Source organism: Lysinibacillus sp. CTST325, from assembly GCF_054665055.1.
In genome coordinates this window covers 115,343-173,013 of the sequence record NZ_BAAFHO010000010.1, presented here as the reverse complement: position 1 = coordinate 173,013, position 57,671 = coordinate 115,343, and the positions used below count along the sequence as shown (strand labels likewise).

Genomic DNA, 57,671 nt, shown 5'->3' with positions numbered 1-57,671 from the left:
CAAATTCTCAGAGAAAATGTGGATAGCCTGCATCTCTGCCTTTTCAGTAAGTTCATTTCGTAACTCTCGTTCTATAGAAGGCTGAATTAAACGCTTGTACGAATCCTCTATCGCTAGCTTCACCTCGGCAATTGCTGGTGAAGAACCTGTAGCAGGAATCCATTCCTTCCACATAATCATCAATACTCGATCTATTGGTACATGAATTGCTACTTTTAAGATTTCTTCTTTCTCACCACGATTTACAGCTAAAATACGGTGTGGAACAATACGATTTACAGGCTCTTCATATTCGTAATACATTTCGAAAACGTTTTTGTCGTCTGCCTCTGCATTCTTGACACTTGTTACGAGTACTCCATCTCTCCAGGAATACGTACGAATTTTTTCACGGATTGCCGCTTCATCAGCAAAGCGCTCTGCTAAAATATCTCGAGCCCCAGCTAACGCATCCTCTACATTAGTAACTTTCTCCTCATCTACGAAAGCCCTTGCTAATTGTTCTAAAGCATCACTACGATACTCTAATAGAAGATCTGCAAGAGGTTCTAGCCCTTTTTCTTTCGCTATAGTTGCCTTTGTTCGGCGTTTTTGTTTATAAGGTCGATATAAATCCTCTACACGCTGTAAAACAGTTGCTGCTTGAATAGCTTGTTCTAATTCAGGTGTTAGTTTATCTTGCTCCTGAATTAATCGTATAACCTCTTCTTTGCGTTGTTCAAGCTGCTGTATGTAGTGATAACGATCCTCTACAGCTTTAATCTGTACCTCATCAAGGGACCCGGTAGCTTCTTTTCGATAACGTGCAATGAATGGCACGGTGTTTCCTTCTTCTAATAATTTAATAACAGCATCAGCTTGACCTGGCTTAATAGATACATCCTTTGCAATAAGCTGTAACATTTGCTTTTGTTCCACATCATCACTACCTTTTTTCTTTTCATTTTACCATTACACTTTACTAAAATTGCAAAAAAATAGTCTACTCTAAAAGAAGAGTAAACTATTCATCAATTTTACCTTGGCATAATTGCGTCTGGGACTGTCCCCTCGCTCCAAAAATTTCAGAGCGAAACACCATCACTTACTAAGATAGATTCCTGTAACTTTTTTATTGCCTTCCTTTGTATTCTTGATACATGCATTTGAGAAATCCCTAATCGTTCCCCAACTTCATTTTGAGTAAGTTGTTCTAAATATGTAAGCTGAATTATTTCTCTTTCTCTCTCATCTAAAATACTCATAGCGTCAGAAACAATCATTCTTTTATTAGTCATTTCAAAGCCGTCATCTTCTTTACCCATAATATCAAACAGCGTTACTGTGCTGCCGTCAGAATCTGACTCTACTGAATGATCCATAGAAAGAGCATGATAACTACGGCTCATCTCCATAGCCTCTAAAACCTCTTCTTCTTCCACTTCTAGTTGATCCGCGATTTCCTTAATAGATGGAGAACGCTGCAACTCAATCGTCAACGCTTCCACTGTTGTTTTAATGCGCGGTCCTAATTCTTTTATTCGCCTTGGTACATGAACATCCCAAGTTTTATCGCGTAAAAAGCGCTTAATTTCCCCAACAATCGTTGGTACAGCAAATGCTTCAAAGCTCCGACCAACATTAGGATTAAAACGTCTAATTGCACCTAGCAACCCTAGCATACCTACTTGAGCGATATCATCATAATGGGATTTACCATTCGAATATTTGCGTGCAATGGACTCTACTAAATATCGATAATGCATCACTAAATTTGTTTGTGCTTCATCATCCTCTGTTGATTGGTACAACGCAATCCACCTTAATATATCTTCCTTGGACGAAGTTTTATGTGGTGATTCTTTCGACATTTTTTTCCACCTGCTCTCTAGCAACATGCTTTGTCATGAAAACAGTTACGCCACCATCGTTATTTATCATCACCTCATCCATCAAAGTTTCCATTAAATAAAGCCCTAAACCACCTTCTCGTAGACCCGCAATACCCTCTTCAGGATGATACGGACCAACCTTCGACTTTATTTCCTCAAAATTGAAACTATTGCCGTAATCTGCAATCATCATTTCTATTTTATTTTCATATAAAGCGCAACCTATGACGATTTCTCCTTCTTCTTCGTCCTTATATGCATGATGTACAACATTCGTTACCGCTTCACTTACTGCAATTTTTAAATCCTCAATATCATCATAATTAAATCCAACCCGACTAGCTAAGCCAGAAACCGTCAATCGAATCACACTGACAAATTGCGGTTTTGCAGGAACCCTTATCTCAATATAATCAAATTCCTTCATTTTCGTAATTCCACCTTTTTATCAGTTTCAATATCCATTAAATCGCTTAAACCAGTAATTTCAAACAACCTTTGTAATCTATTCGACAAACCTACAAGTTTAACTTTACCATTTTCACGTAACGTTCTTTTATAAAAGGCTACAAAAATACCTAACCCTGTACTATCCATGTAATTAACTTTGGATAAATTAAGCACTATTTCTAATCCTTCAGTAATTTTCACTGCCTCTAATTCCTCCCTAAGTCGTGAAGCAGTATAAGTATCTATTTCGCCCTCAATAAATCCGTATAATTTATTATCTAGTTCTTTAAAGTGTATCGCCATATCCATACAGCACACCTCCACCATATTTGTTTGACTGCTTTTCTATTCCCATAATTACAAAGGTTGAAACCCTATTTTTTTATAATCGCAACTGTAAAATCATCTGATAGTTTAAAACCCTGTATTTCTTCAATTTGCTTAAAAAGGAGATTACATAATTGTTGAGCTGATAAGTATTTATTTTTCAATATCAGTGATGTAATGACCTCTCGTGAATTCATTTCATCAAGCGTTCTGAATTCTGTAACACCATCCGTCATCATTATGACGATATCATTTTCTTCCAAAACAATTTCATTGTACGAATATTTCGTTTCTGGCAACACCCCAAGTAATAATCCCGTCGATTCCAAAGGAAAAAATTTATTATGTTTAGCGCAATAATGGAGGGCCGGCTCGTGACCTGCAGAAGCATAAGAAAAAATATTCTTTTGCATATCCAAACAACCGTAAAACATAGAAACGAACATACTGTCGTCTACACTCTTTTCAATTACTCGATTGATGACCTCTAATACATATGAAGGATCTTTATATGCATATTCTAACGTTTCAAGACTGTATTTCACCATAGACATACATAAAGCAGCGGGAACACCTTTTCCTACCACATCTGTCACAGCTACACTCAAATAATCCTCTCGATTATATGAAAAATGTACATAATCTCCATTCATCTTCCGGTTTGGAATAGATATCATTCCTATATCAATACTTGAAAGTTGTGGTACTTCTGTTTTAAGTAATGTTTTCTGAATGTTTGTTGCGATTTTCATTTCCATTTCATACTCTGCTTGTTTTTGTAATAAACTTTGGTGCTCCCTATGAGCCATTCCATAATGCACCATAACTTCGATAAGAAAATCATATGTGAGCTGTTCTTCACTCATTCTACGTGGAAATAGTTTCTCAACTGCGTTTTTATGAACACTTACAACATCCTCTGGAGATATATTCTTTTGGATTAACTGGCGAGTGAAATTTTGAGCAATATACAAATTCTTTTCAGTTTGATCGGTCATATAATCTGACAAAATCTTTTTATATTGAAATTCTAATTGTTCCAAAAATTCCACATCCTAACGCAGCCATTTTTCAGCTCTTATCGTTGTTCCTTCTCCCATAACCGATTGAATAACCATATTGTCCATCAATCGATTAACGCCTGGTAAACCTGCACCGAGCCCTCCCGAAGTGGAGTAGCCATCTTCCATCACTTTGCGAACATCTTCTATTCCTGGGCCCTGATCAGTTGCAATAACAATTATTTTCTTCTCAGTGTCTGTCTCAACTTTGTCAATTTCAATGACACCTATCCTTGCATATAAATATATATTTCGGGCTAGTTCACTTATAGCTGTGGTGATTCGTGCCTGATCAACAGTGTCAAATCCAAGCGCCTTCGCTTCGTCACGCCCCAGTTGTCTTGCTGCTACTATATCCCACTCAGTAATAATTTCAACCGAAGACTTAATTGTCACTGTTGCCCCCCCAATTCCTTTCGGAGTTATACTCTTACACTTTTTTCGACCTACTTTAATGAAATGCTTTAAATAATTCAGATCATCTTATCAATTTTCACCTTGACGTAATTGCATTTTCGCTACGTTAACTTTACGCTTTCGCACAGACAAACCCTTGTTGCTGTCGCTTCGCTTTCGCACAGACAAACCCTTGTTGCTGAACGAAGATAAAATTCTATTTATATTTTCTTAAACCACTCGATATTTTTTCAAAAATCTATTCAAAATATAGATCTTGAGTATATCTTAAATCTATTAATACCATTTTTGAATACCGATTTCAATTTATGGTAATAAAGATATTCGAGAGTACAATATCAATTTCGCCTTGGCGTAATTGTGGCTGCCGCTTCGCTTTCGCACAGAAAAGATTTGTTGCTGTCGCTTCGCTTTCGCACAGAAAAGATTTGCTGAATAAAGATAAAAAAGCATCGAGATGTAAATTCATCTCGATGCCACTATACACATATGTATATCAAAATTTAACAAGCCCTAAACTAATCATCAATGCACCATCAACTTTCTCCATCAACGCATGGTCAAGTTGCGTAATACGATCTGTCAATCTTGACTTATCAATCGTCCGCACCTGCTCGAGCAGAATAACCGAATCACGTTCAAAACCATACTTTTCAGCATTAATTTCAACGTGTGTCGGTAATTTTGCTTTTTGAATCTGTGCAGTGATAGCTGCGATGATGACAGTCGGACTAAATCGATTGCCAATATCATTTTGAATAATCAACACCGGCCTAGTGCCTCCTTGCTCGGACCCAACTACCGGCGATAAATCTGCAAAAAAAACGTCACCACGTTTTACATTCAAAGTGTCATCCCCCGCTAACGAGACGCTCCACCGTATGTTGTGCTTCATATTCTGCGTGCAAGCATTCACTTGCAATACTCAGATTTATATGAGACATTTCAACATATCCTTTCATCATAGCTTCCCGTATTTGATTTGGTTGCTCCTGCATTAAAACTTTGCGCGACAAAATACGCGCAAAAGATTCACTCTCAATTACTTCCTTTGTTTGTAGAAACAGTCTATCCTGAACAGCAATTGTAGCTTCTCTTAACTTTTTCTCGTACACAGCAAGCACCTCCAACGGAACCATCCACTTTTCATTACTACCCATTCTACCATTGAAAGATATCGTTGAAAAGACACGAAATGACACAATATCTGACAATTTAAAGTCCAAGTTGTAAAAATATGTAGGTTGTCGAAGGTATATGCCGATTAATTCATCTTGCAATTCATTACAAAATATGAATGACTCAGCTTCTTAGTAAATCTTCTATAGTTGTTATTTACCAAGTTGTTTAGTGTTTAGATATAGTATTCATTTATCCAAATTTAAATGTCAAAACTATTTAAGGCCGCCTATAACAAAATCCTTAAGTAACTTTTTTTAGGCTGAGTCTATAGATTAAATGTATACTCTAGGAACTCTCGCTGTAATAATACATGGTACTTCATAATTTATGGTTTCAAGCTTTGCTGCCCATTCATTCATTGAAATAGCATCATGTCCTTGACGACCAATGAGTGTTACTTTCTCACCTATAGCATATGCTTTAGGCAAGGCAACCATACATTGGTCCATACAAATTCGTCCAATAATCGGCATTCTTTGTCCATCAATCAGTACTTCTTGTCCACCTAATTTACGAATTACTCCATCTGCATAGCCTACTGGTATTGTTCCTATCCACATATCTGAAGGAGCCTCAAAAGTAGCTCCATAGCCTACTGAATCACCTGCTTGTAACTGCTTCACATGAACGAGCTCACTCTCAAGCGAAAACGCTGGCTGTAATGGAAATGGTAAAATCCCCTCTACATAAGAAGATGGTGATAATCCATACATCGATATACCATATCTAACAGCATCAAATTGTAAATGCGCATCTTTTACTAAAGATGTAGCCGTGTTTGATGCATGAACAAGTCTAGGCTTTTCAGGTAATGCAGTTACACATTGCTCAAAAAATTGTACTTGTCTATCGAAGTATGAAGTATCCTCTTCATCCGCAGTCGCAAAATGTGTAAAAATCCCATCTAGCTCTACATTCACTGTATTCTGTATTGTTTGATATAGAGCCAATAATTCTTGCTCTGAACGAACGCCAATTCTGCCCATTCCGCTATCTACTTTAATATGTAGTCGTAAAGGATTTGCTTCATTAGCTATGAACGGAGCCGCTTGCTGTACCCATTCACTTGCAAATGCCGTAAGAATAATGCGCTGCTGGGCAGCATATAGTGCAAATGAAACTGGAGAGGCACCCAATATTAGTATGTCTGGTTCTGCAAAATGCGCTCGAATATGTAATGCTTCATCGGGAGTTGCCACTGCAAGCATTGTTGCACCTGCCTCAAGTGCTGCTTCCGCAACGGCTACATCTCCATGACCGTAAGCATTTGCCTTTACGACAGCTATAATTTGAACATTAGGTCGAAGTAGCTCTTTTAAATTTTTTACGTTTTGTTGAATAGCTTGTAAGTCTACTACTGCTTTAGTTGGTCTAAAATATTGCTGTGTTTTCATTAGAATACCCTCTTTATTTTTTATTAAAACATTATGTATTGAATAATTTGCCTTTTTTATACCATTTTTACATAAGTTGTTCTATTTTAGACTAATTTTCTACATAACTTTTATCATATATGACTTAACAACTTCTAAACAGTGTTAATTTCCTTCAAAACTGTACGATTTTACTTAACAAGCTACAGCTTTCCATATAGAAAGCTGTAGCTAGAAAAATTATTTCATACTACCTATCGTCATAGAAGTGGCTACTTGCACCATTTCTTCACGAGTCAATTTACTAGATGCTACAAAGAATTCAACGCCATCCTTTTCCCAGCTAATAGAGGTATCGGTAATAGCACCAATCGTAAAGCCTAAATCTACTGGATCACCAGGAGACGATACTGGTAACATAGCAGCCTCTTTCGTAACTGGCTGTTGCATAACCGTAAATGGTTTATCACCGTCGAATGTTAAGATGACACGATCCATTCCACCCTCTTGCATAACTTTCTCTTCCACCATCTTCGTATTTTCTAAATTTACAACAGGGTAGTGTGTTTGGAACTCTTTATTTTCGGCTTCTGCACTTACTGCCTTTTTCTCTTCATTTCCATTCGGGTTATTGTTGCTCTCCTTACTGTCTTTATTATCTTTTTTATCTTTTTCTGGTGGTGTAGCTTGTTCACCTTTTGTTTCATCCGATTCTGTAAATTGCTCAACTGCATACTCTTTAGCCGCGTGTTGAACACCTAATTTTATATTTTTAAATGTGATACGAATTTGTTCTTCTTTTACATCATTCATAATTACTACGGAAGTTGGAAGCATTGTTTTCTTATCAACTGTTATAACTTGATGAGGCATACTATTTTTATAGCTATTTCTAGTAGCCGCTTCAAATATATATGCTTTGTCCTCTTCTTTCATGACTAAATTTTTATCTTGAGCTAAATCTTCTGCTAGTGCACCTATTAAATAAGCTTGACTATTTTTCTTTGGCCAATCACTTTGGAACTTATACATTTTGTTTAATGTAGGTGTAACAACAAAAACTCCATCTGCATTGCGCACTATCATTTGTGAAACATCTTTCCCACTTTCTACTACTTCTACTCGATAAAAATCAGGTTTCGTATGCCAAACTGTTACATCATATTTTTTCGGATCTCCACCAGATTTAATCTCCATCGTAGCATTTAGCTCATAACCATTTGCTTCTGCCCATTTCCCATTAACTTTTTTCAACACTTTTTCCTGTGAGTCTGTACCACATGCCGATAAAAGTAATATCGTACAAAATAAGACGAGCCATTTAACTATTCGGTTGCCCACGCTTTCACCCTTTCCTTCTTTCAAATCCACTACGACAATATATGAACCGTATTTGTCAGTTATGTCATTTGAACAAGGGCAATATATTTATCTTCACTCAGAAATTTATTTACTTTTAACTTATTTCTGCGTGTGTTTGGACAACCGCTGAAAAAAAGGAACTCAGTCTAAGAACGCCACGTCCTGTGGCATTACCGAAATGACCGACATCGTGTCGGCCCTCGTGCAGAGCTAAGCACAAAGCCGATTCCAGACCCAATTATGCCGAGGCATAATTGATTAGTTCATCGCCATAAACGTAGGGTTGATTTCCGCTCCGACTGGGGGCGTTCAGTCTTCGCTCCAATTAACTTATCTAAATGGCATACGTTCTAAAAATGTCATCCACAACTTTTGGTGATGAGCCTTTTTAATGTTTTATATGGCGCAAGCTTTGTTTATCATTATTTATTGTAATAATATTACTTGTGCCGCGGCGTATTCCTTAGAATGTGTGATACTTACAAATCCATTCGCAAGCTGTCCTTTGAAATATAAAACCGGATTTCCAGCTTCCCCTCTTAAAACTTCAATATCATGAAGCTTACATTCTTCACCAATACCAGTTCCTAATGCCTTTGAAAATGCTTCTTTTGCAGCGAATCGCCCAGCTAAAAATTCTATTTTACGAGTTTCTGAATGTGCGTCAAACAAAACTCTTTCCTTTTCAGTTAAAATGCGATCTTTAAATTTACTTGTTCTTCTTATCGCTTTAGCAATACGGTCAATTTCTACAATGTCGAGACCAATTCCTTTAATCATTTGAACTTCTCCTTTTCCTATTTCTAAAAAGCCATGTATAATAATTGTAAATTGAGGTGGAGTTATGTTTAGTAGAACAGAAAATTTTAAGCAATATACAAAGTATTATCCGATTGTTTCAACATTAATAGCGGTTAATTTAATTGTTTATGTACTAACTATTTTACCTGGTGTAGGAGAAAATGTATTGAATTACGGATTTCAATCGAAATTCCTTATACGATCTGGTGAATGGTGGCGTGTTTTTACTGCCATGTTTTTACATGCTGGCTTTTTGCACGTTTTCTTTAATATGTTTTCACTGTATTTATTCGGACCAGAGCTTGAAAGAATTGCTGGCAAGGTACGTTTTACTACAATTTATTTAATGTCTGGTATTGTAGGCAACGTGGCAACCTACTTACTTAATGATAGTAGCTACGGAAGTCTTGGTGCAAGTGGAGCTGTTTTCGGAATATTCGGTGCTTTTGGAGCACTTGTCTACTATACACGTCGTACAATGCCGATGCTTCGTAAACTTATTTTGCCCATCATTGTGATCAGTGTTATTATGACTTTCCTACAGCCAAATGTGAATGTCTATGCTCACTTAGGCGGCTTAGTAGCAGGATTCCTTCTTGGACTCGTTTACTTACATCCAAAAAGAATTTTAAGCTGGCGTAAACAAAAGATGGCAGGTAAGTAATAAGTACAAGAGGAGCACTCCTCCGTGATAAGCTATCATCACGGATTGCTCCTCTTATTTTTTTACTAGAGTGATAGGCAATTCGTCAATTTTATTTCAAAGTGCGACCGTATCTTCTCTCGCTGCCTTTATTTTTTTCCATTCAACTGCTGTTAAGCCATAGACAACTTGGTCTACATGATGATCATAAAGCCACTCAGCATCTCTTAAACGCCCCTCTTCATGAAAACCTAACACTTTTGGAATTGTACGACTTCGAATATTCCCTACTGCTACTCGCACTTCAATGCGATTTAATTTTAAATAGCTAAAGGCATAATCAATAAATGCTTTCATAGAATTTGTGACTAAGCCTTTACCAACAAATTCGTTCCCTAACCAATATCCAATACTTGTCCATTTATGCTGCCAATTCACTTGATGATAGCCAATCACTCCTGCAAGTTGCCCCTCATAATAGATCCCCGCTTGTAAGCCATTATTATCTGCGTATTGTTGCATCGCACCTCTTACAAATCGCTCTGTATCTTCTACTGTTTTCACATCATCTACAAAAGGTAACCATTCACGCAACGTATCTCTCGAACGATCCGTCAACGCGAATAATTCATTTACGTCACTTAAATCCAACAATTTTAGATACGTGTTCTTATTAATATCATACTTAAACAAAATTACCACCCCTTTTGTTTGATTTATTCTATTATAAACAGTATATTTGCATATTTACAGATAAAAAAGGCTAATCCTACCATAAAATGTAAGGATTAGCCAACTCTTGTATTCAATGTTCATACCAAGATAATATTGTTTCAGCATCTTGCTGCTCTAAGCTTCGTACATTCCCAGCCATACCGGCCATGCCTGACATGACCGTTGCTTTTACAGACATAACATTTTTTCTTTTTTGGAAATAGGTTTGAGTAGTCCCAATAGATTGTATGCGTTTTTTCTCCATAAAGAATGTAGTACGACTGAACACACGATATTGCATAGTTAGTTGCTTTCCATCGATCATATAACCAGCTGATTTATGTTGCCAAGCACCAATTACTATCGTTAATGGAATTAATAATAATGAAAGCAACCCATACGGATAAAAGAAATAACTACATGCACCAATTATGGGTATGAGCCAAACAAAATCAATTCGGTAAAAAGATGGACGAGCTCGTTTTGGTGAATAAATAAATTCTGGTCGCCAATTCATATCTGGAAAAAGTTGCTCTAACGTTCCCAAACAATCTTGCTTCTGAATAAGTGGGAACAGTGTAATTTTTTTATCATTTCCCTCTCCACCATTTCCTCCAGCACTCTCAACAACAACTGTTGCAAAGCCAAATAATTGGCGCACTGGATTCTCTACAATACGAATCGCCTGAATTCTATTTAACGGTAAAGTAATTCGTTTTTTCTCAATTAGCCCTTTTGTAATAATAAGCTTTTCATCTTCAATTCGGACTGTATATTCGTAATAATTGATCAGTGTAATAACAAATGACACAAACCATGCCAGAATTAGGCTAAATATCACTGCTAATGCGACTAAAAATGCACCAATTCTCGCAAAATCAGCTAGCTCATTAAAGATTTCCTCATATGGGATTATATCCGAAAGCTGAGAAATGATTGCTGCTATCCCGGACAGAACGACCCCAATTCCACCTGAAGTTATGGCCAATACAAATAAATCACGTATCGACATATGATAAATAGTTGGAACTGATGTTTCCTCTATTAGCGACTGTTCATCATTCATCTGTTCATTTACTTGGTTCTTTGCACGGCGCATTTCTAGCTCTATTACATCTGCCGCTGCCTTACGTATAGCCGTTAGCTCTACCTCAGGCTTTCTATCCTTACTACCCGCTGTTTCAACCTGAACTTTTACTAAGCCAAATAGTCGATGAAAAATATCCTCATTGTAATTTAAGCTCTGAATACGGTCAAATGGGATATAACGTTTCTTTTTAACAAACAAACCGTACTTTACACGCAATTCTCCATCTTCAAACCAATATACGAAGGTACGCCATTTAACAATGCCACTAACAAGCGCAAGTAAAGCTCCTACTCCCCATATACCAAACAAGACAATCGTCCGCCAAAAATTATCACTATGGAAATTAAAGGAGAAGTGAAATCCATTAGTTGCAATAATAATAATTAACGGGAAAATCATACTCTTTAATGCTTTTGTACTTGTAATAATAGCCGATATCGGGTGTAAACGATTAATTTCATTAGACATCATCTTCCGCCACCCTTGCTAATTCCGAAATACGCGCTCGAAGTCCATCAGCCTCTTCCATCACAAGTGCAGGAATTGTATGTACAGTTGCCGCAGTAGATATTGAAATATTACCTAAACCATATTTTTTTAATAGCGGTCCTTGTGTCGTATCAACATGCTGTACACGCACCATTGGAATGAGTGTACGTTTAACAACAAATAAACCATGCTGCACCTCAATCTCATTGTCACGCACCTCATAGCGCCAGCGTTCCCATCTTATCTTTGGAAATAAATAAGTGGATAGGGTAGCACTAAGTATGACTACAGCACCTGCAATGAAATAAATATATGATGGCCATTCATAATAATAAGTGCCGTAGCATGCAAATGCCGCTACAATCAAAAGTAATAACGTTTGCAATACACCATATAAACGCCACACTGTTAACCCTTTCTTAGAAATCATATGCATTGGTTCTGTTCTCAAAGTCGTTCCCTCTCTTTCATTAACTACGTATACGTAATCAGTAATCATTTTGTTTCAAAATTATATCAATTATCGCCTTGGCGTAATTACCGCTGTCGCGCAGGAAACATTTGTAGCTGTCGCTTCGCCTTCACGCAGAAAATACTTGCCACTGTAGTCTTTGCTTTCACAGAGATAAATTGCCACGGGACATGGCGTTCTTAGACTGAGTTCCTCTATTTCAGTAGATGTTTGGACACCCGCAGAAAGAAGTAAAAAAAACCTTACAGCCATTTTGACTGTAAGGTTTAATCATTTTAATGAAGATAAAGATTAGTCTTCGTGACGACGTGGTGCGCGTGAACGACCTTGTCCACCTTCACGACGACCTCCATCACGGCGTCCGCCTTCTCGACGATTTCCACCGCTTCCTCCACGACGATCTCCGCCACGTCCGCCTTCTCGACGTCCGTTAAAGCTACGGTTACCGCCACGTCCACGATCTCCACCGCCACGGTTGTTAGAACGCTCACGACGCATTGGTAATGGTCGTTCTTCAGTAATTGTTACTGGCGTGTCATCTGGCTCTTTTGTTAATGAACGAATTGCTGCAGCTACAACATCGATTGCATCATGGTTTTCAAGTAATTCAGTCGCAAGTGTACGATAATCACCTAAGTCATTGTTCGCAATAAGACCTTCTAGTGTATCCATAGCTAGGCGTTGTTGACCCACTAAAGCTTCGTCAGTTGTTGGTGGACGAAGTGGTGTCATACGTTTTTTCGTTGTTTCTTCTACAATACGTAAGTAACCCATTTCGCGTGGTGTTACAAATGTTACTGCAAGACCTGATTTACCTGCACGACCTGTACGACCAATACGGTGAACATAAGACTCAGGATCTTGAGGAATATCGAAGTTATAAACATGTGTTACACCAGAAATATCAAGCCCACGAGCAGCTACATCTGTTGCCACAAGAATATCAATTTTATTTTCTTTAAATTGACGTAACACAGAAATACGTTTCGCTTGGCTTAAGTCACCATGGATTCCTTCAGCAAGATAACCACGAATTGATAATGCTTGTGCAAGCTCATCCACGCGACGTTTTGTACGTCCAAAGATGATCGCAAGTTCTGGTTGGTGAACGTTTAATAAACGAGATAAAATGTCGAATTTTTCACGTTCAGCAGACTTCACAAAATATTGATCGATGTTATCAACTGTTAGTTCTTTCGCTTTAATTTTTACGATTTCTGGATCACGCATAAATGTCTCAGCAATTTTACGGATTGCTGGTGGCATTGTTGCTGAGAACAATAATGTTTGACGTTCAGAAGGTACATTTTCTAAGATTGAATTAATATCATCGATAAAGCCCATGTTTAACATTTCATCAGCTTCATCAAGTACCAATGTTTGAACATCTTCTAATTTTAAAGTACGGCGATTAATATGGTCAATTATACGCCCAGGTGTACCTACGATAATTTGAGGTTTATTTTTCAGTGCACGGATTTGACGGCCGATCTCTTGACCACCGTAAACTGATAATAATTTTACACGTTTATCATAACCAATTTTATATAGCTCTTCTGAAACTTGGATCGCTAATTCACGAGTTGGAGCAATTACTAATGCTTGGATATTAGGGTTTTTTGGGTCAATTTTTTCGATAAGTGGAATCCCGAAAGCGGCAGTTTTACCTGTACCTGTTTGCGCTTGACCTAATACATCACGGCCTTCAATTGCAAAACGAATAGTACCTTCTTGGATTGGTGTTGCTTCTTCAAATCCCATACGCTTTACTGAGCGTAATGTAGATTCGCTAATATTTAATTCTGAAAAATTTGTCAAACTTCTCAATCTCCTTTTTCTGCTTATAAGTTGACAAATGGTTACATTTTCAGATGAAGTTGTCGGCAAATTCGAGCCTGTGTTTTGGAACGTTTCCGTTACTTAAAATTTTTCTCTATATGATGGTCATATAGAGCTCTCTTATATGAAAAGGAAAGCCCGGTCTTTACCGAGCGGTTTGATTCTGTCGTAATTATTCACTTTAGAATAAAACCGTTGTGTTCAAAAAAAAGTACTCTTCAATCAAATATGAAGAGTCTTCGCACAAAATGTATCCATTGCTTACACTAGTCTAACATGGGATTAAAACGTATGCAACGATAACGCATGAGTCGTAATAATCTGACTACTTTACGCACTCATTAAAAACGACAAAACGTAAGAAAACCATTCAGAACAATCTTCATCATAACATATATGATGCTTCCCTTTATCAGAAAAATACAAAGTTTTATCGTTTGAGGTTATTTGATCATATAAAAATTGAGCCGTGTGATATGGTACTATTCCGTCTAATTTCCCTTGTACAATATACACCGGAATTTTAATATCTTTATAATACGGCTCCACCATTCGAACAAGCTTCATGAATTCTATCGTTGACGATAGTGGCACATGATTAAACTTATGCCGGTATCGTAAATACAATTCATTACTAGACAGATTACGATGATACGCCTCAGTGGCAAGCATTTTAAAATCTTTGACTAGTTGCTTCGGACTCACATACTTGGCAGCTGCACTTAGTAATACAAGCTTTTTCACTTTATAACGTTTAGCTAAATAGAGCGCTATAATGCCACCCATTGAAAACCCAACTACTATTACTTCATCTACTTTTTTAGCAAGAGCACGAAATGCGAGCTCGGCATCCATTAGCCAATGCTTGGCGGTGAAACCACGCATTTGCAATTCCTCCCCATGTCCTGACAAAGTAGGTTCTTCAATCAGCCAATTTGTATGCGTACGTAAATAGGTAGTAAAAGGTTCTACTTCATAAGGTCCGCCTGAAAATCCATGTATACATAACACACCTACTGACATTATTTTCACCTCTAAATGTGTAACTCATTTAAATCAAGAATTTAAAGAATCGGTGAGAGAGTATCCCACCGATTACTTATTTCATTTTATGACGTGAATGCACGTAAGATTGTTTCTAATTTCATACCACGAGAGCCTTTTAGTAAAACGATAGACTCCTCGTTAGCTTGCTGTAGTTTTTCGATAATTGGCGAATAATCATCCTCAACATATAGCAAATGTTCTTCATCAAAACGCTCTTTTAAAACTTCATTTAAATAAGCCATTCTTGGGCCAAATAAACATACATAAGCGATTTCTTCTGCATGAATATCCTTCGATAGATCTTCATGGAAATGCTTTTCATTTGGTCCAAGTTCAAGCATATCACCTAACACAAGCCATTTTTCTGGGCGAATCGTTGTCGATGCTACAAATTGAATAGCCGCCTTCATAGAGGTTGGCGCAGCATTGTATGCATCATTAATAAATAATGCCCCATTTGATCCATTCACTTGTTGCATGCGCATATCCGTTAGAGCTACTTGTTTTAAGGATGTACGAATTTGGTCATCGTTTAAACCTAATTTTTGAGAAATTAACATAGCGACTAATGTATTTTTCACCTGGTGCTTCCCGAGAACGGAAATAAAGAAATCTCCTTCAATCACACCATGTGTAGAGAAACCACTACCATCAGACGTTGCTTCAATACTGTCTGCATACAATAGATTGCCATGCTCTAAGCCAAATGCCACTGCATTTAACTGTTGCTCTTTCGCAACTAGTTCTTGAAGCAGCGGTTCATCTCCATCATAAAATAGCACTCCATCCGGTTGCATTCCTTGAATTATTTCAAACTTGGCTTTAGCGATTCCGGCACGTGAGCCTAAATCTTGCATATGTGCCTCGCCAATGTTTGTAATCACCGTCATATGCGGACGAGCAAGTTTCGTTAAAAATTCTATTTCTCCAAAACCACTCATGCCCATTTCCAGTACAGCAACATCAGTATCTTCATCCAGTTGTAAAACCGTAATAGGTAATCCTAGTTCATTATTAAAATTCCCAATGGTCTTTTGTACTTTAAAAAATGGTGTTAGCGTGCCTGCTAAAATATCTTTCGTCGATGTTTTACCATTTGAACCAGTAATGCCAATAAATTTTGCTTTATGCTCACTGCGATACGCACGAGCCATTTGCTGAAGCGCTAATTCTGGATCATCTACAAAGAGTAATGGTACACCTTGTGGTGGATTTGGTTCATCCTTCTGCCAAAGAGAAGCACCTGCTCCTTTTTCAAAGGCTTGCAAAACAAATTTATGTCCATTGGCCGTCTCACCACGAAATGGTACAAACAGGTCCCCTTGTTGAATTGTACGTGTATCAATGGAAATCCCTGATACTACCGTATCACCAAAAGCTGGCACATCTTCATTTAACCATGTAGCTAACTGCTTTAATGTTTTTTTCACAATAATCCCACTCAGTCTTTTTTATAGTGAAGCTGTTGTTTTTCTTCAAAACGCTCAATTGCTAGTGTAATCAGACGATTAATCAGCTCTGGGTAGCTTACATTTGTATGCTGCCATAGAAGAGGATACATGCTAACAGGTGTAAAACCTGGCATTGTATTCACTTCGTTAATATAAATGCTGTTATCGTCCGTCACAAAAAAGTCCGCACGAACTAAACCGCTTCCATCAATAGCTTTGAACGCACGCTTTGCTAGCTCCTGTAAGCTTGATACAGTATCTTTAGGAACCTCCGCTGGAATAATAAGGGCTGTTGACCCATCTTTATATTTAGAGTCATAATCATAAAATTCAGTTACTGGTTTAATTTCACCAGGTACAGAAACTTCCGGGAAGTCATTTCCTAGCACAGCTAGTTCAATTTCACGAGCGACAATACCTTGCTCAATTACAATTTTACGATCATACTGTAAGGCTATTTCGATAGCCTTCACTAATTCATCGCGGTTTGTTGCCTTGTTAATTCCGACACTTGATCCCAAGTTTGCAGGTTTCACAAACATCGGCCAAGCCAATTTTTCTTCACAACGAGCAAGGATAGCCTCCTTTTCATTAGCCCATTCGCTACGAATGAAGTACGTATACGGCACTTGTGGTAAGCCGGCAATTTCAAATAATTGCTTCATGATTACTTTATCCATGCCAGTTGCTGATGCTAACACACCATTTCCTACATACGGCAAATTTAGAACCTCAAGTAAACCTTGAACAGTTCCATCTTCACCATTAGTACCATGAAGCAATGGGAAAATTACATCGAATTGTACAGATTTACCATCTTTATCCATCAAAAAATTTGTAATATTATTTTCTAAAATAGTGGCATCATCACCAAATTGTAACTCTTCAATTGTACTTGCAGGTTTATTCAGACGCTCACCGCGGCGCCATTCCCCTTCAAGTGTAATGAAAATCGGATATACTTCATACTCCTCGAAATTCAAAGCTCCAGTGACTGCACGTGCTGTCGACAATGACACCTCATGCTCCGCTGACTTTCCACCGTATAATAAACCGATTCTTTTTTTCATTTTTGTGCCCTCCGCATACTTCTTGAGTACTATTAGTTTATCATGAAACGTCTCGACAAATGACATCAATTTCGCTTTGGCGTAATTACGTCCAGATTTTGTGAGGATGTGAAGTTTTTAGCCTGCGACCCTCTATTTCAATAGGTGTTTGGATACCCTCTGAAAAGGTACCACATCCGCATTCAACTCACCACCTTTAAAGGTGAGTGACTTTTGTAGCTGACGCATAAAACGATTACTGAATGAAGATAAAAATCTCACCGTAATTTTGACGGTGAGATTTAGTGTACATTCATTCTACGTACAAATGAACGGATCAATTATGCCTCGGCATAATTGCGTTCGGAGGCTTTAGACCAACAAATGTTTTGTGCGCGAAAGCGTAGTGAAACGTAGCGACAGCAACGTGTTTTTGTCTGTGCGAAAGCGAAGCGACAGCAACACAGCATGATGTTGATCACTCAGTCGTTGCCACAGGATATGGCGTTTTTAGACTGAGTTCCTCTATTTCAGCGGGTATTTGGTCACCCGCTGAAAGATGTTAAATAATATAAATCAATTCATCGTGTTCATTTTTCAAAATTGTATTTAAATCATCCCATACCTCATCAGGAAAGGAGTATTCTGACAGATTGCGAATTTCGATACCGTAAGCTACTTTAGGCTTTTCAATTCGATACAATGATAACAAGGCTCCGTCTTTAGTAAAAGAACGATAGGCACGCAAAAATTCAGGTGAAATAGAAGGAATACTCGATTTCACTTTCCGTCGCCAAAAACCAGTGCTACGTTCCTTTTCACGAATCAAACTGTTCAAAACATTCGCAATGAGTAAATCAGAATCACTTAAATGGCGAAAATAAATTTTAGTCATTTTCTCTAAGTCTGAAGAATAGTAGACAAATCGATTTTGCAATTTATTAAAAAATGGTGAAGTAATCGGTTCCTTTTTATGACTTATGTAAAGCAATTCTCCTTGTTCCATCGGTGTTAGTTGGTCTAGCCTCTTCTCATCCATAAAGTCTATCCAACACAATTCTTTGGATTCAGTAGCCTTCTTTACAAACCGAGGTACTTCCTCTTCTGATATATAATCAAACTGTGTATGCATATTAAAGGAACCATCTTCATAGGAATGTTTCAATAACAGTAAGTGATGCAGTGGTTCAAGTGCAGCCACAAATTGCGAGAATTTAAGCCCACTAAAAATAACAAATTTATCGACATCATTCATATGAACATAAATATGATACATAAAATCTTCTGCTGACTTCAATTTTTTAGCCACAACCATCACCCCATTCTTCACTACATTATAAAACTAAACATGAATTTTTTGAAACATTTTATGCTAATAATCGTCATAACAATATTCACAGGCGTAAAAATGATTTTTACGGTATAATATGAATGTTAAAGATGCTATTGTTTTTCTGTTTTTAACTACTCTGAATGAACAATTTTTAAAAATATAATTCTATTCATTTTTTACAAATATCTCGAGGATTCTAAGTCAAAAGCAAGCATCGAACCTCATCGTTAACACACTTACTTCGGCATCAATATTTACCTCTTGACCTAAGGTGAATACTCCTTATCAATTATGCCTTGCCATAATTGATAAGGAGGCTTTAACTTCTTTCGCGGGTGTTTTGAAAGTAGCTTAAATCCGCATTCATCTTACCACCGAAAGAAGTGGGAGACTTTTGTTGAAAGAAGTTAAATATATTTGGTAGCATATTGAATTGGAATTAATTTGAATCAAATTTGCTCATGAAGAGATACTATATTATTAATTTAGGTGGCTTGTATGGAAAATAAACGAAATTTCGCGAATCGTTTTGACTGGACGCTCGCTTTTATACTTTTAACCTTCCTAGTCATAAGTTTGCTAGCCATTGCGTCGGCGCAAACATCAGGTCAGTATGGCATTAACTATGTTCCTTTACAATTGCGATGGTACATCATTTGCTCAGTAATTATTGGAGTAGTTATGTTTTTTGAACCTGATCAATATAAAAAAATGTCTTGGTATATGTACGGTGCAGGCATCGCCTTATTAGTACTACTTATCTTCATGCCAGAAGGAACAGGACAAATCGGTGAACGTATTAATGGTGCAAAAAGCTGGTTTAAGACACCTCTAGGGAATATTCAACCCTCTGAGTTTATGAAAACCTTTTACATTCTAGCACTTGCTCGACTTATTAGTAAGCACAACGAGGTTTATTCTTTTAGATCAGTAAAAACAGACTTCATATTGCTAGGTAAAATCGCTGCTACACTGTTACTACCTTTAGCTCTTGTAATGAAGCAGCCTGATCTTGGTTCAGCATTAGTATTCTTTGCCATTACAGCTGCTGTTGTTATCGTAGCTGGTATATCATGGAAAATTATTTTACCGACTTTTATAGGTGGCGCTTTAGTAGGTGGTTCTCTTTTATGGATGGCGCTCTATATGCAGAGTTTCTTAGAGAAAACATTCGGCTTTAAACCATATCAGTTTGCTCGAATCTATTCTTGGCTAGATCCATATTCATATTCTTCTAGTGATGGATACCATTTAATTACTTCCTTAAACGCTATTGGTTCAGGTGAAATTTTCGGAAAAGGTTTCCGCGGTCGTGAGGTTTACGTTGCCGAAAATCATACCGATTTTATTTTTACGGTTATCGGAGAAGAATGGGGTTTTATTGGTGCTAGTATTGTTATTTGTATGTTCTTTTTATTAATCTATCATTTAACAAAAACTACACTATTATTGAAAGATCCATTCTCAACATATGTATGTGCCGGTATTATTGCAATGATTACATTCCACGTACTTGAAAATATCGGTATGACTATTCAGCTATTACCTATTACAGGTATTCCCCTACCGTTTATCAGTTATGGGGGAAGTTCATTGATGGGGAACTCGCTAGCCATCGGTCTTGTTTTCAGTATGCGTTTCCACTATCGTACTTACATGTTTACTACTCACGATGATGATGATTAATGATGGATATAAAAAATGGGTAGTCTCAATTACGAGACTACCCATTTTTATTTGTAAAACGAGTTAAGCTTGAACTTGCGGAGTTTGCGTTGGTGGTGTGAGCACTTTTAAAAGTTCAAGTCGAGACTTTGTTACAGTGGCTGTTACACCCAACTTAGATAAATTCGAAACAATCTTTTTCAAATCTACTTCTTTTTTCATACATTCCACCTCAATCTTTCCTCGAATTTATATAACGTTTTATTTCCAAAAAAGTTTCATTTATGCAAGTGTATGATGTCTGACGAGTTAATCTCTTTCTATCATACCATTTAACTCTGCTTTAAAATTTTTCATTTTTGTTACAATGTAAATTTTTCCTTCGCTTTACTTTTTAATGGCTTTTCATCAAAACGTAGGATGATTTTTATTAAAACATATCCCATATATATAAGTTGATTGGAGTGGAGACTGGGCGACTCCTTGGGGATCAGCGATAGAGGAACGAAGGCTAAAACCATCACGTCCTGCGATAACGCCTTCGTGACCAACATCCTGTTTCCCCAAGCGGCTTATCGGACGCCCCCAGGAAAGCGCCCAGTCGGAACGGAAATCAACCACATGTTATGGTGACGAACCATTTTTTCTTAATTTACCACTAAATAGCAAAAAATAAACACAAAAAATTAAAATACCGATATACCCTCTAGTAGTATACCTCAGAGATAATTTAGTACACTATGCGACAATCGATACAAAAAATTAAAAATGGAATGAGTCCATGTAGTTACTTTAAAAACTGTCATTAATTTTAAGTATCAATATAAATCCATTGTTAACAGTCTGCAGTTTTTTATACATTGCTTTTGCCTCTTTTCTCTATTGCACTGTCTCCAATCATTAACTCTAATCACTTATATACATGGCATGCGTTTTAGCAAATGGCATCCCCTACTTTTAGTAATGAGCCATTAAGCACTTAAATTGTTTTGTCTTCCGTTTTCTTGTAATAACAATAACAAGAGAGGTAGAATATACATACTAATATATCGTATGAAAGCAGGTTACTGTATGAAAAAGGCAATTTTATTATTAATGTCTGTTCAATTCCTCGTCTACCTAGGATTCGGGATTATTATACCGGTCTTACCCGAGGTTGTTGTTCAGCAAAATTGGGATAATCTACACGTAGGTGGTCTACTTACCGTGTACTCGCTTGCAAGTTTTTTCACTGCACCACTTTGGGGTATGCTGTCCGATAAGATAGGTCGTAAGCAACTTATATTAATAGGCCTTGTTGGTTTTAGCTTAAGCTTTGTTATTTTCTCTTTATTTATCGATAATTTAGCAATGTTGTACTTCTCACGTGTTGTGGGTGGTTTATTCTCAGGCGCACTTTACACATCTGTGACAGGCTTTGTAGGAGATATGTCGAGTGAGGAGGACCGCAATAAATATATGGGTTTCATGGGCATGTCCATAGGGCTCGGTTTTATTTTTGGTCCTGCAATTGGCGGTATGCTCGGACACTATAGCCTGCAACTACCATTTGTCGCTTCTGCAACACTAATTGCACTATTATTTATTTATGCAAGTTTCGTTTTAAAAGAACCTACAAAACGAAAAGATACAAATAAACGTGCCATTATGCCAAAGGGTGCGACCAAAATGCTGCAGTACCGTGTGCGATATTTATTTATGTTCTCATTTTCAGTGACTTTTATGCTGGCCGGAGTAGAAGCAACGTTCCAGTTATTCCAAATTGATCGAATTCAAATTACACCGTTACAAATTGGTTATTTGTTTATGTTTAGTGGCTTTGTAGATGCAGCTATTCAAGGTGGTGTTGTTAGACGTATTAAAAATGGCAGCGAGACAACTTGGTTAATAGGTGCACAAATTGTCACAGCTATGGGTATGCTTTTATTTACTTTAACAGCTAACTTATTCATGGCAGGTTTTGCCCTTTGTGTTTTCACAGCAGGAAATGCGCTCGCAAGAACATGCGTCGTATCTCTTTCAACTAAAGAATCTGGTGGTCAATACGGGACTGCTGCAGGTCTTTCCTATTCAATGGATAACCTAGGACGCATTCTAGGTCCACTATTCTTCACTTGGCTATTTACAATGCAATCTAGTTTAGGCTATTATACTGCAGCAGCAATAGCCTTCGTTTCAATAACTTTAATATTTATTTTTAAAGCATCAAATAAATCTTTACGACTTGAATAATTTGTTGATAAAAAGCCGTAACTTAATAGTAATTCGAAGTTTATAGAACACAGCAAGGGATATTGGACTCCTTAGGGCAGAATATCGGAGGGCTCTGCATGAACAAAACAACAAATCTTTTTCTTCCAAAAGAGCTAGAATCGTTTCGTTTTGAAATTGAAGATACACTACTTTCAGCAATGATTATCACACCATATAAACGTTCAACTACGTTTATGGAAAGTAAATTTGCTGGGGAACCTTACTTACCCCATTACCAAACATATCCGAAAGATATTACAGGTGAGCCTATGCGGCTATTAGCTCAAATTAACTTTGCAGAAATGCCACCACTAAAGGATTTCCCATCTCAGGGTATTTTGCAATTTTTTATTTCATCTAATATTTTCGTGAATGCTGATCATTATCACGAGGATATTTTCCAGCAATTTTATAAAATACGTTTTTATCCTACTGTAAATTTTGAAGCGACGGTTCCTAAACAGGCGTTTTTAGCACAAACAGTAGATGACAGGTTCCCTATTCACCAGGAGTTAGCATTACAATTTCAACCGATCCAAGAACCTGTATCTGCTTTAGATTATCGCGCGATAAATTGTTTACCAAACTTGATTCCTTCATCACAAGATGTCGATTTACGAGAGATTTATCTACAACACTTCTTAGGGGCTGGAGCTAAAATCGGTGGTTATGCCTATTTTTTAGAGGAGGATATCCGTCACGAATCGCAGCTCCTTAAACGATACGATGTATTGCTACTCCAAATTGACTCTAATGATGAAATCGGTATTATGTGGGCAGATAGTGGCGTTGGTAAGTTTTTCATTAACAGAGAAAAGCTTCTTCAAAGGGATTTTTCAGATATTTTATTTCAATGGGAGCATTATTGATCCTCATTCGACAAATGCAGCGGCAGCTTACAACGATTACAGAAAGGCGAAATTGATTTTGGATTACCTCGTTAGTTTCGGAGGTAATCCTTTTCCATGCTTACTAACAAATTTCGTATCTTCTTTCCACATATAAAGTAGGCTATACTAGATATATTGTGAAAATATAGTAAAGGCAGGTGTAGGAATGAGTATTTTTGCAGACTTTGGATTTCTAGTATCTTTGATTATGTTTATCAATATTTTAGCAGCAATGGTCATAATTTTTTTAGAGCGTAAAGATGCCACTTCTACATGGGCATGGATTCTCGTACTATTTTTCATTCCATTAGGTGGGTTTATTTTATACTTGCTATTCGGACGACAATTACGAAAAAAGCATTTATTCCGTTGGGAAGGACGCAAGGATATTGGTATCGATAACCTCATTAGCTATCAGACAGAAGCGATCCGAAATGATACGTTCGAGTTTCGTATAGAAAATGCGGAAAATTATAAAGAAATGATTTATATGCATCTTAAAACAAATAATGCAGTATTAACACAGGACAACCACATTGATATTTTTGATGATGGTGCAAATAAATTTGAGCAACTTTTGAAAGATATTGAAGTAGCAAAAGATCATATTCACATTCAATATTATATTTTCCGTCTAGATGACTTAGGTACACGCATTATTGATAAACTTATAAAGAAAGCAAAGCAAGGGGTTAAGGTAAGAATCTTATATGATGAAATGGGCTCACGCAACGTTAAAAAGCGCCATTTCAAGGAATTGCTTAATGCAGGCGGTGAAATTGAAGTATTTTTCCCATCTATTTTTCCCCTTATCAACCCTCGTTTAAATTTTAGAAATCACCGGAAAATTGTTGTGATTGATGGCCGTATTGGTTACATCGGGGGCTTCAATGTCGGAGATGAGTACCTTGGTCTACAAAAGAAATTTGGCTATTGGCGAGATACACATTTACGTATTGAGGGTAGTGCCGTACATCCATTACAAACACGCTTTTTACTTGACTGGAATCAAGCTTGTGCACAACAGAAAATGGGTTATTCGGACCGTTACTTCCCCGCTATTCCGAAAAAAGGTGATGTGGGCTTACAAATCGTGTCTAGCGGCCCTGACTCTGAATGGGAACAAATTAAAATCGGCTATTTAAAGCTTATTAATATGGCAAAAAAATATATATATATCCAAACGCCATATTTCATACCTGATGTTAGTTTTTTAGAAGCTATTAAAATTGCGACGCTTTCAGGTATAGATGTAAGGATCATGATTCCGAATAAGCCTGATCATATGTTTGTTTATTGGGCTACATACTCATACGTAGGACAATTATTGCGTGCAGGAGCAAAAGTTTATATTTATGAGAAGGGCTTTATTCATGCTAAAGCAATTATTATTGACGATGAAGCATCTACAGTCGGAACTGCAAACCTTGACGTACGAAGTTTCAGTTTGAATTTTGAAGTCAATGCATTCATCTATGATTCAACGATTTCACATCAGCTTGCTGAGCTGTTTGAAAAGGATATTTTTGATTGTACTGAATTAACTTGGGAAATGTACAAAAATCGTTCTACACTGATTAAATTTAAAGAATCAGTTTCACGTTTATTAACACCTATCTTGTAGAATGTAGAAAAGGAAGAGAGCTAGTTCATTAATGATGAACAACTCTCTTCCCTTTTCTTATTTCACACCTAAATATTCTTCTAGCGTAATATTTTGTTTTTTAATATCTTTTGCTATGTCTACACCAACATAACGGTAATGCCATGACTCATACATATAACCTGTGATGTCTTCTTTATTTTTGGGGAATCGTAAAATAAAGCCATAGTCTTGAGCATGCGTAAATAACCATTGCCCTGCTGGTGTTTCACCGAATTCTTCAGTTAGCCATAAACTATCTTTGCCGCTTTCCCCTATATCAAAGGCCAAACCTGTTTGATGCTCTGAATAACCCGGTCGAGCACTATAGCGATCAGCAGCAGCTTGCCCATCACGTTTAGCATAGTTATTATATAATGTTGTTTGATAGTCAAAAGATCGATAGCCGCTAAATGCAACTAAATCAAAACCTTGTTGTTTTGCTGCAGCAAACATTTTGTTTAAAGCTTGACGTGCCTCAGGATTTTCTCCAGGCGCAAAGGTAGATGGTAGCGGATATATTTTATTCGCTAATAAAATACCCTTAATATATGTCGGCTCAGTTGGTAATGTTTGATTTGGTACATAGCCATTTTCATCTGTCTTCTGCTCTGGCTTCACAGGATTATCAGCTGTTTTTTTCGGCTCTTCTTTTGCAGGTGAATCTTTTTTAGTTGGTTCTGCTACCTGTTGTTCATGTTCATCCGATGCATTACTTACCTGTTTATTTTTATAGTTATAAACTACGAAAATAGAGACAATAAGCGCCACTGAAATTACAGCACCAAGAATGAGTGGAAAACGTTTCTTTTTCACTATTTTTTACCCCTTTTAAAGTTATCCAGTACTACATCGTAAGGATCCTCTTTTAAAGAATTTAGAAAGAACAGTCCTAGTAAGTACCGATACTATTTTGTACTATATTAGTTCATCACCCAAAGTTATGGATACGTTTGTTAAAACGTCTACTATGTGAATAAGTTGATTGAAGTGGAGACTGGCGACTCCTTGGCTTGAGGATCAGCGATAGAGGAACGAAGGCTAAAATCATCACATCCTGTGATAACGCCTTCGTGACCAACATCGTGTTGGCCCGAGACCTTGGAGCGAGCATCGCGAGTGAAGCGGCTCATTGGACGCCCCCAGGAAGCTCTGCTCTGCGCGAAAGCGAAGCGTCAGCGGCAAATGTTTTGTCTGTGCGAAAGCGAAGCGACAGCAACAAAGCGCCCAGTCGGAACGGAAATCAACCATACGTTTTGGTGATGATCCACTATATTGGTATAGTCTCATTTTAGCACTGTTCACAATTTAGGGTGTAGATTTTCACCAACGATTTTTAAAATTAGTCTGTTAGTCCGTGAGAATAATACTAAACACTACTATAGAAGCAATTGAGAAAAAGATGGCCATGTACTTCATCCACTTTGCCTCTTTCACATAACCTTGCTCTTTAAAACTTTTTGCCCTAAAACCATTCGATACGGCAAACATAATAGTCATTGCCAATACTGCAAAATTAAAATTACCCATGATAATAAATACGATAGCCGCAATACTAAAAATCGCGACTAGAATAGATGATAGCAACTTTATGTTCATCTTGCTGTCCTCCTAAAAAAATCGAGGCTACATAGGCGCCTCGATAAAAATTATTTTATTAATTTACTTTTTCCGGATGCTCCGAATAAAATTTTCGACCGATATATGTTTGAATAATCAACAACGCACCGCTGACTGACCAGTAAAGTGGTAGGGCTGCCATAGATGACATCGAGATAAAGACAATCATAATTGGTGAAATATAAATAAACATTTTCATTTGTGCTTTTTGTTGCTCTGGTACTGTCCATAATGATACACGTGCTTGAACTAAATACACAAGACCCGCGACAATTGTCATAGCGATATCAGGTGAACCTAAGCTAAACCATAAAAACTCGTGTGCTTTCACGTCTGTAGAATATAAAATAGAGAAATAAAGACCCATGATAATTGGCATTTGAATTAACATTGGTAAACAGCCCATGTTGAGTGGATTGATGCCATGTTTTTGATATAATGCCATCATTTCTTGTTGATACTGCGTTTGCTCTTCTTTTGTCTTTGCTTCCTTCATCTTTTTCTGAACAGCTTCCATTTCAGGCTTAAACGCATCCATTTTCAATTTCATCTTTTGCTGCGAACGATAATTTTTTAACATAATCGGCATTAAGATTAAACGAATAAGAACCGTAATAGCAATGATTGCTAAACCATAGCTACCTGAAAACGTGTTACCGAAAAATTCTAATAAAAATTCCATTGGTTTTACAAAGATACTATAGAAAAAACCTTCTTTGTTTTGCACAGCTTGACAGCCACTAAGAACAAAAACGGCGAGGCCAAGCATTGAAAATAGCTTCAAATTTTTCATTTTTCCACCTACTATTATTTATCAACTAAAATGAAGTATACATTATCGGGCCTATCTTTATCAAATAGCAAGTGCTACTAATTCCATTATAAAAAAGATGCGAGCTTTAGCATCGCTAATGCGTCCGCATCTTTTTATTAATCTATATCATAACCCATTGTGAACGATACTAAAAATTCTTCTGGCTTTAGACGTTTTGAAGCTCTGATTCCGCCATCTCAAAACGATAAAACTCGTGATGTAGTTCATCTCGGAAGTGTTTAGGCGTTACCCCAGTATATTTTTTAAAGATGCGGGTAAAATAACTTTGGTTACAGAAATGGAATTGATCTGAAATAGAAGTAATACTTTTATTAGTGTGTCTAAGATAGTACTGTGACTCTTCTACTCGACGAACATTTAGATATTCAACTAGTGTAATACCAACATGTTCTCTAAAAATACGCGATAAGTGACTAGTACTAATATGGAAGTTATTTGCGATGCTTTCCACTGTTAAGTCATTTTCCAATTCATCATTTATATACATAATTACTTTATTAACTGTCTGATGACGGAAAGTCGGTTGCTTACGATCTGCAATAAAATAGACGAAGAAATCAATTAAATCATCAGCAAATTGTAAAAATTCTGCGTCTTTCATTTGATTTTCGATCATATCATTACAAGCAATGTTAAAAGCAAATGCTTTCTTCGAAGGAACTTGATTGTCTAGCAATTTACGAGCAACAATTGACGACAAAACAGAAAAATAACTTCGAACTATTTTAATGACTTGTTTGCCAAAACGTATTGAAAGAATATCAATTAATTCATGCAAAGATTTCTTAGCCTTTGCTGATTCTAAATGGTAAATTTCAAATATTAATTTCGACTCAATATTAAAAAATTCTTCTATACCGATGTATTGGCTAATACTATCGATTTCTTGAAAGTATCTTTTGGATATCGTTTCTGATATAGAATGTTGATGTAGTTGCATAATCTTCCCCATCTTTCTTCAGATTGCACGAATTACTTTTACAATTTTTTACATCTATCTATTTCATATAAGAAAATAGTATTTCCTTAATAATTGTATGAATTGAGTCATATTTCACAATTATATAATTGAATATAACTTAAAAATAACCCAACTAAACCACTAGTTACAAAAAAAAATAGACTATACAGTGAATTTTACCATATTCTGCGATTTCCTTTCAACCACATTTTGTCTCTCGCTCTAGTTCTAATTTATCATATATACATAGTAGAAACCTCGTAAACTTATTTACCTACATTTAGATTTTACCATATACATACCAAAATAAATTAGTAATTATTTAAAATTTGTTACAAATTATGTAATGCGTTTTACGGCATTATATTTCATCAATCGACATTTCTCTTTTTTATTCCGAAATCTTCTCTATATAATTTATACGAATATGTAGTAAAATAGATGATAATACTATTTTTAAAAGTTTAGACGAGGTGTTAATATTGGAACCAAAACAAATAGAAGAAATTATGGAGATTATTAAGGAATTCTTCCCTGAGAATACTTCCATAGCAATTTCCGATACAAACGAATACTTGTACTACCAACCGAGCAAAAAAGTTGATTTGAAAATCAAACCTGGCGACCCAATTAAAGAAGGTTCTGCAGCTCATAAAGCGTTAAACTACGGACAAAAGATTAGCTCTTACATTGAGCCTGATGTATTTGGAGTGGCCTATTACGGCATGAGTATTCCTTTAATGGAGGAAGGTGAAACTAAGGGTGCTATCACTGCGATCTTCCCACAAAAGCCGTCAGCATTTTTAACGAATTACATTACAATCAAAATTGACGATTGTTGGTACCCAATCAAGCATGATCAGGTCATTTATCTTGAAACACAGCTCCGAAAAACATTTGTGAAAACAATGAGTCGTGAAGGATATCACCGTTTAAACCTAAGTGATCTTGAGCTATTTTTAGCCCCTGACTCATTTATACGTTGTCACCGATCTTATATCGTTAACATTGACTACATTGATGAAATTCAACCAGATTCACATTCAACGTTTTTATTAATCATGAAAGACGGTACCCGTATTCCTGTCAGCCAACGCTATGCAAGTTACTTCCGTCGTTCTTTAGGTTTCTAATTTCGATAAGTACAGCGAGCATTTTTAATTGTTCGCTGTACTTTTTTACTTACTGCTCCTCACCGACAGCTTGGGATGACATTGGTTAAAGCTCATCGATCGCCCCCAGGAAGCTTTGCTCTGCGCGCAAGCGTAGCGACAGCAACAACTGTTTTATCTGTGCGAAAGCGAAGCGTCAGCAACAACTGTTTTATCTGTGCGAAAGCGAAGCGTCAGCAACAACAAAGCGCCCAGCCGGAACGGAAATCAACCCCACATTATATTACTGAATATTCAAAAGGAAAATTCTCTAAAAATAACACACCTCTACTTTAAAACGTTTTCTCTGTCGAAAATTCATTTTTATGCTCATTTTTCCTCTTTTTACTCAATTTAATGCTATTTCTAAAGTTTTTGTGACAATTTGGTGATAGTATTATTCAAATGGTTGGAGTCATACTACAACTGAATAAACAGAAAATTCTTACGCGTTTTTTCTAGTTTTGTAATCGGTTTCCATCAAACTTTTTAGGGGAGGATTTTTTTATGGATACAAATGTTCAAAAACGCCTAGGCTTAAAAGAACTTGAAAGTAAAATTGTTACTGCTGAAGAAGCTGCAGCACTGATTTCTGATGGTGATGTAGTTGGTATGAGTGGATTCACTCGTGCGGGGGACGCAAAAGTTGTTCCTATGGCTTTAGTAGAGCGCGCTAAAAACGAAAAATTCAAAATTGATGTATATACAGGAGCTTCTTTAGGACCTGAAGTTGATAAATACTTAGCTGATGCTGGTGTTATCCGCAAACGTGGACCATTCCAAGGAGATGCAACAATCCGTAATTTAATTAACACTGGTGATGTCCTATATGTAGACGCTCATCTTTCACATAACGCTGAATTAGTTCGTCAAGGAATTATCGGACCAATTAAATATTTAATCCTTGAAGCTGTTGCTATTACAGAAGATGGACTTATTATCCCAACAAACTCTGTAGGTAACTCACCAATCTTCGCTGATTACGCTGAAAATATTATTGTCGAATTAAATATCTCTCATCCAGAAGCTTTAATAGGTATCCACGATATCTATGTACCAGGTGAGCAAGGGCAACGTGAAGCAATCCCAATGACTGATGCTATGCAACGCATTGGTGACATCGGTATTAAAGTAGATCCAGCTAAAATTAAAGCGATTGTTATTTCTGAAGAGCCAGATGCTCCTTCATTAATCGTTCCGCCAGATGAAGAAACACAAACAATGGCGAACATTTTATTAGACTTCTTCCGAGATGAAATTAAAGCTGGTCGCTTAACAAAACAATTAATGCCATTACAATCTGGTGTAGGTTCTGTTGCAAACGCTGTACTTGACGGCTTCGCAAATTCAGAATTTGAAGATTTAGTTGTTGCTTCTGAAGTACTTCAAGATGCTGTATTCAACTTAATTGATGCTGGTAAAGTTAAATTTGCAGCAGCTACTTCAATTACACTGACTGAAGAATTACAGAAAAAAGTATATGGCAACCTAGAGAAATACGCTGATAAAATTTGCTTACGTCCACAAGAAATTTCTAACCACCCAGAGCTTATCCGTCGTTTGGGTCTAATCTCAATCAACACTGCTCTTGAATTAGATATCTATGGCAACGTAAACTCAACACACGTATCTGGTACTCGTATGATGAACGGTATCGGTGGTTCAGGTGACTTTGCACGTAACGCACGTCTAGGTATTTTCGTTACTAAATCATACGCAAAAGGCGGCGCTATCTCTTCAATCGTGCCAATGGTTTCTCACGTAGACCACACTGAACATGATGTTGATGTAATCGTAACTGAGCAAGGTATTGCTGACTTACGTGGTCTTGCACCACAAGAGCGTGTACCTTTAATTATCGAAAACTGTGCACACCCAGATTACAAAGAACAACTTTGGGATTACTATAACCGTGCTCTAGAAGCAACTGGCGGCCATCAAACACCTCATATTTTAGAGGAAGCACTTTCTTGGCACGTAAATCTTGCTAAAAACAAAACAATGAAAAAAGAAGTTGCTAAAGCTTAATTTTCATATTTTAGGAACGCCTCATAGGTTAAAACCTTATGAGGCGTTCTTTTTTTATTGAAAATGGTATAATAAGAGTGATATTCATTCTCACTGACAATTTTCCATCGGAGGAACTATGAAGAAACTTATTTATTTGATTATATTCTTTTCATTTTTCGACTTATTTACCCAGCTTCCTATCATGAGTACATATGCTGAATCCTTAGGGGCATCAGCCTTCATTACCGGCCTAGCAGTAGGTATGTATTCCCTTTCCAATACATTTGGTAATATTATCTCTGGTTTTTTAACAGATCGTAAGGGACCATTCGTTATCTTAATCCTAGGTCTTCTAACAACAGGTCTTTCACTTACACTTTATAATTTAGTAGAAGATCCTATTGTTCTATTAGTAGTCCGCTTTGTACATGGATTAGTTGCGGGCTTAATTGTTCCTGCTGCATTCACATTTTTAGCAAATGCAACTGAACAAGAAAAAAGAGGTAAGGGCAGTGCTATTTCTGGAGCATTCGTTGGCATCGCCGCCATAATCGGCCCTGCCTTTAGTGGAATTTTAGCGAGTCGTACTAGCGTACCATTCGTTTTTAATATAACAGCAAGCTTTATGCTCTTGTTGAGTGTACTTGCCTTCTTTTTGCTAAAATCAAATCAAGTAAAAAAAGAAAAATCTGCACCAACTACAAACATCCCTATTCATGTACTTTTTACTAATACAGGTACATTAAAAGCCTTTTCTAGCGCATTCTTTTTAATGTTTTCTCAAGGAGTTATTGCCTATCTCCTTCCTTTAAAAGTACAGTCTTTAGGCTTTGATTCACGTTTAAGCGGGACTTTGATGAGTACATTCGGAATTATTGCTGTACTCGTATTTATTTTGCCGACTAACCGTATTTTCGATAGGGTGGCACCCATTAAAACATTATCACTTGGTATAAGTTTAATGGGGATTAGTCAATTATTAATTAGTCAGGCGGATTCAAGTACGTTACTTTATATTGCAATGGCCTGCTATGGTATCGGATTTGGCTTCCTATTCCCATCAGTAAATTCACTTTTAATCGACTCGACGACAGCTGAAATCCGTGGAAAAGCCTATGGTTATTTTTATGCCTTCTTCTCACTAGGAGTTGTCCTAGGTTCCTCATTACTCGGATGGCTCTCACTAGGTATTGTCAGCGGCTTTATATTTACTGGAATTGTATTATTAGTATTTGCATCGATCATAATATGTACACAAAAAAGACCTTCTCACGTTGAATGAGAAGGTTTTGTTATTATTTATCTTGTTCCTGAATTGCTCCATTGTAGTAATGGATACCTGTATGTCCCCCACCTTCAGCAACCATTTCGTTTGAAGCTATTTTTGTTGGAGACGTCCCAGCTTCTGTCGCTACTTCAGTCGATATACGCTCTGATATGTCTTTGTGCATCTCCATATTCGTTGTGTTCAAATAAGATGCTAATTTAGATTTTGTACTATTGAGCATACTTAATGCTTTATCACGATTTTCTTTTTTACTTAAATAAGATGCTGCCAAAGCTAACCCTGCAATTACAACACCTGTTCTTTTTCCTTTTGCCATTATAAATCCCTCCCAAAAATATAGAAACTGGCTCTATATTATATCTTTTCCTTATTATTTGAGGACTAAACATAATTTTTATATGCGTTACAGCATATAAATAAAGAGAGAATGTATCTATAATCATTTACCTACATCATATAAACAAAAATCATAGTAAGTCTGGATTTTCCCAGACATAGTTAATCATCCTCCTACTAAATTTTATTGCAGGTATCTATTTCTTGCTTATCACCAAAAATAAGGAATGACATTTAAAGTGCCCAATTGTAACTAAAATAACCCCCACATTACGGTAAATATTTATGATTACAAAGGGCAATTAAAGGGAATTAATGTATTAATACTAATAATTGGAGAGTGATTATCATGAAAGATTTGGACTCAGTATATGATTGGGTAGACATGGCTTCATTAGTAGGTGGAGCAGGCCTCTTAACAGCACTAATTTATAGTATTTTACTGTAAGAAGTAGCATGGATAATTTCCAAAAATAAAATATGACTCGGCATAATTGTTGCTGTCGCTTCGCTTTCGCACAGATAAACATGTGTTGCTGTCGCTACAGATAAACATTGCGTCCGGAATCGGCGAGGAGTCCTTGACATCCGCTGGAAGCTTTAACTTCTTTCAGCGAATGTTTTACAAAAACATTTACTGAAAGAGGTTAAAAGGCAATCCGCTTTATTTAATAAGCAGATTGCCTTATTTTTTATCCCGCATTAACGGGCAGTAAATTTCACCATAAAATTTTGCAAAATTAAAGACATGAAATAAGATGAGATTAAAACTGCCCGTAAATGAACGATTGGTGAAGACTAATAATCAGTGGGGATGAAAAAAATCCCCACTGACTAAAGTTTCATTTTATTGTTTTACATCATTATAATCATTAGATTTTTCAAATGCTGCAACTACATACGAGCAAACAGCTTGCATTTTATAACCTTTCTCACGTGCATAAGCCGCAGCATGATCCAACAATTTTTTTGCCACACCTTGGCCACGGAGTTTATCTGATACATATGTGTGATCCATTACCATTACTTGACCCTTTTGTTGCCATGTAATTTCCGCTAATCTTTCCCCTTCTTGCTCATAGACAAAAGCAAGCTTATTTTCTGCTAGCTGTTGTAATTGAAATTCCATTTCTCACCACTCCTTTTTATCATAGTAACATAGCTCTTTACATGTAACACTAAAAAAGCCCCCTATGAAAACAAAAGAATCTGCTACATTTCTCTAGTAATCAAGAGAAAGTGTTACAGATTCTTTTCTGAATTAATTAAACCAGGACGCAATTGTATCCTTTAAATTAGCAAAGAAATTTTTCACACTTTCCCAGAATCCTTTGTCTTCCATTAGTGATCCGAATTTATCTTTAATCGTACTGCTAATATCATCTAATTGTTTAGACCATTTACCAAAATCAATGTCTAGTTTACTAATTTTATTCATCAAATCAACTAGTAATTGACGGTCCTTGTCACTTAAATTAATTTCAAGCTTGTTTAATTGCTCTTGCACAATCTTTTCAACTTCTTCTTTAGTTGCTGGCTTCGATTCTGCAATTTCTTTTTTGATTTCTGTTAGTAATTCCGCAACCTTAGCATCGTCCACGCCTGCTGATTGCGTAAGAGTAGTTGCTACTGATAGTTCATCATTTGCAACATCTGTACGATCAGTATCTAGCTTTTCACCTGTTGTTACTTCGTAAGCTTTATATATCCCCACAAGCGCTGAATGGCCTGTTACTGCCTTAGGTGCAGCCACCTGTACTGTTGCATCTTCAATACCTGCAGTTAGCATGGCATTTGCATACATTTCAGAAGTAACCTGTGTAATATTTGACGGTGTAACAATTTCAATAACTAAGCCTTCTCCTGCATTCTTGCGCGTAATCTTGGCAGAAGAATACATACGAGAGCTTGAATTACTATCTTTAATATATTTAGCTAAGTCTTGACCTGAAACTGTAATTTCTTCAACTTCAGGCTCTTCGCTCACTTTTAATGTCTTTTTAACAGACTCTTTTTCAGTCTCAGATAAGTTTGCACCGTATACGACGATTGGTGCTCCTAGTTTTTCATCAATTGCTTTAGGTGGCGTATTATCAGCTGCAAAACTTGTTGCTGGTGCCATCACGCCAAATACTAACATAGTCGCTGTTAGTATTTTTATCCACGTTTTTTTCAAATTGTGTGACCCCTTTCGTTAGAAAACTCATTTGGCCTGTATACTATTTGCCAATCAATTATGCCTCGGCATAATTGCAGCTGCCGCTTCGCTTTCGCGCAGAAAACATTCGCCGCTGTCGCTACAGATAAACAATGCGTCCGGATTCGGCTTTGTGCTTAGGCCTGCACGAGGGCCGACACGATGTCGGTCATCTCGGTAATGCCACAGGCCGTGGCGTTTTTACCGATGCAGGTCAGTTAGCCGTTATCGCATGGGTGCGGTGATTTTAGGCTAACATCCTTTATTGAGCTCCATTCCGAATCCGTTACATCCGCCAGAGGCTTTACCTTCTTTCAGCAAATATCTTTTGTACCAAAAGCGTAGCGACAGGTACAGATGTTTGGCCTCACGTTGAAAGAAGGTAAGCAATAATTAGTACGAAAAAAAGACGAGAAGGTTTCAAAGTAACTCTCGTCATTTTCTTTAAATTCATTTAGTTACATAAAACACTTGTAGCTGTCGCTTCGCTTTCGCTACAGAAAATAATTGTAACTGCCGTTTCACTTACGTTACATAAAACACTCGCTGAAAGAAGTTAGATTTCCTCTGTCCAACCGTCCTGCTGTTTCACCTTACCGGCTTTCATAAGCGTACCTAACGCTCGTTTAAATGCACCTTTACTCATTTTAAACATTTCTTGAACTTCATCAGGTGAGGATTTATCGCCAAATGGCATTTTGCCCCCTACCTCTTGTAGATAATTTAAAATTCTTTGTGCATCATTTGAAAGACGCTCATGTTTACGTGGTAAAAGTGAACCATTCATTGAACCATCATCTTTTACATCAATAATACGAACATCTACATCTTGTCCAAGACGAGGTTCTGTATTACGCTCTGACTCATGAACAAAAATACGGTACGGAATCTCCACACCTAATAAAAATGAGCCAACTGGTAATAAACGATATGGACGCGCCTTAATGTTTTTATTGTGCATTTCTTCAAATGCACCTTCATACAATTCCGAAATTTTTTCTTCAGTTGCTAAACGTCCAAATAAATCACCATTGCGATCTGTGCGTAATGTCATAAATAAATGGTCGCCTGGTGCAGGCCAAAGTTCTTTTATTGCAGGTAAATCTTCAGCTTTTACTAGCACCTCACGTGAAGTACCGATATCTACAAAAGCCCCTTCACGCTCGACTACTTTTAGAACACGAGCCCAGCCATATTCGCCTTGTACGAAAGCTGGAATAGCTGTTGTAGCCGCTAAATCGCCACGACGATCCGCAAATAAAAATACTTCAAGGCGGTCACCTATTGCAAGTGGCTCTGTTACCTCTGAAGCATTTAAGGGCAGTTCGTCAACCCCATTTGTTAAGATCCATTTCGACGCTTGTTGTTCTAATACAGTTAACGTAACAACTTCACCTGATTTTAATTCGTTCATATTGTCTTCCTTTCCCTCTTACCATCATCTTCACAAAAACTTTAGAAATTATGATGTGTTCTAGATGCCTCTAGTTTTTTAACGATGTCCGGATTTTCTTCTATTACTTGCACAAGATCCGCAATTCGATCGATTGAGTTCCAACTTAAATGATGTTCAATTCCTTCTACATCATCGTAAATTCGCTCTTCATCTACACCAATGATTCGCAAAAATTGCTCTAGAAGCTCATGGCGCAGTACAAGACGTTTTCCAAGCTTTTCTCCTTTAGGCGTCAATGTAAGGCCACGGTATTTTTCATAAACTAAATAACCATCTTTATCTAATTTTTGAACCATTTTTGTAACAGAAGAAGGAAGAACAGATAATGCTTCAGCAATGTCAGACACACGAGCATACCCTTTATTAGTGATTAATAAATATATTTGTTCGATATGGTCCTCCATACTAGGTGTTGGCATATCCTTTTCCCTCTCTTTCCTTTTCTTACTCTCTAGTTTACTACAAGCTTGCCTTAAAAGTTAACTGAAAATACATATGCCCGAAAAACAATACATGAGCATCCTAAAAAGAACCAACTTCATATGTTGGCTCCCGTGTAGTTGGAAAATTTGTGGCAATGAAATTAAGGTATCATTTTAAATAAAGTATTGTCTTTGGCAAAGCGAGGGGTTGATTTCCGTTCCGACTGGGCGCTTTCCTGGGGGCGTCCGATGAGCCGCTTCACTCGCGTTGCTCGCTCCAGGGTCTCATCTGTGACGCTAATCCCCAAGGAGTCACCCAGTCTCCACTCCAATCAACCACTTCACTTTCTAGCATGACATTCTAATTTATAACGATAAAAAGAAACTTTAGCAACAAATGTTTTAAGTGCGAAAGTGTAGCGGCAGCAACATCAGATGTACAAACTCGTCAATGTTATAAGTCTATTCAGTTCAATTATAATGAGTAGCCAAAGCGTTCACTTTTGAAATGTATAAAACTTATAATAGCTCCACACTATTGTAGAGTGGAAGGCTACTCGACTCCCGTGGGAAAGCGAGACAGGCGAGACCCTGCACTGAGCGGATGTTTTCTGTGCGAAAGCGTAGTGCTAACGTAGCGGCAGCAACAACAGCGGAGGAAGCGGCTCGACGCTCGCCCACTGGAAGCTCTGCTCTGTGCGAAAGCGAAGCGGCCGCAACAAAGCGAGTAGCCTGGAACGGACATCCCCCTCATATAATGCATCACATCATTCACTAAGATTTCCTTGACCATTTTGTTTTTCAAAAATATGAAGAGCCGACTTCATATAGAAGTTGGCTCTTCCTTATGTCGAGGATGCTTATTTACCACATGTAATGCATGAATAATCTCTTTATTGATTCGTTCAATATTTTCTGGAGTATTCATCACTCTAAATGCTTCATCTCGGGTTTCCATAGATGTAACATACTTGCTAGGCAATGCATTTAGTGTAAGTGCCACTGTGTCAAGTTCACAGATTTCACATTTACAAAATGTTTGATATTCCGGTCCTCGTAGTAGAAAACTTACTAAACCACGCACAATTTCCTCTGTAACATTTACTAAAATAGGATCTGACATATTCAAACCTTCGCCTCATTTATATTTAATTGTTACATTATTCCTGAAACCATAATAACGTTAACAAAGCTTTTTTTCAAGAATCGCTAGTAGCATCTATATCAAAACATATTACTAGCTCCTGAGAATGAATCAATTATGCCTCGGCATAATTGCGTCCGGAATCGGCTTTGTGTTTAGGCCTGCACGAGGGCCGACACGATGTCGGTCATTTCGGTAATGCCACAGGACTTGGCGTTTTTACCGATACAGGTCAGTTAGCCGTTATCGCATTGCATGGATGCGATGATTTTAGGCTAATATCCTATATTGAACTCCTTTCCGATTCCGTGACATCCACCGGAGGCTTTAGGCCAACAAATGTTTTTTGCGCGAAAGCGAAGCGTCAGCAGCGGATGTTTGGACACCTGCTGAAAAGGTAACTTAAAACCGAAATCTCCCACCTATAGAGGTGGGAGATTTCGGCTGAAAGAAGTTATATTCCCTATACACTTCCTCCAGATTATAACTTATTCACTATTTCTTAGTTTTAATTAATCGTAATGAGTTTAACACGACTAGTAACGTAGCACCCATATCTGCAAAGATGGCAATCCATAATGTTAGCCATCCCGGGATAACGAGTAACAAGGCAACTAATTTTAGCGCTAAGGCAAATATAATGTTCTCTTTAATGATGCGTAATGTTTTCCTACTTAAGCCAATCGTATAAGGAAGCTTCGTTAAATCATCACCCATTAATGCGATATCCGCAGTTTCTAGTGCTGCATCAGTACCAGCACCTCCCATTGCAATACCAACATCGGCTGAGGCAAGTGCAGGTGCATCATTGACACCATCTCCTACCATCGCTACTGCACCAAACTGTGCACGTAAATCTTTAATGGCCATTAATTTTTCTGCTGGTAATAAACTTGCTCTCACATCTGTCATATTTAAAGAAGTTGCAATTGCCTGTGCTGTTGGCTCTGCATCACCTGTTAGCATAACTTTATGCTTCACTTTTAAAACATTTAATTTATTCAAGACATCTTTACTTTCTTGACGTAATTGATCAGCAATACCTATCATCCCTATAAACTGATCATTACTAACAGCTGCTACAACTGTTTTACCCTGTTGTTGAAGTTTTTCAACCTGTTTTTTTATCATTTCATCAACAGTCGTTAATGTAGCAATCCATTTTAAACTCCCTACATAGATTATTTTACCATCTACCGTTGCGTAGGCACCCTTGCCTGTTACGGATTGAAAGTCTGTTGGTAAAAGCTCTGTTAAATTTTTCTCGTGCAATGCCTGTAAAATTGCTTTAGCTAATGGATGCTGTGATTGCTTTTCAACTGCCGCAACTAACTGTAAAACATAATCCTCAGACATCTTTTGCGATGTAAAAATATCCGTTACAGCAGGTTGACCTTTTGTAAGTGTTCCTGTCTTATCAAATGCTATTGCTTCAATATGACCAAGCTGCTCTAAATGAATTCCGCCTTTAATAAGAACACCCTGTCTAGCAGCATTCCCGATTGCCGTAACAATAGCAACTGGTGTAGAAACGACTAATGCACATGGACAACCTACAACAAGGACAGCTAATCCTTGGTAAATCCAATGTTGCCAATCACCTATAAATAAAGGAGGGATAACCGCTACAAGTAAAGCTACAATCATAATTGCAGGCGTGTAGTATTTCGCAAAGCGATCAACGAATTGCTGTGAAGGTGCTTTTTCTGCCTGTGCTTCTTCAACAAGATGAATGATTTTTGCAATTGTTGTGTCCTCTACTCGCTTTGTCACACGAACCTCTAGGGCGCCTTCTTCATTTAGAGTTCCTGCAAATACTTCGTCATCGACTGTTTTACTGACCGGAATAGATTCACCTGTAATCGCTGCCTGATTCACCGCTGACAATCCACTAACTACAATTCCGTCCATTGCAATCTTCTGACCAGGTTTAACGATTAAAATGTCACCAATCTCAATCTCCTCCGTTGGTAACTCCATCTCATGGAAATGTTCGCCATGCGCTCGCTTTATCGTTGCTGTTGGTGGAGCAATATCCATTAGCTGACGAATCGATTGACGCGCCTTATCCATTGAATACGCTTCTAGTGCTTCACTTACAGCGAATAAAAAGACAACAACGGCCGCTTCTTCCCATTCTCCTATAATGGCTGCACCGATTACTGCAATGGTCATCAGCGTCTTCATATCAAATTCAAAGCGTGCTAGATTGCGGAAACCTGTTTTAAAAATTCCAATTCCCCCGACTAGAATCGCGATAATAAACATCCCAATAGTTAGTGGCTCAGTTTCACTACGCATTGCTCCAAACACATATCCAAGCACTATGAATAGCAAGGAGATTCCAGCTAATATATTTTCTGTTTTTCGATAAAAAGGTGTTGATTTTTCAATTGTTCTTGCTGTTGATTGGGATACTTTTATGCCGTCGAAGGCACCTGCTTCTTCAAGCTGATCAACTTCAATATTACCAATAACCATTATTTTAGAAGCACCAAAATTCACTTGTGCATCCTGGACCTCGGGAATAGCCTTCACGTTTTTTTCGAATTTTGCTGCACAGCTGGCGCAGGATAAGTTTTGTAGCCTGTATTCTTGTTTAGTTGGTGTCGCTGCCATTTACAATCCCCTCTTTCACATGTTCGTAGGCAATCGTTACAATTTGATACACATGCTCATCAGCTAAAGAGTAGTACATTTGCTTTCCTTTACGATAGGATTTCGCTAAATTATTATCTTTCAAATAACGTAAATGATGCGATGCTGTTGCTACTGAAGAGCCGATAATGGAAGCAACATCGCAAACACATAATTCATCTTTGACCGTTAAGGCATACGCAATTTTAAGTCTTGTTTCATCAGATAATGCCTTTAAAAATTTTGCTACTCCTGATAGATCTGGCATTTGCTGTTGGACCTTAATGACAGCTTCTTCATGAACATGTGTTATCTCACATACTTCTTTTGGCATTTCCTCACCTCATTCAAATGTTCGTTTGATTGTGTTCACTATAACATAATATTCCATCATATTCAAATGAATATTTGAATGTAAATGATTTATATCACAGATTTAAAAATACTTTTATTTAAATTGTTAACTCATAAATATAAAAGTAAAAAAGCTATCACTTCAATGTGATAACTTTTTTCGAATGAATTAAGATGTCATATTAAAAAGTGAAGATTCAACAACATAATAGTAAAGTAGTCACTCAATACACTAATAGGCACGCTAGTGAACTGGTTGATTGGAGCGGAGACTGAGCGACTCCTAGGGGATCAGCGTCACAGATGAGACCTGGAAGCGAGCAAATAGAGAAACGGAGGCTCACGTCCTGTGATAACGCCTTCGTGACCAACATCCTGTTGGCCTAAGCGGCTCATCGGACGCCCCAGGAAAGCGCTCAGTCGAAACGGAAATCAACCACTTGTTTTGCTGAGAAACCATGTTGTCTTAATATAAAAACCTATAGATTCTTATATCCTCTCATCCTATTGTGCTTTTAATCGTAACGTTTTACCTTTAATATCTTCTTTTTTCACAAACGTTTGATGATAATCTCCATTAGCCCAATCCATTACTTGATCTTGATACCAAGCCGATTTTACATGTCCGCTCTGTCCGGGACCAACGATATGATAGGCTGAACTCAAATCACCAACGTCTACTACAAAGCGCCATGATGCTCCATGATTAACATTTCCAGCTAAGTCATTATCAGCAGCTTGAACAGTAACCTTTGAACCACCAATAGGAACCTTTTTAGCATTAAAATATGCTGCAAGAATCGGCGAAGCTTTACCTAATGTATGGTCAAAGGTAAGCTGATGGAAGTTACCCCATTTCCATTTCGATACGTTTTTTCCGAATTGATCTTCTATTTGTGCGACAGTGAGCTCTAACGCCTTGTAAACTGTTGCATCTACTCCACCCTGCTCATCAATCCATATGCTCTTCTTACCGGCATAAGCTGTACGTAAAAGCTGGTCTGTAATATTAAACTTCCCATACATTAATTCATACATATCTTCTGGCATCTGATCCTTAAATAACACTTCCTGTAACTTTTCCATTAATGTATGGAACACTAATGGCGCCCCTGAATCCTTTGCATCTACCATGTTCCAATTCTCTAATAATTTAATAACATCTTTATATTTTCCATCCTGATCTTGTACTTTTATTGATGTTAATAAATATGGTAAAAACTCACGAGCATATAGGTTATGCTGATCCATTTGTAAATTCATCATGTCTTCCACCGTGAAAGAGTCATTCGCCGCTAAAACTTCCTTAATCCGTTCAAAACGATAAGGCTGTGCCCAGAAATCTGTTATATGATAAGGATATTCTTCCCCAATAACTTCATTATTCGCTGTTGCAATAAAACCTTCATCTGGATTTACTACAGTCGGAAGTTCATCCCACGGGATAAAGCCCTCCCACCCATAGTCACTAGAATCACCCGGTACCGGTAATTGCCCGTCCCCTTGTTTTCGAATCGGAATTTGACCATTCGCTTTATAAGCAATTGTGCCATCCTTTGATGCAAAAACAAAATTTTGAGCTGGTGCCTTAAAATCTTCTAATGCTTTTTCAAATTCACTCCAGGATTTTGACTTATTAAAGCCTAGCACTGCACGTAGTTCTGTCGTTGGTTGCAGTGCCGTCCACTGCATCGAAAATTGTGCTGTAGGCTCAGTATCTTTAAAAGCTAAATCTGTCATGATTGGGCCGTGACGTGTGACAACGACTTCAAAATCTACTGTTTCGCCGTCCTTTACCTTAATCGGTTCATTACGTACCTCTGCCTGCTCCCACTCGCCATCATAGCGGAATTGTGCTGGATTATTCGGATTTGGTATTTCAATATATAAATCCTGTACATCAGGTCCAACATTCGTTACCCCCCATGCAATGTTATCATTGTGGCCTAAAATAATGCCCGGAACACCTGCAAAGATTACGCCACTCACATTTTGCTCAGGAGATTGTAGATGCATTTGATACCAAATAGATGGTGTACTTAATCCTAAATGTGGATCATCCGCTAAAATTGGCGTACCATTTTTTGTTTTCTTCCCCGATACAACCCAGTTATTACTGCCGTTAAATTCATTTGGCAACATTTCTGCCTTAAAATGCCCTGCCACGGCTACGGGATTTTCTTTATTTGCCTTGATAATAGATGAAGCGTTTTCAGGATACTTTATAAATAATTCTTTAGCTTTTTCTTCACCAAAGTTTTGTAAAGCCCAATGACGGAACGCAAGCGTATTCCAATTACCCCCTAAGTCATAGGCCATATATTTACCAATAGTAAGAGAGTCTACAACGGACCATTTCTCCGGTTCGTAGCCTAGTAATGCAAATTCATAGCTTAATGTATTATTTTTCTTAGCCTGTGCAATAAAAGCATTGACGCCATCTGCAAACCACTCAAGTACCTGTCTACTTTCTGCATCATAGGTAGATAATGATTTTTCAGCTGCATCACGCAAGCTAAACGTTCGGAAATGTTTGTCCGTATCAATAGTTGCCTCACCAATTATTTCCGACAAACGACCACTAGCTTGTCTTCGTGCCAAATCCATTTGAAACAGTCGATCTTGCGCTTGAACATAGCCTTGTGCACGATATAAATCTGCATCTGTCTTAGCAAAAATATGAGGGATTCCCTTGTCATCCCTTGTGACAGTTACATCCTGATTTAGCACGCTCACTGAAAGCTCTCCTTCAATTACTGGTTTTGATTTATTCATAAACCATGTAAATCCAATAAATGCGACAATAGCTACTACAGCTAAAAATCCCGCTATAGCCAGTAGCCACTTTTTCCATGTAAACTTTCTCACATCCTGACCCCCTTTTTGCAATATATTCTTTTACCTTTTAAAGATTCGAAGTTTAATGTTTATTGCTTTGCAGTATAAAAAAAATCGTATTTCCTTTAGAAAATACGATTTTTTATGGTGTTGAAAAACTATTGTCATATTAAAGGGGCTCTTTGTGAATGTTATAGATAGATGGTTTCCATTCCAGGCTAATAGCTTCCCCGCGAACGCACTTCCTCTACCTATGTTTCCATTACACTTCACTTTCGTACAAAATATTTATATTGCAAAAGTTTCGTTCTATCACTAAAAATTAGACTGTCGTGCCAGAAGATAAAAGATATGTGAAGAGGTTGATTGGAGTGGAGGCTGGGCGACTCCTTGGGGACCAGCAATAGAGGAACGAAGGCTAAAACCATCACGTCCTGTGATAACGCCTTCGTGACCAACATTGTGTTGACCCGAGACCCTGCAGCGGAGCGAAGCGGCTCATTGGACGCCCCCAGGAAGCTTTGCTCTGTGCGAAAGCGTAGCGACAGCAACAACAAAGCGCCCAGCCGGAACGGAAATCAACCCCTCGTTTTGCCGAAGAGCCATACTTTAATTGATCATTTTATTGTTCATAAATCTTAGTTATTAAGTTGTAATTCAATTGGACAATGATCACTGCCCATAATATGTGAATGAATGCTAGCCTCATTTATGTTGTTCTTTAGTCTTTCAGAAACAATAAAGTAGTCAATACGCCATCCGATATTACGCTCGCGTACTTTATTCATATAAGACCACCATGTATAGTGATCTGTTGTATCTGGATACATGTAGCGGAATGAATCTACAAAACCACTTGCCAATAGCTCCGTCATTTTTGCACGTTCTTCATATGTAAAACCTGAATTACCAACATTAGACTTCGCATTTTTTAAATCAATGTCCATATGTGCGACGTTTAAATCACCGCAGTAGACTATAGGCTTCTTAGAATCCAACTCTTTTAAATATAACGCTAATCGATCCTCCCATTCTAAACGAAGAGGTAGTCTAGCTAAATCACGCTGTGAATTCGGGGTATAAACATTTACTAAGTAAAAATCTTCATACTCTAGTGTAATAATTCTCCCCTCTTCCTGCGATTCATCGTCACCAACACCATAATGTACTGCAAGTGGGGTATGTTTTGTAAAGATGGCTGTACCTGAATAACCTTTCTTCTCTGCATAATTCCAATATTGCTCATATCCCTCAAGAGATATCTCCACTTGTCCAGCCTGACATTTTGTTTCTTGAATACAGAAAAAATCTGCATCTACATGATTGAAGAAATCTAAAAATCCTTTACCTAAGCAGGCTCTAATTCCATTAACATTCCATGATATAAACTTCATTTTCTGTTTCACTCCTCAAAAAAACGCCCTCCACCATTAGCGAAGGGCGTAGTATCCTATAATTCGTCACCAACGATTTTCACTTCTGTTTCTAAGTCGATGCCAAACTTTTCTTTAACTACTCGTTGTACCATTTGGATTGTTGCAATATAGTCAGTAGCTGTTGCATTACCTTTATTAACAATAAAGCCTGCATGTTTCGTTGATACTTCTGCATCACCTACGCCTTTACCTTGTAAGCCACTATCTTGAATAAGCTTGCCAGCAAAGTAACCTGGTGGGCGCTTAAAAACACTTCCTGCAGATGGGTATTCTAACGGCTGCTTAGATTCTCGCTGAAACGTTAAATCAGCAATTTTTGCATCAATTTCTTCCTGTACACCTTTTGCTAATTGAAATTCGGATGATAATACATAATACCCCTTCTTGGCAATGATACTATGACGATAACTAAGTTCAAGTTCATCTTTCGATAATATTAAAATTTCGCCTTCTTTTGTTAATACTTTCGAAGAAATAATAATATCCTTAATTTCACCGCCATATGCACCTGCATTCATTGCCATAGCTCCTCCAACTGAGCCAGGGATACCACATGCAAATTCAAAACCTGTTAAAGATGCTGCCGCAGCCAGTTTCGATACATCCTTAATAAGTGCACCGCTTTGCGCGTAAACATGGTCACCATTAATGCGAATCTCATCTAAAAATGAAAATGTAACAACGATTCCTCGATGACCGCCATCACGAACGACCATATTAGATCCATTACCTAACATTAATAAAGATATATTATTCTTATGGGCATAGCGAATAACCGTTGCTGCCTCTTCCTCTGTTTCAACGAGAACGAAAACATCCGCTTTACCGCCTAATTTTGTCATAGTATATTGCTGTAATGATTCATCTAACTTAATATTGGCTGGATTAACACTCTGTGCTAAATCCGTCGCCCATTGTTCTTTTGTCATGAGAGCTAATTCCTTTCTAACGTCCTTCTTACTCTACACTAGTATGGATTTAGAACCCTAATTTGACAAGTAAAATGAAGGTTATTTTTTTCTCGCCTTATCGGGGAGCGAGGGGTCCCAGTAGAGATGATGAATATAATAAAGAAAATTCATGGTCATTCGTATTACATATGTCCAATGTTTATCTATCCATCAAAAATTTCGAGATAGACTTCATACTTATCTTCTATTGAAAGAAGTTAAAGCCAACTCGTTGCCCATGATTCGATATTGCGGATTGCTCCTTCTAATGCCCAACCTTTATCCGTCAAAGAATACTCAACACGCACTGGTACCTCTGAATATACTTTTCGTTCAACAAGTCCTTCTTTTTCAAGCTCTTTTAAACGTTCGGATAATAAACGTCCACTTACAGGTAATGAAGATTCAATCTCATTAAAGCGCTGTGGTCCGTCTAATAATTGATATAAAATTAGCCCCGTCCAACGTTTTCCAATTAAATCCATTGCTTTAGCTAATCGAGGACATAAATTTGACTCACTCATTTTTTTCACCTCTTATGTACTCTATTGTAACGATTATTATTAAAAAAGTAAATTTGAAGTAACTTATTTACTTATGATAATCTATTAACTGTTTTTCATTTAATTACTAATTGTAACTTAGAGGAGTTATCATTTTTGGGATTTACTTTAGATTCAACTTTTAAATAGGTAACTACCCCCTTATGGATACAGTCTCTAGTATGAATGTTAAGACTCATGATGGCATAGAAATTAGCCATGACCGTCCGATTAGGGGAGAGTCATGGTACAGCAATGTAAACGCAACTTACTTCTATATAGATGCGCATGATTTTATTAATATGACTTCTTCCATGGTTTATCTCCTTTGTAAAAGAAAAATTGACGTTATGTTGACGAACCTGCATTGCACGGATCATAGTTTTTATACTTATGTCAAATATTAACAAAATAAACTTCAATCAATGTAATATTCTCTCATTTTTTCTAAATACTCATTGAATATCCGAATTGTTTAATTTATTATTCGTGTAAGATACTGTTTTAGGGGGCTTTTCTGTACGACATATGATGATAACAAAAATATATGGTGTATTTGAATCGTACGATGCAGAATAGCTTTTTCAGACATTGAATAAATGGCGAGTGCAAACATTTCATTCACAATCGCTGTTGCTAGTGTCTTTACGAAAAACTTTGATTGTGATGTGCTTGTAACTCCCTGATTTTTTTGACGCTGACATTTATCCAAAAATTTTATTTACGTCTACATATATTGAAAAACTAGACGACAAGAAATTTGCTAAACATGGAGATTTAACTAATCAATTATGCCTCGGCATAATTGTAGCTGTCGCTACAGATAAACAATGCATCCGGAATCGGTTTTGTGCTTGAGTCCTTTCTGTTTCCGTGACATCCGCCTTTATAACGACTTCAAGCATAATATTTCATATTTCATAGATTGGAGGCCTTTTATGGTTGGGTTTGATGAATTCACTTTTGTACCCAGTTTTATTTCAATAATGTTTTTTATCGTGTTCGGTATTATAGCATTTACTATTATTAAAGGTGTCTTACAATGGTCGAAAAACAACAATGAACCATTATTAACAGTACCCGCTAAAGTCGTAACAAAACGTTCTAATACTAGTGGAGGTTCTGGTAACTCTAGTGCCTATACATCGTACTATGTAACGTTCGAAGTGCAAAGTGGCGATCGTCTAGAATTAAAAATGAACGGTCGTGATTATGGGCAGCTTGCAGAAGGTGACTTTGGCTTATTAACATTTCAAGGAACACGTTATCATACATTTGAGCGACAAAAAAAGGAGAGTGGCGTTTAACAACGCACTCTCCTTTTAACATTTCATTATTACTTAATTAAATATTTACCAAAGCCGCCTTCTGTATCTCCTAAATATTCGATATTGCTACCTGCTGGAATGACTTTTTGTGCAGCCTTTGCGGAGTTGTAAATAATCTTTGTATTTGCTGGGAACGGTACAAATGACCAGTTATTATCCGCAGCAGGATTAACTGTTTTGTTTTCCATCACGTAATCAATTACAGCTTGGCGATTTTCATAAGCATAGTTTGTTAGGTTAGAGGCATCTTTATTTTTAAATGTTGCACCATAAGATCCACCCACGCGGTAATTGTTCGTAATGATGATAAATTCTTGATTTAAATCGATTGGTTTACCGTTGTATTGTACGTTTTTAATACGGTTTGCTTTTTCGTCTACCAGAATACCTCGACTATCATATTTCGCTGGAGACGTTACATCGATTTGATATGTTAAACCATCTAATACGTCAAAATTGTAAGAACGTGCCTCTGGGTCAATAATATTTTGTTCTTCCGTTTTATTTGGATCAATTGTTGCAAAAATACCAGCAGCCATTTCTAACCATTCAATTGCTTGCGCACCAGTTACTTTAATCGTTGCAACCGTATTATCGTAATAATAGATGTCCGCCATATTTTTTATGGCAAGCGGACCTACAGGAATGTTTGTATAATCTGAAGGGTTGTTACGAGAACCTGCTTTGAATGGAGCACCAGCAGAAAGAATTGGTGTGTTTTCATCAGCAGTACCCTTTAATTCTTTTTCAATAAACCATTTTTGAGCTTGTGTCACAATTTGAATAGAAGAATCATCTTGAACCATTGAGAAGTAGCTATGGATTGGTGCAGTTGTCTCGCCAACAGGCTGACGAATATACTTCAATGTACCTTCATGCGCTTCTTTAATTGCATTTAAAACTGTTTTAGATGGTTGTAAGCCTTCTTGTTTAATAGAACGGAGAGACCCTTGTCCATCCACTACAACCCATTTAGAGCCTTGTTGTTCTAGTTTTAAATCAATGACTCCTAGATAGCTACCATAGCTTCCTGCCATTACAGTAGGAACTCCGTTAATTGTCCCTTTTCCTTGATCAACATGTTTAAGATTTTTATAGTCACCTGGGAATGTCAAATGAGAGTGACCTGTAATTAAAGCGTCTACCCCTTCAATCTCAGAGATTTGATATCCAACGTTTTCGTTACCTTTTACGTAAGAATCCTCACCAATACCTGAGTGTGAAAGTACTACAATTACGTCTGCACCTGCTTTTTGCATTTCTGGTACAACCTCTTTCACCGCTTCAACTGGTTCTTGCATTTCTACTTTGCCTGCTAAATGAATAGCATCCCATTCAACAATTTTCGTAGGTACGATACCTGTAACGCCAACTTTAAGTGTGTGCTTTTTACCTTTATTGTCTACAACCTCTTTATCAAGAATTACATAAGGTGTATACATAAGCTCTTTCGTTTTAGCGTCGTATGTGTTTGCATTTACGACTGGATATTTTGCATCATTTAATACTTCATCTAAAAACGCTAAACCATAGTTGAACTCATGGTTCCCTAAAGTTCCACCATCATATTTCAGTGCATTTAGTGCTGCAATAGCTGGATGAACTTCACCTGGTTTTAAAACGTTCTCCAACGCTTTATAAGATCCTAGTGGCGTTCCTTGAATTAAATCGCCATTATCAAATAATAATGTGTTTGGATTCTCAGCACGGGCTTGTTCAATTAATGTTGCTGTGTTTGCTAAACCTATATCAGCTGATTCAGTATCTAAAAAATAATTATAATTTGCAAGATTTGTATGAATATCTGTTGTTCCTAAAATTTGAAGATCTACTTTAGTTGTAGATGTAGGTAATTTATATTCGGCTACAAAACGTTCAATAATACTTTGCATTTGCTCAGTTGTTACATAGTCATCAGGACGAATTGTGTTATCTTCAAAGCCTTGTAATATGTTTGCAGCAACGGCATTCGCTATATCTTGCTTATGTGTTGTTGCAACTTGATTTGCATCTTTAAACTGAGCTAATACAGAAAGTGGAGCGTTTTCATTGACTAATCCACGAGCAGAAATAACAAATGCTTGTTGACGTGTCAATTTATCATTTGGACCAAACAATGTCGCAGTTTTACCTTTAATAAGCTTCAGTTCTACTGCTTTTTCTACATACGGGGCTAAATCCTTAGAGACGTCAGTGAAGGCAATTTTGGAACCATCACCTAGCTCTACATTTAAGCTTTCTACTAATTCTTTCACATAATCCCCACGCGTTACATCGTTTGATGCAGCATTTGCGGATAGTCCAAATGGTAAGACCGCGAATAGAACAAGTAACATCGCCAAGAATTTAGTCATTAATTTCTTGTTCATGAAACACCCTCCTTAAAAATCTAATATTTTCCTACAATTTCTATTATATTATACTAATTGCTTTATTAACTGAACGAATAGTCCCAATTGTATGTATTTTTAACCAAATAACAAAACACTTTACTTAAAAACAATAGATTAATATCATTTCACATTTATTTCACCAATATGATGTTATTAAATGTAAATCAGGAATATGCGCATAATACCAATATTTTAGACCTCTTCACCATTACCATACCTCTATGAAAGAAATAAAAAAAAGTCCTCTCAAATTAGAGAGAACTTTTATTAAAAAATAATTTATTATGCATTTACAGTTTGTAAAGATTGAGCTACTTTTTTAACCGCTTCTAGGCCATTTGCAATAATTTCTTGAGCTTTATCTTGTGACGCGTTATGACCTTCAATGATAACCTCTTCGATAATTTCCATACCGAACATGCCAACAACATTTTTGATGTAGTTAACTGACATTTCCATTGGTTGTGCTTCAGGTGCAGAATAGTAACCACCACGAGCATTGAAAATAACTACTTTTTTGTCAGTCATTAAACCTTCTAATTGACCGTTTTCATTATATTTAAATGTATAACCAGCTTGGAATACGTAGTCAATGAAAGTTTGTAATTTCGCTGGGATTGTTAAGTTCCAAAGTGGGAAAGCAAATACAACAACATCAGCTGCAGTTAAAGCATCCATAGCTTTTTGTTTTGCTGCTAAAAGACGTGATTCAATGTCAGTTAACGCTTCACCGTTTTGAACTTTACCAAAAGCATTGAAAAGATCTTGACCGAAATAAGGCATATCTTCTGCGAATACGTCAAAAGTCGTTACATCTACACCTTGTACATTTTCCATAAATGTGTCATACATTTTTGTTGAAATACCATCTGGTCGGTTGTTAGCTTTTACTACTAATACATTCATTATATAAATTCTCCCTTAAAATCAAAGTTTAATATCTCGAATTCAAGATATATAAGTATATTAAAAAAATTTACGAAAAAAGTCAACGCTAGTAGACTCAGACTTTTGACCGAAATGTGGTTGATTCAAACTATTTGCACCATACGTAAGGTTGATATCCATTCCGACCGGGCGCTTTCTTGAGGGCATCCGATGAGTCGCTTCACTCGCTCCAGGGTCTAGGACCAATAGATGTTTTTTGCGCGAAAGCGTAGCGCTAACGAAGCGTCAGCAGAGATTTTGTTTGTGCGAAAGCGCAGCGACAGTTACTGCTACAGCACGATGTTGGTCACGAAGGCGTTAGTTATCACAGGACATGACGGTTTTAGCCTTCGTTCCTCAATTGCTAATCCCCAAGGAGTCGCCCAGTCTCCATTCCAATCAACTTTGCCACACGAAATCCGTTTAACAAAGGTCATCCCCTTTTGGAAATGAACTATTAAAACATATGTGTTAGGTTGCTTGAAGCGTGAAATGAACTTACAGAGCTTCTTCGTGTTTCGAGAGTATTCCGTAAGGGAATCCAACCTTTTCGAGATCCTTACCCGAATGTTGTTATAGTCAGATTGGCTCCATGCCCAAAGAGATCAGGTCCTATTATTTCTGGCCTTTTATCCGACAAAATTAAAATTTACAACTATCATCAGTACAAACTCCACCATTTTCAGAGCCTGCCATCTTTAATCCTGGTTGTAAGCCTTCTTCCTCAGCAACTTTACGTAAAGTTTCTTCAAATACTTCTTGAGGTTGTGCTCCAGAAATACCGTACTTACGATTTAATACAAAGAACGGTACTCCTCTTACGCCAAGCTGTAGCCCTTCTTGTATATCAGTCTCTACGTCTATTTTAAAATCATCGTTAGATAGAACCTTTGCAACTTCTTCACGGTTCAGACCTACTTGCTCAGCAATATCGATTAATACATCGTCATGACCAATACGCTTTGTTTCAATAAAATAACTATATAATAGTGCTTCAACAAGTGCTGTAACATCCCCTTGTTGTTCGGCCCATTTTACTAGACGATGCGCTTTTAATGTATTTTCCTCCATTGAATTATCAAAGTTATAATCTAGACCAACTTCTTTTGCGCGAGCAGCAACACCTTGCGTCATTTCCTTCGCTTTTTCTAGCGACATTCCATACTTTTTCGCCAATGCTTCATACGTAGACACATTGGTATCGACAGGTGTTGTTGGGTCAAGTTGATAACTTTTATAAACGAGCTCTACCTGCCCTGCAAAACCCGTATCCTGAATCGCCTTCTCTAGTTGCTTTTTACCAATATAACAAAATGGACATACATAATCTGACCAGATTTCAATTTTCATAGGTCGTCACGCTCCTTTTGCTACATTGTAGCGATAGTAAATACTGCAAGGCAATTTTTATGCTTCATTGCATAAATTTTCAAATCAATCTACATACTGAACGTAAAAACAATGTGAGGGTTATGTATGACACAATCTCTTTGGCTCGGTACAATTGATCCCGTCTCGCTACCATCGCTTCCTGCATCAACAACTTGTGATGTATGTATAATCGGTGGCGGATTGACGGGACTATATACAGCATATGTCTTAGCAAAATCAGGAGTAGATGTGGTATTACTTGAGGCAAATTCCCATATCGGTCATGGTACAACTGGTAATTCGACAGGAAAATTAACTGCACAGCATAGCTTAGTTTATGCCAACCTTATTGAAAAACTTTCTGTTGATGAGGCACGACTCTATTATCAGCTCAACCAAATAGCTGTAGAGAAAGCATTACAGTTACTTCCTAAAGAAAGTATTCAACAAGTAGATTCCTTGCTTTATTGCCAAACAAAAGAAGGCTATGCCCAATTATTAAAAGAATGGAATGCCTACAAAGTATTAAATATTAAGGCGAAAATCACTTCTGATACAGAGCTTCCCTTCCCAGTTACAAAAGCACTTAGCATGTCCCAGCAGGCTCAAATCCATCCAGTAGAAGTTTGTAATTTCCTTGTAAAAGAAGCATTATCAATGGGTGCGAAAATCTATACAAATACCCGTGTTCAGCAATTAAACATACCTCAGAATAGCTTACATACCGTAAACAATATGTCGGTTCAATACAATAAGCTTATTTTGTGCACACACTATCCAATCGAAGCCTTTAGAGGACTTCAACTTTTTAAACTTTCTAATAGTCGCTCCTATATGGTTGCTAGCAAAATTACCGATACACTACAAGGTCAATATTTATGCGTAGATAATCCTACTCGCTCTATTCGGACGGCTACCATTAACGGCGAGCATTATTTAGTATTAGGTGGAGCTAATCATATTGCAGGGGAAACAACTAATACGGAGCCCTATTATGAGGCCATTCAAAATGAAATGAAGGCGCATTTCGATCAGGAAGCCATCTATCGCTGGTCAGCACAGGACATTGAAACACCTGATATGGTCCCTTATGTTGGCAGGATTACACCATCCTTGCCTAATGTTTTCATTGCAACTGGCTATCGAAAATGGGGAATTTCCAATTCTTTTGTAGCAGGAGATATCCTATCATCCCTAATAACAGGAGCAGGGAATGAGGATGGTGCAGTTCCTCTTTATTCTCCAGCACGTACGAAATTTGGGGCTCAGTTTATACAGATGCTAAAGGTAGGAGGCTTTGTAGCCAAGGAGTTTGTGGCAGGTTATGTGAAACACGCAAATACACCAACTTGCACGCATTTAGGCTGTAAAACAAAATGGAATGAAGCTGACGAAACATGGGATTGCCCTTGTCACGGCTCTCGTTTTAATGCCAAAGGAGAAGTTCTTGAAGGTCCTGCTGTACACCCATTAAAACTAGATTAAAAAAAGAGGTTGCCTTTTTCAGGGCACCCTCTTTTTTTTATTTCAATGCATCAGTTAAAACTGGAACGATTTGTTTTTTACGAGATACAACACCTGGTAAAAGAACGCGATTATTCACAAGCTCCGCGCCAAATCCTTTTGCTGCAGCCTCTGCTACTTGTCCAACTGCAACGGCTGTTGAATCATTGTTTAAAATATCCGTTACAACAAAGAAGAATAAATCTAAGCCGTTTTCCGCTGCATTTTTATTTAATAAAATTTCTAATTCCTCTTGGCGACCAAGTATATCGTTAATATCGACAGCGTTTACTTGAGCTACTACAGATTTATATTCACCGAATTGGAATTCTTTTGCATCTAATGATAAAAGATCTTCTAATGATTTATCTGAAAGGTCAGCACCTGCTTTAAGCATTGCTAAACCGTATTCAGCAGCATCAACACCTGCAATTTTCGCCAGCTCCTCACCAGCTTTTACATCTTGCTCAGTGCAAGTTGGAGATTTGAATAATAATGTATCAGAAACAATAGCAGAAAGCATTAATCCAGCAATGTTTGCAGGAATTGCTACGCCATGTTCTTTGAAGATTTTGTTTAAAATTGTTGCAGTACAGCCTACAGGTTCTGCACGGTAGTATAGTGGATCAGCCGTTTGGAAGTTGGCAATACGGTGATGATCAATGACCTCTGTAATTTGTACCTCTTCAATGCCATCAGCAGATTGCTGGAATTCATTGTGGTCTACAAGGATTACTTTTTCTGCTTCTCCAACTACTGATGAAATTAAACGAGGTGCCTCAAAGCCAAATTTATCTAAAGCAAATTGAGTTTCATTATTTACTTCTCCAAGGCGTACCGCTTCAGCATCAACGCCAATTTGCTGTTTTAAATATGCATATACAATTGCAGATGTAATTGTGTCTGTATCTGGATTTTTATGACCAAAAACTAAAACTTTACTCATTGAATTTATTCCTCCTGAATGGCAATAACATTTATATTTTATTTTATCATACCTTATGAGCAAACATGATATAAAGTGAAAGTTTATCTATAAAGGATCTACTACCAATATACAAATCAATATGCCTCGGCATAATTGCGTCCGGAATCGGCTTTGTGCTTAGGTCTGCAGATGTTTTTTGTGCGAAAGCGAAGTGTCAGCAACAAAAGCGGGCCATCAGACACCGCGAGGAAAGCGCTCAGTCGGAACGGAAATCAACCTCACTCCACGGAGGTGAACCAAAAATTACCTATCCACACTAATTATAGGTTATTATTGAATTTAATATATTTATCTGTTAAAAACATCCTATTTATAACACTTAATAATAATAATACGTAGTTTATAAAAAATATTTACTATAAGTAGATATATAGTTGTGTTTTTATATTTAAGAAACCATAATTTTATGCTATTATCAGGTAGTCTATATATATATTAGGATATACAAGAAATGGGGATCACGATGACAAAGAAGATGGAAAAAAAGTATATTCCTTTAGCAAATTATTTTGAAGTAGCTTTACAACAAGAAATTACTTTATCATTTAGCGAACTCGAAAATATTATGGGACAAGCCTTGCCAAATGCAGCTTACTTGAATAGGAGCTGGTGGAAGAAAACAAAGCCCCCTCTCTCTCACTATTTGTCATGGACAAATGCAGGCTACTATGTCATTGATGTTAAACTCGGTACCAGTGTATCTTTCTCGCGTACACAAATGAGGACTACGAGTAATATTTCTAAAGATGACGAAAACCCATCTGCATACATAATTCGAGCAATTGAAGCATCAGATGCCAGATCATTTATTCATTTGCAAGAAGAAATTTTCCAACAAACTGACTTCATGTATAACATGGAAAATGAATTAGACCTTACAGTTCAACAGCTTCGTAAAGATTTAATCAATTGGAAACAATTAAAAAACCGTACAATTTTACTTTGTATATTAAATGGTAATTTTGCTGGTTATGCCGTTATCCATGGATATAAACATTCTAAAGCTAAGCATGTTGCATCAGTCCGTCTAGCTGTTAAGGAGGAGCATCAACGACAAGGTATTGGTTCAGAGTTGATGAAGGCAGTTGAACAATGGTCTAAACAGCGGGATATTTCGCGCTTAGAAGTATCTGTTATGGAACATAATGATTGTGCTTTACATCTGTTTAAAAAACTAAATTTTAAGCAAGAAGGTATCCGACAAAACGCTATTAAATTAAATGGTACCTTTATTAACGAATATAGCTTAAGTAAAATTTTATAAACTTCTTTTTCAAGGATGTCTAAAACTTATTTGGACATCTTTTTTATGTGTAGCATAAATAAAAACGCATAGATCAGTATTTTACGTTTTCTACGCGTTGTAAAATGTTTAGAAAACTTGTTTCTCTCTTGCTGCATCTAAGAATAGCAAATTATTTTCTAATTGCTCATATGATTGCTGATATTTCTCATATTGTGCTTTATCCTGACTGACCATTTCCTCAATTAACGCATGTAAAAACGAAAATAATACTGGAATAATGTCCAATGAAGATTGCTTTTTCAGGCCGAGTGTAAATA

The 57,671-nt window shown here is 37.2% G+C and carries 56 protein-coding genes (2 of these 56 running past the window's edge); 13 read left to right on the top strand and 43 right to left on the bottom strand.

Annotation, left to right across the window (positions count from 1 at the left end):
- The 11 genes from ACYQ73_RS20110 to acpS all read right to left on the bottom strand — a co-directional run.
- On the bottom strand, positions 1 to 918 hold the 5' end (the start) of the coding sequence (locus ACYQ73_RS20110; RefSeq protein ID WP_460014090.1) for a Tex family protein. It extends 1,257 nt beyond the left edge of the window; the window shows 918 of its 2,175 coding nt (coding positions 1–918); its start codon is at positions 916 to 918; the stop codon falls past the left edge of the window.
- A 146-nt stretch (positions 919 to 1,064) separates the two neighbouring features.
- A complete protein-coding gene (sigB, locus tag ACYQ73_RS20105) occupies positions 1,065 to 1,850 on the bottom strand; it encodes an RNA polymerase sigma factor SigB (RefSeq protein ID WP_460014089.1) in 786 nt (261 codons plus the stop codon).
- Positions 1,828 to 2,298: an anti-sigma B factor RsbW gene (gene rsbW, locus ACYQ73_RS20100; RefSeq protein WP_460014088.1), complete on the bottom strand. Its 471-nt coding sequence runs from the start codon at positions 2,296 to 2,298 to the stop codon at positions 1,828 to 1,830. The genes sigB and rsbW overlap by 23 nt, the downstream gene beginning before the upstream one ends.
- A complete protein-coding gene (locus ACYQ73_RS20095; protein WP_460014087.1) occupies positions 2,295 to 2,630 on the bottom strand; it encodes an anti-sigma factor antagonist in 336 nt (111 codons plus the stop codon). The genes rsbW and ACYQ73_RS20095 overlap by 4 nt, the downstream gene beginning before the upstream one ends.
- A gap of 65 nt (positions 2,631 to 2,695) precedes the next feature.
- Positions 2,696 to 3,691 (bottom strand): SpoIIE family protein phosphatase, encoded by a 996-nt coding sequence (locus ACYQ73_RS20090; protein WP_460014086.1) that lies wholly within the window; start codon positions 3,689 to 3,691, stop codon positions 2,696 to 2,698.
- A 12-nt stretch (positions 3,692 to 3,703) separates the two neighbouring features.
- Positions 3,704 to 4,105 carry an anti-sigma regulatory factor gene (locus ACYQ73_RS20085; RefSeq protein WP_460014085.1) on the bottom strand — a complete coding sequence of 134 codons (402 nt, stop codon included), beginning with the start codon at positions 4,103 to 4,105 and terminating at the stop codon, positions 3,704 to 3,706.
- Positions 4,106 to 4,622: 517 nt separating this feature from the next.
- Complete coding sequence (locus tag ACYQ73_RS20080) at positions 4,623 to 4,973, bottom strand: type II toxin-antitoxin system PemK/MazF family toxin (RefSeq protein WP_049663446.1); 351 nt, start codon at positions 4,971 to 4,973, stop codon at positions 4,623 to 4,625.
- 4 nt (positions 4,974 to 4,977) lie between these two features.
- Positions 4,978 to 5,265 (bottom strand): hypothetical protein, encoded by a 288-nt coding sequence (locus tag ACYQ73_RS20075; protein WP_170939000.1) that lies wholly within the window; start codon positions 5,263 to 5,265, stop codon positions 4,978 to 4,980.
- A 315-nt stretch (positions 5,266 to 5,580) separates the two neighbouring features.
- Positions 5,581 to 6,702, bottom strand: coding sequence for an alanine racemase (gene alr, locus ACYQ73_RS20070; protein WP_460014084.1), 1,122 nt, complete (start codon positions 6,700 to 6,702; stop codon positions 5,581 to 5,583).
- 219 nt (positions 6,703 to 6,921) lie between these two features.
- Positions 6,922 to 8,022, bottom strand: coding sequence for a LolA family protein (locus ACYQ73_RS20065; protein ID WP_460014083.1), 1,101 nt, complete (start codon positions 8,020 to 8,022; stop codon positions 6,922 to 6,924).
- A gap of 447 nt (positions 8,023 to 8,469) precedes the next feature.
- Entirely contained in the window at positions 8,470 to 8,823 is a 354-nt protein-coding gene (gene acpS, locus ACYQ73_RS20060; RefSeq protein WP_460014082.1) for a holo-ACP synthase, read from the bottom strand.
- A 64-nt stretch (positions 8,824 to 8,887) separates the two neighbouring features.
- Here acpS and ACYQ73_RS20055 point away from each other — a divergent pair, with 64 nt between their 5' ends.
- The gene (locus ACYQ73_RS20055) at positions 8,888 to 9,508 is read left to right on the top strand and encodes a rhomboid family intramembrane serine protease (RefSeq protein WP_460014081.1); all 621 of its coding nucleotides are present in this window, start codon (positions 8,888 to 8,890) and stop codon (positions 9,506 to 9,508) included.
- A gap of 96 nt (positions 9,509 to 9,604) precedes the next feature.
- Here the strand turns inward: ACYQ73_RS20055 and ACYQ73_RS20050 are convergent, their stop codons facing one another.
- The 8 genes from ACYQ73_RS20050 to ACYQ73_RS20015 form a co-directional block, all read right to left on the bottom strand.
- The gene (locus ACYQ73_RS20050; protein WP_460014080.1) at positions 9,605 to 10,180 is read right to left on the bottom strand and encodes a GNAT family N-acetyltransferase; all 576 of its coding nucleotides are present in this window, start codon (positions 10,178 to 10,180) and stop codon (positions 9,605 to 9,607) included.
- Between the two features lie 112 nt (positions 10,181 to 10,292).
- A complete protein-coding gene (locus ACYQ73_RS20045) occupies positions 10,293 to 11,759 on the bottom strand; it encodes a PH domain-containing protein (protein WP_460014102.1) in 1,467 nt (488 codons plus the stop codon).
- Positions 11,752 to 12,231 (bottom strand): PH domain-containing protein, encoded by a 480-nt coding sequence (locus ACYQ73_RS20040; protein WP_460014079.1) that lies wholly within the window; start codon positions 12,229 to 12,231, stop codon positions 11,752 to 11,754. The genes ACYQ73_RS20045 and ACYQ73_RS20040 overlap by 8 nt, the downstream gene beginning before the upstream one ends.
- Before the next feature lie 312 nt (positions 12,232 to 12,543).
- Positions 12,544 to 14,070 (bottom strand): DEAD/DEAH box helicase, encoded by a 1,527-nt coding sequence (locus tag ACYQ73_RS20035; RefSeq protein WP_460014078.1) that lies wholly within the window; start codon positions 14,068 to 14,070, stop codon positions 12,544 to 12,546.
- 351 nt (positions 14,071 to 14,421) lie between these two features.
- On the bottom strand, positions 14,422 to 15,114 hold the full coding sequence (locus ACYQ73_RS20030) for an alpha/beta hydrolase (RefSeq protein WP_460014077.1): 693 nt from the start codon (positions 15,112 to 15,114) through the stop codon (positions 14,422 to 14,424).
- Between the two features lie 86 nt (positions 15,115 to 15,200).
- The gene (locus tag ACYQ73_RS20025) at positions 15,201 to 16,568 is read right to left on the bottom strand and encodes a UDP-N-acetylmuramoyl-tripeptide--D-alanyl-D-alanine ligase (RefSeq protein WP_460014076.1); all 1,368 of its coding nucleotides are present in this window, start codon (positions 16,566 to 16,568) and stop codon (positions 15,201 to 15,203) included.
- Between the two features lie 11 nt (positions 16,569 to 16,579).
- Entirely contained in the window at positions 16,580 to 17,659 is a 1,080-nt protein-coding gene (locus tag ACYQ73_RS20020; protein WP_460014075.1) for a D-alanine--D-alanine ligase, read from the bottom strand.
- 541 nt (positions 17,660 to 18,200) lie between these two features.
- On the bottom strand, positions 18,201 to 18,953 hold the full coding sequence (locus tag ACYQ73_RS20015) for a hypothetical protein (protein ID WP_460014101.1): 753 nt from the start codon (positions 18,951 to 18,953) through the stop codon (positions 18,201 to 18,203).
- A 516-nt stretch (positions 18,954 to 19,469) separates the two neighbouring features.
- Here ACYQ73_RS20015 and ACYQ73_RS20010 point away from each other — a divergent pair.
- Positions 19,470 to 20,657, top strand: a complete 1,188-nt coding sequence (locus ACYQ73_RS20010) for an FtsW/RodA/SpoVE family cell cycle protein (RefSeq protein WP_460014074.1) — start codon at positions 19,470 to 19,472, stop codon at positions 20,655 to 20,657.
- Positions 20,658 to 20,720: 63 nt separating this feature from the next.
- Here ACYQ73_RS20010 and ACYQ73_RS20005 read toward each other — a convergent pair whose 3' ends face one another.
- Together ACYQ73_RS20005 and ACYQ73_RS20000 are read right to left on the bottom strand one after the other, a co-directional pair.
- Positions 20,721 to 20,858 carry an Lmo0850 family protein gene (locus ACYQ73_RS20005; RefSeq protein WP_166672133.1) on the bottom strand — a complete coding sequence of 46 codons (138 nt, stop codon included), beginning with the start codon at positions 20,856 to 20,858 and terminating at the stop codon, positions 20,721 to 20,723.
- Between the two features lie 186 nt (positions 20,859 to 21,044).
- The gene (locus tag ACYQ73_RS20000) at positions 21,045 to 21,203 is read right to left on the bottom strand and encodes a hypothetical protein (RefSeq protein ID WP_460014073.1); all 159 of its coding nucleotides are present in this window, start codon (positions 21,201 to 21,203) and stop codon (positions 21,045 to 21,047) included.
- A 504-nt stretch (positions 21,204 to 21,707) separates the two neighbouring features.
- Here ACYQ73_RS20000 and ACYQ73_RS19995 point away from each other — a divergent pair.
- From ACYQ73_RS19995 to cls, 3 genes are all read left to right on the top strand, one after another.
- The gene (locus tag ACYQ73_RS19995) at positions 21,708 to 22,868 is read left to right on the top strand and encodes an MFS transporter (protein ID WP_460014072.1); all 1,161 of its coding nucleotides are present in this window, start codon (positions 21,708 to 21,710) and stop codon (positions 22,866 to 22,868) included.
- A 98-nt stretch (positions 22,869 to 22,966) separates the two neighbouring features.
- A complete protein-coding gene (locus ACYQ73_RS19990) occupies positions 22,967 to 23,758 on the top strand; it encodes a YwqG family protein (RefSeq protein WP_460014071.1) in 792 nt (263 codons plus the stop codon).
- Between the two features lie 187 nt (positions 23,759 to 23,945).
- Entirely contained in the window at positions 23,946 to 25,403 is a 1,458-nt protein-coding gene (cls, locus tag ACYQ73_RS19985; RefSeq protein WP_460014070.1) for a cardiolipin synthase, read from the top strand.
- Positions 25,404 to 25,460: 57 nt separating this feature from the next.
- Here the strand turns inward: cls and ACYQ73_RS19980 are convergent, their stop codons facing one another.
- The 5 genes from ACYQ73_RS19980 to ACYQ73_RS19960 form a co-directional block, all read right to left on the bottom strand.
- The gene (locus ACYQ73_RS19980; RefSeq protein WP_460014069.1) at positions 25,461 to 26,237 is read right to left on the bottom strand and encodes a M15 family metallopeptidase; all 777 of its coding nucleotides are present in this window, start codon (positions 26,235 to 26,237) and stop codon (positions 25,461 to 25,463) included.
- A 152-nt stretch (positions 26,238 to 26,389) separates the two neighbouring features.
- Entirely contained in the window at positions 26,390 to 26,554 is a 165-nt protein-coding gene (locus tag ACYQ73_RS19975) for a hypothetical protein (RefSeq protein WP_460014068.1), read from the bottom strand.
- A gap of 217 nt (positions 26,555 to 26,771) precedes the next feature.
- A complete protein-coding gene (locus tag ACYQ73_RS19970; protein WP_460014067.1) occupies positions 26,772 to 27,020 on the bottom strand; it encodes a hypothetical protein in 249 nt (82 codons plus the stop codon).
- Positions 27,021 to 27,078: 58 nt separating this feature from the next.
- Entirely contained in the window at positions 27,079 to 27,834 is a 756-nt protein-coding gene (gene yidC / locus ACYQ73_RS19965; protein WP_460014066.1) for a membrane protein insertase YidC, read from the bottom strand.
- 187 nt (positions 27,835 to 28,021) lie between these two features.
- Complete coding sequence (locus ACYQ73_RS19960; RefSeq protein WP_460014065.1) at positions 28,022 to 28,816, bottom strand: helix-turn-helix transcriptional regulator; 795 nt, start codon at positions 28,814 to 28,816, stop codon at positions 28,022 to 28,024.
- 503 nt (positions 28,817 to 29,319) lie between these two features.
- On the opposite strand from ACYQ73_RS19960, the gene ACYQ73_RS19955 reads away from it, so the two are divergent.
- From ACYQ73_RS19955 to ACYQ73_RS19945, 3 genes are all read left to right on the top strand, one after another.
- Complete coding sequence (locus ACYQ73_RS19955) at positions 29,320 to 29,970, top strand: LytTR family DNA-binding domain-containing protein (RefSeq protein ID WP_132361594.1); 651 nt, start codon at positions 29,320 to 29,322, stop codon at positions 29,968 to 29,970.
- 525 nt (positions 29,971 to 30,495) lie between these two features.
- Positions 30,496 to 32,016: a succinate CoA transferase gene (locus tag ACYQ73_RS19950; RefSeq protein WP_460014064.1), complete on the top strand. Its 1,521-nt coding sequence runs from the start codon at positions 30,496 to 30,498 to the stop codon at positions 32,014 to 32,016.
- Positions 32,017 to 32,134: 118 nt separating this feature from the next.
- Positions 32,135 to 33,280, top strand: coding sequence for an MFS transporter (locus ACYQ73_RS19945; RefSeq protein WP_460014063.1), 1,146 nt, complete (start codon positions 32,135 to 32,137; stop codon positions 33,278 to 33,280).
- 13 nt (positions 33,281 to 33,293) lie between these two features.
- Here ACYQ73_RS19945 and ACYQ73_RS19940 read toward each other — a convergent pair whose 3' ends face one another.
- The 5 genes from ACYQ73_RS19940 to mntR all read right to left on the bottom strand — a co-directional run bounded on the left by ACYQ73_RS19940 (position 33,294) and on the right by mntR (position 37,694).
- The gene (locus ACYQ73_RS19940; protein WP_460014062.1) at positions 33,294 to 33,602 is read right to left on the bottom strand and encodes a hypothetical protein; all 309 of its coding nucleotides are present in this window, start codon (positions 33,600 to 33,602) and stop codon (positions 33,294 to 33,296) included.
- Positions 33,603 to 34,469: 867 nt separating this feature from the next.
- Positions 34,470 to 34,751, bottom strand: a complete 282-nt coding sequence (locus ACYQ73_RS19935) for a GNAT family N-acetyltransferase (RefSeq protein WP_460014061.1) — start codon at positions 34,749 to 34,751, stop codon at positions 34,470 to 34,472.
- A gap of 132 nt (positions 34,752 to 34,883) precedes the next feature.
- Complete coding sequence (locus tag ACYQ73_RS19930) at positions 34,884 to 35,798, bottom strand: DUF1002 domain-containing protein (protein WP_460014060.1); 915 nt, start codon at positions 35,796 to 35,798, stop codon at positions 34,884 to 34,886.
- A gap of 577 nt (positions 35,799 to 36,375) precedes the next feature.
- Complete coding sequence (locus ACYQ73_RS19925; protein WP_460014059.1) at positions 36,376 to 37,233, bottom strand: CvfB family protein; 858 nt, start codon at positions 37,231 to 37,233, stop codon at positions 36,376 to 36,378.
- A 41-nt stretch (positions 37,234 to 37,274) separates the two neighbouring features.
- Positions 37,275 to 37,694, bottom strand: a complete 420-nt coding sequence (gene mntR, locus ACYQ73_RS19920) for a transcriptional regulator MntR (protein WP_460014058.1) — start codon at positions 37,692 to 37,694, stop codon at positions 37,275 to 37,277.
- A gap of 616 nt (positions 37,695 to 38,310) precedes the next feature.
- Here mntR and ACYQ73_RS19915 point away from each other — a divergent pair.
- A complete protein-coding gene (locus ACYQ73_RS19915; protein WP_460014057.1) occupies positions 38,311 to 38,475 on the top strand; it encodes a hypothetical protein in 165 nt (54 codons plus the stop codon).
- A gap of 45 nt (positions 38,476 to 38,520) precedes the next feature.
- On the opposite strand, the gene ACYQ73_RS19910 is transcribed toward ACYQ73_RS19915, so the two are convergent.
- The 7 genes from ACYQ73_RS19910 to ACYQ73_RS19880 all read right to left on the bottom strand — a co-directional run bounded on the left by ACYQ73_RS19910 (position 38,521) and on the right by ACYQ73_RS19880 (position 47,580).
- Complete coding sequence (locus tag ACYQ73_RS19910) at positions 38,521 to 38,820, bottom strand: late competence development ComFB family protein (protein WP_460014100.1); 300 nt, start codon at positions 38,818 to 38,820, stop codon at positions 38,521 to 38,523.
- 516 nt (positions 38,821 to 39,336) lie between these two features.
- Positions 39,337 to 41,460 carry a heavy metal translocating P-type ATPase gene (locus tag ACYQ73_RS19905; protein WP_460014056.1) on the bottom strand — a complete coding sequence of 708 codons (2,124 nt, stop codon included), beginning with the start codon at positions 41,458 to 41,460 and terminating at the stop codon, positions 39,337 to 39,339.
- Entirely contained in the window at positions 41,441 to 41,812 is a 372-nt protein-coding gene (locus ACYQ73_RS19900; protein WP_460014055.1) for an ArsR/SmtB family transcription factor, read from the bottom strand. The genes ACYQ73_RS19905 and ACYQ73_RS19900 overlap by 20 nt, the downstream gene beginning before the upstream one ends.
- A gap of 524 nt (positions 41,813 to 42,336) precedes the next feature.
- Positions 42,337 to 44,700: a penicillin acylase family protein gene (locus ACYQ73_RS19895; RefSeq protein ID WP_460014054.1), complete on the bottom strand. Its 2,364-nt coding sequence runs from the start codon at positions 44,698 to 44,700 to the stop codon at positions 42,337 to 42,339.
- A 608-nt stretch (positions 44,701 to 45,308) separates the two neighbouring features.
- Entirely contained in the window at positions 45,309 to 46,064 is a 756-nt protein-coding gene (locus ACYQ73_RS19890; RefSeq protein WP_460014053.1) for an exodeoxyribonuclease III, read from the bottom strand.
- A gap of 56 nt (positions 46,065 to 46,120) precedes the next feature.
- Positions 46,121 to 47,035, bottom strand: a complete 915-nt coding sequence (gene murB, locus ACYQ73_RS19885) for a UDP-N-acetylmuramate dehydrogenase (protein ID WP_460014052.1) — start codon at positions 47,033 to 47,035, stop codon at positions 46,121 to 46,123.
- Positions 47,036 to 47,274: 239 nt separating this feature from the next.
- The gene (locus ACYQ73_RS19880; protein WP_460014051.1) at positions 47,275 to 47,580 is read right to left on the bottom strand and encodes a winged helix-turn-helix transcriptional regulator; all 306 of its coding nucleotides are present in this window, start codon (positions 47,578 to 47,580) and stop codon (positions 47,275 to 47,277) included.
- 956 nt (positions 47,581 to 48,536) lie between these two features.
- Here ACYQ73_RS19880 and ACYQ73_RS19875 point away from each other — a divergent pair.
- Positions 48,537 to 48,905: a DUF2500 domain-containing protein gene (locus tag ACYQ73_RS19875; protein WP_460014050.1), complete on the top strand. Its 369-nt coding sequence runs from the start codon at positions 48,537 to 48,539 to the stop codon at positions 48,903 to 48,905.
- A 29-nt stretch (positions 48,906 to 48,934) separates the two neighbouring features.
- Here ACYQ73_RS19875 and ACYQ73_RS19870 read toward each other — a convergent pair whose 3' ends face one another.
- Positions 48,935 to 51,295, bottom strand: a complete 2,361-nt coding sequence (locus tag ACYQ73_RS19870; RefSeq protein ID WP_460014049.1) for a bifunctional 2',3'-cyclic-nucleotide 2'-phosphodiesterase/3'-nucleotidase — start codon at positions 51,293 to 51,295, stop codon at positions 48,935 to 48,937.
- A gap of 306 nt (positions 51,296 to 51,601) precedes the next feature.
- Complete coding sequence (locus tag ACYQ73_RS19865) at positions 51,602 to 52,225, bottom strand: FMN-dependent NADH-azoreductase (protein WP_460014048.1); 624 nt, start codon at positions 52,223 to 52,225, stop codon at positions 51,602 to 51,604.
- Between the two features lie 231 nt (positions 52,226 to 52,456).
- On the opposite strand from ACYQ73_RS19865, the gene ACYQ73_RS19860 reads away from it, so the two are divergent.
- A complete protein-coding gene (locus ACYQ73_RS19860) occupies positions 52,457 to 52,699 on the top strand; it encodes a hypothetical protein (protein WP_460014047.1) in 243 nt (80 codons plus the stop codon).
- A gap of 189 nt (positions 52,700 to 52,888) precedes the next feature.
- Here the strand turns inward: ACYQ73_RS19860 and ACYQ73_RS19855 are convergent, their stop codons facing one another.
- On the bottom strand, positions 52,889 to 53,596 hold the full coding sequence (locus tag ACYQ73_RS19855; RefSeq protein ID WP_460014046.1) for a DsbA family oxidoreductase: 708 nt from the start codon (positions 53,594 to 53,596) through the stop codon (positions 52,889 to 52,891).
- A gap of 126 nt (positions 53,597 to 53,722) precedes the next feature.
- Between ACYQ73_RS19855 and ACYQ73_RS19850 the strand changes: the two genes are divergently transcribed.
- Positions 53,723 to 55,102 (top strand): FAD-dependent oxidoreductase, encoded by a 1,380-nt coding sequence (locus ACYQ73_RS19850; protein WP_460014045.1) that lies wholly within the window; start codon positions 53,723 to 53,725, stop codon positions 55,100 to 55,102.
- 37 nt (positions 55,103 to 55,139) lie between these two features.
- On the opposite strand, the gene ACYQ73_RS19845 is transcribed toward ACYQ73_RS19850, so the two are convergent.
- Positions 55,140 to 56,066, bottom strand: a complete 927-nt coding sequence (locus ACYQ73_RS19845) for a manganese-dependent inorganic pyrophosphatase (RefSeq protein WP_460014044.1) — start codon at positions 56,064 to 56,066, stop codon at positions 55,140 to 55,142.
- 505 nt (positions 56,067 to 56,571) lie between these two features.
- On the opposite strand from ACYQ73_RS19845, the gene ACYQ73_RS19840 reads away from it, so the two are divergent.
- Positions 56,572 to 57,372: an N-acetyltransferase family protein gene (locus tag ACYQ73_RS19840; protein WP_460014043.1), complete on the top strand. Its 801-nt coding sequence runs from the start codon at positions 56,572 to 56,574 to the stop codon at positions 57,370 to 57,372.
- Between the two features lie 108 nt (positions 57,373 to 57,480).
- On the opposite strand, the gene ACYQ73_RS19835 is transcribed toward ACYQ73_RS19840, so the two are convergent.
- A protein-coding gene (locus ACYQ73_RS19835) for a MurR/RpiR family transcriptional regulator (RefSeq protein ID WP_460014042.1) crosses the window boundary here: on the bottom strand, positions 57,481 to 57,671 show its 3' portion. It continues 676 nt past the right edge of the window; the window shows 191 of its 867 coding nt (coding positions 677–867); its start codon lies beyond the right edge, outside the window — the gene reads right to left on this strand; the stop codon is at positions 57,481 to 57,483.

Coding starts and splice junctions, on each gene's coding strand:
- mntR (WP_460014058.1), bottom strand. CDS start 37,694: ATGCCAACACCTAGTATGGAGGACCATATCGAACAAATATATTTATTA.
- cls (WP_460014070.1), top strand. CDS start 23,946: ATGAGTATTTTTGCAGACTTTGGATTTCTAGTATCTTTGATTATGTTT.
- ACYQ73_RS20015 (WP_460014101.1), bottom strand. CDS start 18,953: ATGGTTGTGGCTAAAAAATTGAAGTCAGCAGAAGATTTTATGTATCAT.
- ACYQ73_RS19845 (WP_460014044.1), bottom strand. CDS start 56,066: ATGAGTAAAGTTTTAGTTTTTGGTCATAAAAATCCAGATACAGACACA.
- ACYQ73_RS19960 (WP_460014065.1), bottom strand. CDS start 28,816: ATGCAACTACATCAACATTCTATATCAGAAACGATATCCAAAAGATAC.
- rsbW (WP_460014088.1), bottom strand. CDS start 2,298: ATGAAGGAATTTGATTATATTGAGATAAGGGTTCCTGCAAAACCGCAA.
- ACYQ73_RS19865 (WP_460014048.1), bottom strand. CDS start 52,225: ATGAATGTATTAGTAGTAAAAGCTAACAACCGACCAGATGGTATTTCA.
- murB (WP_460014052.1), bottom strand. CDS start 47,035: ATGACAAAAGAACAATGGGCGACGGATTTAGCACAGAGTGTTAATCCA.
- ACYQ73_RS19905 (WP_460014056.1), bottom strand. CDS start 41,460: ATGGCAGCGACACCAACTAAACAAGAATACAGGCTACAAAACTTATCC.
- alr (WP_460014084.1), bottom strand. CDS start 6,702: ATGAAAACACAGCAATATTTTAGACCAACTAAAGCAGTAGTAGACTTA.
- ACYQ73_RS19940 (WP_460014062.1), bottom strand. CDS start 33,602: ATGGCAAAAGGAAAAAGAACAGGTGTTGTAATTGCAGGGTTAGCTTTG.
- ACYQ73_RS19970 (WP_460014067.1), bottom strand. CDS start 27,020: ATGAACATAAAGTTGCTATCATCTATTCTAGTCGCGATTTTTAGTATT.
- ACYQ73_RS19975 (WP_460014068.1), bottom strand. CDS start 26,554: ATGAGCCGCTTCACTCGCGATGCTCGCTCCAAGGTCTCGGGCCAACAC.
- ACYQ73_RS19840 (WP_460014043.1), top strand. CDS start 56,572: ATGACAAAGAAGATGGAAAAAAAGTATATTCCTTTAGCAAATTATTTT.
- ACYQ73_RS19850 (WP_460014045.1), top strand. CDS start 53,723: ATGACACAATCTCTTTGGCTCGGTACAATTGATCCCGTCTCGCTACCA.
- ACYQ73_RS20055 (WP_460014081.1), top strand. CDS start 8,888: ATGTTTAGTAGAACAGAAAATTTTAAGCAATATACAAAGTATTATCCG.
- ACYQ73_RS19875 (WP_460014050.1), top strand. CDS start 48,537: ATGGTTGGGTTTGATGAATTCACTTTTGTACCCAGTTTTATTTCAATA.
- ACYQ73_RS20095 (WP_460014087.1), bottom strand. CDS start 2,630: ATGGATATGGCGATACACTTTAAAGAACTAGATAATAAATTATACGGA.
- ACYQ73_RS20020 (WP_460014075.1), bottom strand. CDS start 17,659: ATGAAAAAAAGAATCGGTTTATTATACGGTGGAAAGTCAGCGGAGCAT.
- ACYQ73_RS19995 (WP_460014072.1), top strand. CDS start 21,708: ATGAAAAAGGCAATTTTATTATTAATGTCTGTTCAATTCCTCGTCTAC.
- yidC (WP_460014066.1), bottom strand. CDS start 27,834: ATGAAAAATTTGAAGCTATTTTCAATGCTTGGCCTCGCCGTTTTTGTT.
- ACYQ73_RS19990 (WP_460014071.1), top strand. CDS start 22,967: ATGAACAAAACAACAAATCTTTTTCTTCCAAAAGAGCTAGAATCGTTT.
- sigB (WP_460014089.1), bottom strand. CDS start 1,850: ATGTCGAAAGAATCACCACATAAAACTTCGTCCAAGGAAGATATATTA.
- ACYQ73_RS19925 (WP_460014059.1), bottom strand. CDS start 37,233: ATGAACGAATTAAAATCAGGTGAAGTTGTTACGTTAACTGTATTAGAA.
- acpS (WP_460014082.1), bottom strand. CDS start 8,823: ATGATTAAAGGAATTGGTCTCGACATTGTAGAAATTGACCGTATTGCT.
- ACYQ73_RS19890 (WP_460014053.1), bottom strand. CDS start 46,064: ATGAAGTTTATATCATGGAATGTTAATGGAATTAGAGCCTGCTTAGGT.
- ACYQ73_RS19950 (WP_460014064.1), top strand. CDS start 30,496: ATGGATACAAATGTTCAAAAACGCCTAGGCTTAAAAGAACTTGAAAGT.
- ACYQ73_RS19900 (WP_460014055.1), bottom strand. CDS start 41,812: ATGCCAAAAGAAGTATGTGAGATAACACATGTTCATGAAGAAGCTGTC.
- ACYQ73_RS20010 (WP_460014074.1), top strand. CDS start 19,470: ATGGAAAATAAACGAAATTTCGCGAATCGTTTTGACTGGACGCTCGCT.
- ACYQ73_RS19855 (WP_460014046.1), bottom strand. CDS start 53,596: ATGAAAATTGAAATCTGGTCAGATTATGTATGTCCATTTTGTTATATT.
- ACYQ73_RS20030 (WP_460014077.1), bottom strand. CDS start 15,114: ATGTCAGTAGGTGTGTTATGTATACATGGATTTTCAGGCGGACCTTAT.
- ACYQ73_RS19945 (WP_460014063.1), top strand. CDS start 32,135: ATGAAGAAACTTATTTATTTGATTATATTCTTTTCATTTTTCGACTTA.
- ACYQ73_RS19860 (WP_460014047.1), top strand. CDS start 52,457: ATGTTTTTTGCGCGAAAGCGTAGCGCTAACGAAGCGTCAGCAGAGATT.
- ACYQ73_RS19880 (WP_460014051.1), bottom strand. CDS start 47,580: ATGAGTGAGTCAAATTTATGTCCTCGATTAGCTAAAGCAATGGATTTA.
- ACYQ73_RS19910 (WP_460014100.1), bottom strand. CDS start 38,820: ATGTCAGATCCTATTTTAGTAAATGTTACAGAGGAAATTGTGCGTGGT.
- ACYQ73_RS19870 (WP_460014049.1), bottom strand. CDS start 51,295: ATGAACAAGAAATTAATGACTAAATTCTTGGCGATGTTACTTGTTCTA.
- ACYQ73_RS20045 (WP_460014102.1), bottom strand. CDS start 11,759: ATGTCTAATGAAATTAATCGTTTACACCCGATATCGGCTATTATTACA.
- ACYQ73_RS19935 (WP_460014061.1), bottom strand. CDS start 34,751: ATGGAATTTCAATTACAACAGCTAGCAGAAAATAAGCTTGCTTTTGTC.
- ACYQ73_RS20075 (WP_170939000.1), bottom strand. CDS start 5,265: ATGGTTCCGTTGGAGGTGCTTGCTGTGTACGAGAAAAAGTTAAGAGAA.
- ACYQ73_RS20005 (WP_166672133.1), bottom strand. CDS start 20,858: ATGAAAAAAGAAGTAGATTTGAAAAAGATTGTTTCGAATTTATCTAAG.